This window comes from Chryseobacterium sp. KCF3-3, assembly GCF_045865955.1.
In the GTDB taxonomy this organism is placed as follows: Bacteria; Bacteroidota; Bacteroidia; order Flavobacteriales; family Weeksellaceae; genus Chryseobacterium.
The window spans coordinates 5417692-5475362 of sequence record NZ_AP035792.1 but is presented as its reverse complement, the minus strand read 5'-3'; the positions used below and the strand labels follow the sequence as shown (position 1 = coordinate 5475362).

Here is a 57671-nt window from a genome sequence, read left to right as displayed (position 1 = left end):
AGAAGCAACTACAACCGCAACATCGGTAGATGAAGCACAGCTCATGCGCGCCATCAACGAAAGTGTAGAACAGGCAGCAAAGATAGAACACCGTAAAAAAGAAAGATAATGAGAGGCGAAATAAAAAAAATAAAGATAGGAACGTACGAAGATTCTACATATGGGAGAATGATTAGTAGTACTGCTTTTGTGGCTCTTATTAATCCGACAGGTTTCTCTTTTACACGTAAAAATGAATATAATACGACACAGGAACCTGGAACCAGTGCTACAGATCCAAAATACATCAATGCAGCTCCTCAATCCTTACAACTGGAATTTTTATTTGACGGTACAGGCGTAACAGAAGCCAATTCTGGTAATAAGCTTATCAATAAAATAAAGGAAGGCTTAGGAAAAAGAAATCCTTTCAGTAAAAAAGCGGTAGAAGATCAATTAGCTGAGTTTTATGTAGCTACCGGAAATTATAATGGTTCGATTCATAAACCGTACAATGTTATAATTATCTGGGGAGAATTTGAATTTAAAGGGGTTTTGACTGAATTTACAATAGATTATAAATTATTTAATAATGATGGAACTCCTCTGAGAGCTGTAGGAAAAGCAACATTTGCAGGAGCAGTGAGTAAGGAACTTGCAGCAAGAACTGTAAAAACTTCTTCTCCGGATCTTACCCATAAAAGAACAGTACAAGCTGGCGATACATTGCCCTTAATGACCGAAAGAATTTACGGAGATTCCAAATACTATCTGGAGGTAGCTAAAGTAAATAATCTTGTCAATTTCAGACAGCTAAAACCAGGGCAGGAATTATTCTTTCCGCCATTAGAAAAAGTTTCATAACATGAATAATAGCGGATACATACAAACAGCAAAAAATCCAGATTTAGTTACCTATAAGGTGATGTCTGGAGGCACAGAGCTGCCGGGGAAGTACGGAGTGAAAAACATTATCGTGGAAAAAGAATTCAACAGAATTCCTTATGCCCGCATTGTTATTTTAGACGGAAGTGTACCGGAGCAGGATTTCAAGCTCAGTAATGAAGATCTGTTAATTCCCGGAAAAGAAATTGAGATCACCGCTGGATACCATTCTGAAGAGGAAACCATTTTTAAAGGAGTTGTTGTAAAGCACAATATCAAAATCAGAAATGGCTCTTCTTACCTGATTGTAGAATGCAGAGATAAGGCTGTAAAAATGACCTTAGGAAGAAAAAGCAAATATTTCTACGAAAGCACAGACAGTGATGTTATTGAAGAATTGGTTGGTAATAACGGACTTACTGCCGATGTTGAAACAACTTCAAATTCGCACAAGGAATTGGTTCAATACCAGGCTTCTGATTGGGATTTTATGCTCACCAGAGCGCAGGCCAACGGTAAACTTTGTTCGGTGGAAGATGGAACCATCAAAATCGCTAAACCTGATTTTAGTGGTGAAGCCGTAGAAACAGTAGTTTACGGGTCATCTGTACATGAATTTGACGGAGAAATTGACGCCAGAGACCAGTTCAACAAAATTACAGCCAAAACATGGAGCTATACCGATCAGGAACTGACTGAAGTAGAAGCTCAGGATCCTGCCATCAACCTCAACGGAAATCTTTCATCAGGTGATTTAGCAGATGTTTTCGGAATCGAAGACCTGCAGCTTAAACATGGTGGAAATCTTACTCAGGGTGAGCTTCAGGAATGGGGCGATGCCAAAGCAACCTTCCAGCAATTAGCCAAAACAAGAGGAAGAGTAAAATTCCAGGGAATTCCATCTGTGAAACCGGGAGTTTCATTGACCCTTCAAGGCGTTGGAAACCGATTCAACGGGAAAATATACGTAACCGGTGTCCGCCATGAAATTGCTGAAGGAAATTGGCTGGTAGACGCTCAGTTCGGACTTTCTCCAACATGGTTTTCAGAAACCTATGATGTAAGTGAAATGCCAGGTTCAGGAATTATTCCTGCCATAAGCGGATTACATATAGGAGTAGTGTCTCAGTTGGAATCAGATCCGGACGGAGAAGATAGAATTTTAGTACAAATTCCTATCATCAATAACGAAGAAGAAGGGATTTGGGCAAGAATAGCCACCCTTGATGCCGGAGAAAACAGAGGATCATTCTTCAGACCGGAAATCGGAGACGAAGTCATTATCGGATTTATTAATGACGATCCCAATGATGCCGTGGTACTTGGAATGCTGAACAGCAGTGCAAAACCGGCTCCCATTGTAGCTTCTGATGATAACCACGAAAAAGGATTTGTGACCCGAAGCGAAATGAAAATGATCTTTAATGATGATAAAATTTCCTATACGCTTGAAACCCCAAAAGGCAAAAAAGTGATCGTAGATGAAGATGCGGATGTTATTAAAATCGAAGATGAACATTCTAATATTCTTACCCTTAACAAAGATGGTATTAGTATGGAAAGCGGGAAAGACATCAAGATCAAAGCAAAGGGCGATATCAATATGGAAGGAAAGAATATCAATGTAAAAGCAAGCGCTCAGTTCAAAGCAGAAGGAAGTTCTGGTTCAGAACTTAAATCAGGAGCAGTAACCGTAGTAAAAGGATCTCAAGTTAAAATTAATTAATAATCATGAAACCGGCAGCAAGAATTACAGATATGCATACCTGTCCTATGGTAACGGGAACAGTTCCTCATGTAGGAGGTCCTATCATTCCGGCAGGAGAACCTACGGTACTTATTGGCGGAATGCCTGCAGCAAGACAAGGAGACAAAGCAGTATGTACAGGGCCACCGGACACCATTGCGTCAGGATCTTCAAGTGTTTTGATAGGCGGGAAACCTGCCGCAAGAATGGGAGATTCTACCGCTCATGGAGGGGTAATAACCGCAGGTGATGCTACTGTTTTAATAGGCGGATAATAGGGAAGGCAGCTTTGAATACCATCATAAGCTCCATATACATAGAATCTGACTCAGCATAAAAATGTAAAACATCAATAATAAAACGGTTAGAATAACCAAAAACTCTATGCACAGATGCAAGATGTGAACATTCAATATAACAAATAACGTATGAAAATAAATACAGATTTTTTAGGAACAGGCTGGAGTTTTCCGCCTGAGTTTAATGAGACTGAAGGAAAACTGGTCATGACCACAGATGTAGAAGACATCAATAACAGCCTTAAGATTTTATTGTCAACACGCCCTGGTGAACGTGTCATGTTCCCAAACTATGGGTGTGACTTGCAGGAAATGCTCTTTAAACCTCTGGACTTAACGCTGATTACCCAAATGAAAGGAATCGTGGAGCGTGCTATTTTATATCATGAGCCCAGAATCAATATTCTAAGTATTGAAATTGATACTCAGGAAGAGCTTCAGGGGGAAGTTTTAATACAAGTTGACTACGAAGTAAGAAATACTAATACAAGAAGCAATATGGTTTTCCCTTTTTACAAAGGAGAAGCTACCGAAATATAATGAATTACGGGATGTCTGTAGCCATTTTGAATACTACCAAACACTACAATAAGTATTGCATCTGACCATAGAAAGATAAATATAAACAAATGAAAAAAACAGATACATTTTCACATTATCGTGAAGGAAAATCACAAATGCAGCGCTTTTTAGCAGAACTAGATCCTGGGAATCTTGAGTTACACGATTTCGATTTGTTTGACTGGCTATTATTCGCAAACAATTTTGCTCAACGTGTAAACTATTTTGACAAAGATGATAATACAAAACCAAAAGGAAAGTGGGGAAACTTCTTCCTGGGTGATGATGCCGACGCTATCCCACGTAGAGAAAGCGTTGAGTATAAAAGTATGAAAAAACAGGTTACAGATCTTATGTCCCAGTTTGAACAGGATAGCAGCCTGACACCTCACCTGACATTATTTGTTTGCTTTTTAAAATTATTGGATTTCTCAAAAAAAGCCTTCAATAATCTGACGAAAAGGCACCTGGATTTCTATTATAACGAAATTCTTCAAATTGAGAAAAATGATGCCAAATCAGACAAAGTTTATGTGATTTTTGAACTCGCTAAAAAAGCGATTCAGGAAAGAATTCCAGCCGGAACATTGCTGGATGGGAATAAAGATGCTAATGGCAAAAAACGAATCTACAAAACAGGTGATGAGCTTGTAGCCAATCAGGCAAAAGTAGTTGAGATTAAAAGTTTCTTAAATGACGTCGAAAACAGAGAACTGAAAATGGCTCCCGTAGCCAACTCTGCTGACGGATTGGGTGATAAATTGCCGGAAAACAACAACTATTGGTGGCCGTTTGGATATAATTCTGATGAAACCGTTTCCAATAAATCGATTTATAAGGAACTTCCAAAAGCCAAACTGGGCTTTTCCATAGCATCCTCATTACTTGATTTAAAAGAAGGTGAGCGTACCATTACTCTTAAGATCGATTTTAATAAGAACTCAACCCAGAAATTACAGAGCCTTTCAAAAACAGAGATTAAAAATAATATCAAAGTGCTTTGCAGCGGGGAGGAAGAATGGTTATCAGGTGCTGATTTAACATGTATTAAAAACGAAGAAGAAAGATTAGAACTTTCTATTACATTACAAAAAGAGTTCCCGGCTGTTGTAAAATACAATAAAGAAGTGTTGGCAGAAACATTTCAAACCAGCTTTCCTGTAGTAAGATTGATGATTGAAGGAGAAAAATACTATGATCTGTATGAAGCTCTTTCAGAAAAATCAATAAAGAATATAGAAATAGCGGTTGATGTAAAAGGAGTAAAATCTATTCAGCTGGAAAATGACAACGGGGCATTAAATTCAGAAAAGCCTTATTATCCTTTCACTGCACAACCTGTTAAAGGATCTAATTTCTATATCAAATGTCCTGAGCTGTTTTCCAAAAAATGGCAGAATGCAGACATCACGATCAATTGGAAAAATGCTCCGGATTCTATAAAAGATTTATACAGCGGATATGTTATCCAACCAAATCAAAACATCAGTTTAACCGATTTTGAGGCCTTAAAAAGCTCATCAATCGTAGGTTCTGATGGTTATTTCAAAGCAGATGTTGCTTTGCTGGATAAGGAAATCTGGTATGAAAAGGCTAATGATATTGATGTATTCACGAAAGTAAAAGACGCTTATAAAATCCAGTTTTCCGTAAATAATGCAAGTAATAAAGCAGGAACAAGTGAGACGATCAGAGTAACACTGAACCAGTCGTCATTACAGGATGTATATCCTAAACTGTATACATTGGCATTATCAAGTAATCCGACCTTTAAAAAACTTATTCCCAACGAGCCATACATTCCTTTTGCGGAAGATATAGAGTTGAATTACAGTGCGAAAGAAAATGTGTATTCGTACCTGGAAAAAGAATCTGCCGGAGAAGCTTCAAAAAATAAAGAAGTACAGCTGTATCACGAAGACGTGTTCGGTCAATACGAAAAAGAAGTCGAAACCAACAGCATTGTACCGGTACACCAAAACGGAGGTGAATTGTACATCGGTCTGGAAGCAATGCCTCAGACTACCGTTTCACTATTAATTCAAATGCTGGAAGGAAGTGAAAATCCTTTAGTGGATACTTTCCTGGAAAAAGAATTTATAGAATGGAATATTCTTTCAAACAATACATGGACAAGTTTGTCGGATTATATGCTGCAAAACGAGACCAGAAAGTTTCTGGAATCAGGGATTGTAAAGTTTAAAGTACCTAAAGATATCGATAAAAGCCATACAAGATTTACCGACGGATTAGTCTGGATCAGAGCCAGATCACAAAGAAGTTATGATGCCGTATGCAAAATCCAGGGAATCTATACTCAGGCTGTTTTAGCAACATTCCAGAATCAGGATAATGACCTGTCTCACCTCAATAACGGACTGGAAGCGAAGACCATTACTAAGCTTATCACCAGAGTTCCTCAGGTAAAATCTGTCAGCCAGCCTTATAACTCGTTTGATGGTAAATACAAAGAAACAGATACAGAGTTTTACAGACGGGTAAGTGAACGATTAAGACATAAGCACAGAGCTATTACCCAATGGGATTACGAACATTTGGTATTACAGGAATTCCCGGAAGTCTTTAAAGTAAAATGTTTAAATCATACTTCCGAAAATTCATATATGGCACCAGGCCATGTAACCCTGATGGTGGTTCCGAATATTAAAAATAAAAATGCTTTTGATGTCTATCAGCCGAGAGTAAGCCGTGCTTCATTGAATAAAATTCAAAATTATGTAAATGAATTAAATACAATGCACGTGAAAGCTCAGGTCATTAATCCCAATTATAAAGAAGCAAAAGTAGAAACAAAGGTCAGGTTCTTTGAGCAGTATGACGAAACATTTTACCTCAAACAGCTGGACGAAGATATTAAAAAATATATATCGCCATGGGCTTTTACAGACTCTGAAAATATTGATTTTAATGTGGAACTGAATATTAATCAGTTGGTTAATTATCTGGAGCAGTTGTATTATGTGGATTACATTGATGAGATTAAAATATTTGTGAATAATGTCCTGCAAAGACAATCTTTAATTGAAGTAGATCCAAAATCAATTCTGGTATCTGCCAAGCAGCATAATGTCACTATTACAGAACAGGTATGTATTTAATAATAAACAAGAAGAAACATAATCATGTCAGAAAATAAACATATTAGTATATCAAAAAATATAGAAACCGGGGATCAGACAGATTTTCATTTTCTACGCAAAACAGGAATTGAATACATAGAAAAGTTAGGAGGAAAACTCTGGACCGATTATAACTCTCATGATCCTGGTATCACCACTCTGGAAGTTTTAAGCTATGCCATAACGGATCTTGGGATGAGGATGAACCTGAACATGGAAGATATCCTGGCATCCGATGATGCCAATAAAGACATTCATACCCAGTTTTTAAAGGCTGCAGAAATTTTACCTTCAAGACCTTTAAACGAACTGGACTACAGAAAGTTGTTTATCGATATCAACACGGCTGGAAGCTTTAAAAGACCTATCCGTAACTGTTGGCTGGTTCCAAAAAATGAAAAATTATATGTCGACTGTAAAACCGGGGATTTAGACTTTAAACCCATCGGAGAAAAGACAAAAAGTTTTAACGTAAAAGGATTGTACGACCTTTATGTAGATTATGCTGAAGATATTGATGCGGATGGTATCGGATGTGAAAAATCTAATGTCAATATCAAAATATTAGATAGTTATCATGCTAATAGAGGACTTTGTGAAGACCTGGCAGAAATTAAAGAAGTTGAAATCCAGAAAGTTGCAGTGTGTGCCCGTATCGGACTTGTCAGCAAAGCAGATGAAGAACTGGTGCATGCTAAAGTCATCAGAACAATCAATAATTATCTGTCTCCGGAGGTTCATTTTTATTCACTGAAACAAATGCTGGACAAAGGTCTGACTACAGATCAGATTTTTGAAGGTCCGCTTCTTGAGAATGGTTTTATCGATACGGAAGAACTTAAAAACAGCCAGTTAAGAACAGAAGTTCGTCTTTCCGATATCATCAGTGAAATCATGAAAATTGATGGGGTTAAAGAAATTCATGATGTGTCTATTGCAGGTTGCGACAGTGTGATCAAACAAAATAATGATTGGCTGATCTGTATTGAAAAAGGCAGAAAACCGGAACTGTGCGAGCTGAGTTCATTCAGTTACAGTAAAGGCTCTCTTCCGTTAAATATCAATGACAAAAAAGTTCAGGATTACTTAGAAACTCTTAAAAGAGAAGAAGAAGTACTGAGAGAAGATGCAAGACAGAATAAAGAATTGGTATTGCCACAAGGAACTTCATATGATATCGCCAACTATGCTACTATTCTGAATGAATTTCCGGACACCTATGGAGTAGGAGAATCTGGAATTATTGGAAATCCATCCCCGGAGAGAGAAGCACTGGCCAAACAAATGAAAGGGTATTTGTTATTTTTTGATCAGATCCTTGCCGGCTATTTCAAACATCTTGAAAAAGTAAAAGAAGTATTAAGCATTAATGGTAAGTTAAAAAGAACCTTTTTTACCCAGGCTCTTAAGAATATTAAAGGCTTTGATGAACTGGTTTCTGACTATGATACTGAAAGTGATGATCAACTTACCGATTCGTTATATGAAGAGCTTGATAACAGCGTGGAACGCCGAAACGAAGTTTTGGATCATCTGATCTCCCGTTTTGCTGAAACATTCAGCGACTATACCTTCTTAATGAAATCATTGTATGGGAAATCCACCGATGAAATTGTCTTAAAAAACAAAGAAAATTTCTTACAAGAATATTCATCATTAAGTAAAGACAGAGGGTTGGGGTATAATTATACCTTAATTGGAGATTCAGATCTTTGGAATACCAGTAATATTTCCGGTGTTCAGAAAAGAATCGCCCGCCTGCTGGGAATTAAGGATTATACCCAGAGAAACTTATCTCAAACGCCGGTATCCATTATTGAAACAACCGATAATACCGGTAAAAATACTTATACCTGGAAAATAAAAGATGCTGGTAGCAATATTATCTTATCGTCTGTAAACAGCTATACGACTGAGCATATTGCTATAAAAAACCTGAATGATGCCATTTATCAAACCATTCAGATTGATGAGGAAGATCTTCAGAATGCATTAGACACCTTAGATGAGAAAAACCCTGAAGTTACATTAGAAAAATTAAAAACATGTGAAAAGGGATATTGTTTCATTGGAAATATAAAAATCCGTGTTTCATCGGGAGGTAACTACTATTTTGAAATTGTAGATGATACGGATGAACAAAATGTAATTGCTGTTCACAAAAAAACCAATCCTTATTCAGATTTGAAAGAATTGAAAGACGGAATTAAGGCAACGGTGAAGTATTTCAAATATGAATTTACAGAAGAGGGGATTTTCCTTGTCGAGCATCTATTATTAAAGCCAACCACTAAGGATTATAAGCTCATGGGAGGTATTGGCTGTATGTCTATCGGAGGTTCTTTCAGAATCATGTATGACCTGGAGGATGAAAATCCTACAACAGATCCGATAGAATATTCGGAAGCCTTTATGTCTTCTTGTGAAGGTTGTGAAACAGATGTGGAGGTGTTTGATCCTTATTCTTACAGGGTAAGTGTTGTCCTTCCCGGGTTTGCTTACCGTTTCCAGGATCCGGATTTCAGACGTTATGCGGAAACCGTGATCAGACAGGAAATTCCTGCTCATGTTTTAGCAAAAATTTGTTGGGTGGGAGACCGTTTGAGTGAAAAACAAACCGCTCAGAACGATTTGGCTGAATTTGAAGTAGCATTTAAAAAATACCTCTCAGATAAATCGAGGAATAATATTTTGAATCTTGGAAACAGCATTACAGATTTACTGACTGCTCTCAGCCATTTAAATAATATTTATCGACCAGGAAGGCTTTTAGACTGCGATGCTAATGACAACGACACGCTGGACGGAAAAATCATATTAGGACAATCGAACTTATCAAAAAAAATGAAAAATAATGAACACTAAATTAGACAATGTAACAACCCAATATAGAAAGTTCAACGACAATCAGGCGTTAACAGAAGGGCAATTAAACGAATTTATAGACTATTTTGAAGATCAGGACAGATTATCAAGAACCCGTCTGAGTGGCGTAGGAGTGGTGTGCGGTTTTAAATCGGAATACGTAGAGCTTGAAATCTCACCTTCTCTGACAGAAAAAATGTCCAGACCCGGAGATATAGATATTGAGATTCCTCTTGATACTATTATGATTACACAGGGAGCCGGAGTTACTACTGATGGAGACTTGATAACGCTGCGTCAGGCAGCAGGCAAAAAATCAGAGGCTGTTATAGACTTCGATGCTAAAAATTACAGATACTATAGAAATTATGTTGATGTTCTGGGATATGAGCATTTTCGTATCGGAGGACAGCAAATTCCTCTTTTAGAATTGTTTACAACACAAGAGTATACACAGTTAGTGAACGAAGGAGCTAATGCTGCAGATTTTAAACAGGTAAGAGAGATTTATAATTCATTAAATGATAAAATTGTAATTCTGTATCTGGAAAGTTATTCTAATGATGAAACCCCATGTCAGGATGCAGATTGTGACAACAACGGAGCAGAGCAGGTTGCTAATCTTAAAGTGCTTCTGGCAGATTCTGCATCTGTTTCAGAGCTTATCACGAAAGGTGACGCAAAAGATGCGATCTATAAGCAGCACAATACTTATGAAAAGCTTTTTGACAGTTTACCTCATATAGAGGCGAAAAGAGTTATTCTGGATGCTCTTGTAAAAACAGCGCCGCAGTTAAAAACAAAATTTCACGGTGCTATCAGTACTGTTGCAGAATTAAGTGATGGCTTTACCTCTATTGCAGGAGCTTTTAATGTAAATATGAATCTGGGTGGGCAGACGCTTTTTGATAAACTGAACCCTTTGCTGACAAGCACTTCTCCAGGCTTAGAAGATTATCAATACCGATATGATTTATTAAAGGATCTGATTGATACCTACAATGAAATAAAAGGGCTGATCCTGCATCTGAATGCTGAATGCTGTCCGGATATTGCTTCATTCCCTAAGCACCTTATGTTAGGTCCAGTTGGAGCAAAGCAGGAATTAGGAAAATATATCCCTTTACGTCACAGTTTTTATAATTCACCCATTACTACCAATGATGACGAGAATTATGAAAGAGTCGTAATGCTTGCCAATCGTTTTGTACAGAAAGTTAATGGATTTCAAACCTATATCGGGCGAATTAAAATTACACCTTCAAATATGAATGTAAGATTGGGTAATAAGGCCATACCGTATTACTATAATGTAGACAAATCCTTGTTAGCCCAATGGAACTTTGAAAAAACAAAAACCGATAGGGAAGCTTACAATTTAAGCTATCATACAGCCAATTTAGCAGGAGAAGATTTTATTCAGAATCCACTGAATTATAACATTGACAATAATGATTTTTATAGAATTGAAGGTCACCTGGGAATGCCTTATAAAACAGCATTGCAAAACATCAATGATCTTAAAACACAATACGGATTAGCTTTTGATGTCATCGCATTGGTTTTGGAAAAAGGAGGAAAGCCTGGCAGCGAGCCGCCAATCCGGGAAAAAACAGTCTCTATTGATGAACTCAGAAAGCAGCTGACATCCATTTCCAGCGATGTCAGCAACAGAACACTTAATTCACAGAATACTTTACTGAACATTTCTAAACTGGATGAACAGCTGAGATTGCTGAACCAGGCTGAATTCTCAAAAGAAGGATCTTCAGATGGCGTTACAGTAGTAAAACAGGATCCTAAAAAAGACGATGTTGTAAGTGAGCTTCTAAGCGAATTCTTAGAAAGGAAATCAGGTCTGGAACATAGGGCAGGAGTAGAGCCGGGCGGAACTTTCGCATTGATTTATTACTCAGAAGATGAAAATCAGGTTCTTGCGGATTTTTCACTGCCTTATCTGTGTTGTTCTAAAAAGGATCCTGCATTCCTGTCGTTACCTGCAAACAAACTATGTCAGAAAGATGCTCCGGTGTTGATGACCATTGTTCCGTTAGACGGACAAGTAAAAGCATTTGTGAATGGTGCTCCGATTCCTGCAGTTACACAATCCGGAGGTCAAAGTTTCTTCGATCCAAGTCTGGTTAACGCAGCTTATTTTGGACAAACGATTACGTTTACTGTTAATGATGATCCAGTGGAAGCACAGATGGTAGTGTATGCACAACCCAACGTATCTGTTACTACAGGTACTGTGAGTTATGATGCTCCTACGATGGACGAAAATGCAAACAATCCGGATGCTACGGTTGAATTTAATGTTACCGGAGATTTTACAGGGGTTACATTTACCTGGAATTTTGATGATGGTACTCCAATCGTGCATAATGAGGCTCCAACTAATAAAAAAGTTCATGTGTACAAGCTGGTTGCAGGACAGGAAAAAACTTTCAATCCAACACTTACAGTAACCAATGCTAACGGCTGTAGTACGGTCTATAAATTAGCTCCGCTAAAATTAAAAGGTCAATCCACTATTGCATGTTTAAGTGGGATGAGAGTGGTTATTCAGTATAGAGATGATGTAGACCAAGGTCACGTTTGTAATGATGCTACCTTCAACTTAAAAGGAAATGGTATTGTGATAGGTGGAAACAATCCTTACCCTGGTTTTGTTGGAAACATCCACTTAAGTAATACAGGAGGCAACCAGGATAGAGGTAACCATAAACCTGGTACACCTGCATTGAGCAGATATAATGAAATTACGATCACTCAGGCTGAAGCTAAGCAAATGGCATCACAATCATCAGATGGTTTTGTAGAGTTTTCTCTTGAATGTGCATTACCTCCTAGTAACAGACCGCCAACTGGTTGTCACCAGGATGTTGCCTATACAGAAATCTTCTTAGCAAGCGCTACAGTTCCTATTTATAAAGGATATCCAAATGGTAATTTCCTAAGAATAAACCCTTGTACAGGAGTCACAAAATAATAGTCAGATAATAACTTCATAGGCAGTATCAATTGTCTATGAAGTTTATTAAAAGACCTTAATAAATCATTAAAAATGAACAATAATGAAGAATCAATTAAGTAATATAGCAGTCCAATACCGTAAATTCAGTAAAGGGCAGTATATAGAAGATCCTGATCAGTTCAATGAGTTCCTGGATTTTTTCGAAGATCAGGACCGTTTGTCCAGAGTATTGCTGCAGGGAGTAGGTATTGTATGCGGTCTCAAACCAAAACTTATTTATAAAAACAGGCTGCTCAGCAGTATACAGCTTTCTCAGGGAGCAGCACTTACCACCGACGGCGATTTATTAACCCTGAACAATACGAGTAAGAAGAGTGAAGATCTGTACATGGGTGATCTGAAGACGGTTGATCTTGAAAATAAAGACTTCACCCATTTTAAAGCATATGATAATTTTAAAATAAAATACCCGTCGTTTTACGAGGGAAGCGAGCAGATTGAACTATGGGAATTGGCAACGGCTCAGGAAGCAATATCAGATTTTCAACCTATTAATAATCTTACCAATTTAGAGGATAAATACCTGTTGCTGTATTTGGAAGATTATGAAAAAGAAATTAAACCTTGTAGAGGAGTTGACTGTGATAATCATGGAATACAACAAATCAGAAACCTTAAAGTATTAGTTACTACTGCAAGTGGGATCAATCATATTCTTGGAGAAGATGGTTTTACTCTGCCTGACCCTATAACAGGTGAGGTTCAATTGAAAAGAAAAGATCGTCTTCAGCCTCATCCTTTGTTTATCGAAGATATCATGGAGCCTGTGAAACAAAACAGGGTTATTTTAGAACAGTTTGTTTCAGAAAAAAAATTGAGTGCTTCTGATTTAAAGAATATATATATCAAAGCTCTGGATAAAACGAATTTTGGGAAGATTGTTTTTGAAAGAATGGAAGCAATCGGTAAAATAGTAGGGATTTCAACAGCCAACCATGATACATTTAAAGCGTCATTTACAAGAATTTTTAATCAGGAATCAGGTTTTCAGTATGCTTATGATGTGGTAAAGGATTTAATGGATACTTACTCGGAAATTATAGAATTGCTTCCTAGAGCATTCACCAAATGTCTTCCGGATTTTGTTTCTTTTCCTAAACACATCATGCTTGGGAAATTACAATCAGATATCCAATTGGATTTCTCAAGACATAAGTTTTATAATTCGCCTGCTTTGGATGATGATAAAGCAACCCAAAAAGTTAAAACCCTGATTAGTCGCTTTAATCAACAAGTAGGATATTTTAATCCTGATAATATTGTTAAAAATAAGGAAAGAGTTAAAATTACTCCGTCACAAAAATTAAATCCTCTGAGTAATAAAGCAATTCCTTTTTATTACACGGTTACAGAAGATTTCTTAAAAGCGTGGAATTTTGATAAAACAAGCAACAGGTCTTCTGACAACAATCTAACATTTGATACGGATTGGGTGTTAATAGGAAAATCCGAACAGGAAAGTCCTTTAAACCTCAATATAGATAACTATCCGTTTTATAATATAGAAGGTCATCAGGGAATGGATTACCAGGTTGCTTTTGAACAGATAAAAGAAATCAAGGATAAGCAGCAGCTGGGATTTGATATTATGCTCTTGTCTTTGGAAGAATTAAAAGGGAATAAAGACCTGACAAAAGCCTATTTCAATGAATACGTAGAAAAGAATTCGGGATTGGAACATAAGCGGGGAGTAAAACGTGGAGGTACTTTTATCCTGGTTTATGATTCTATAAAAAATCCAAAAGTTATTGCAGACTTTTCACTTCCATACATCTGCTGTACTCCAAAAGCGATTGTCAAATTAAGTTTGCCAACTTCTGTTATCTGTGCTGAATCTAATCCTATACCTTTTACAGTATCCCCTATGAATGGAGTTGTGAAAGCAAATATTGGTAATGGCGTGAAACTTATCAATGGACAATATGTCTTTGATCCGAAGGCTGTGGAAGAACAGTTCTATGGTCAGGAAATTACCTTTACTGTCAATGGGAAACCTACTGATTGCAGTATTAAAGTGATTTCGGAACCGGATATCAAAGTAGAAGTTGTTCCACCTGTTATTTATCCTGGAGGAGATTCAACAGCAACAATAGTAAACTTTAAAGTCTCCGGAGCAAACTTTGCAGACTATACGTACAGCTGGGATTTCCTGGGTACTGACGTTTGGGCCCCTTTCAATCCTGATGAAAATGGATTTGTAAGTTATAAGTATTACAATCTGGATCCATCAAGGATTCCAACTGTAAGAGTGAAGGTGATTGGTAATGGCTGTACTCAGACTGTAGCTGTAAATTTACCACTGACCAAAGAGTGTCCGGTGATTTCAAATATTAAATATTCCGTTGTTGATAATGGTGATGGTACCCAGACACTCACATTTGATTGGGATTTACCTAAAGACCTCACGGGAATAACAGGCTTGAATATTTATGATTCAAATGACCCTGGAAACGGATGGCATTATGAATCCGGATCATACAATCCGCGAAGATCTGTCAAATTGCCTTTAGGTAAATACGATATTAGATTCGGATTGGTGGGTTCATGTAGAGAAGCAGCAAATACTGTGGATCTTCCGGGATTTGATGATATTGGAATTGAAAAAGACCAGAATAATCACCCACCTACTGCATTGATCAGATGGAAGGATAATTCAGGAGTTGAGGACAGATTATGCAGACAGTCGGTTTGTAGTTTTGCCATTGATGTTTATGCAACGGATCAGGATGAAGATATTGCAACTATTCAGATTTTTAAAAGTACTGATAATGGAGCTACATGGAGTTTGTTTATTGGTAATCTTACTGGGGCTTCATTTACCGATACTATAAACAGAGCTGGAACACAGCTATATAAAGCAATTGTTACAGATAGAAAAAACAATACAACAACTTCAAATATTCTGTCTTATAAAAAAGAAAATAACCCACCTGTTGTATCAATCAAATGGAATGATACATCCGGAATTGAGGATAGAGTGTGTACACAGTCTGCTTGTAGTTACACAGTTGGTGTCTATGCCAGCGATCCTGATGGTGATATTACCAACGTTCAGATTCATAAAAGTACCAATAACGGTGCTACATGGAATGTGTTTATTAGCAATCTTACGGGGACTACATTTACAGATTCTATAAACGGAGTGGGTACAAATCTATATAAAGCGGTTGTAGTAGATGGAGAAAATAATACCGTGACTTCAAACATTCTTTCCTATAAAAATGAATATCGTCCAACGGTTGTGATCAATAGCATTAGCTTTCCTAATAAAAATTGCTGTACTGTTGAACTGCGCACTATTTTAGCTGGTGCCGGTGGTAGTCAGAACATTCTTTTATCTAATTTACGTTTTAGGCAATTGGGATTAAAAGGATGGGGAAGTGGAGCAGATGTGCTTCTGTATTTCTGGAGCAAATTAGAAGGTCCGGATGTAATCCTTGAGAATGTTAACGAACCGACTCTTACCATCAAAGATTTACAGGTTGGAAAATACAAATTCCAGCTTTTAGTCAAGGATGCCAATAGTGATGCATTTGAAATTGATGTAGCAGAGATAAGAGTGGATTAAGGAACATATTCTTTGTGCTATATCTGATATAAAGGGGTGTTTTTTTATTTTTTTGGAATAATTACAACATCCCTTACATACTAGAAAAAATAAATAACAACAATAAACATAATACAATGGAAAAATGTGATGTTTCATTTAAAATACAATATCAATCTTCCGAGACAATAACAGATGCTTCTGTGAAATACACTTATCCACCGGGATCCACAAATGTAGAAACCGTTGATATAAGGAATGCAGTGCTTCAGGATAGTAATTCAATAAAACTGCCTGGTATTCAGGAGATGGGCACTTACAATCTGGACGTTGAACTGGGAGTAAATGGGGTTGTGGCTACAAGCAATGCTACATTGAACGTTGGAGGGTGCGGCTCTTCCTGTGAAACTCCGAGAGTTCTTGATGTAAAAGTACTGGAGGATGGGCAGATCGTAATGAACTATGTGGTTTTTAATACCAGCAATCTTGCGGCATTGGAATACCAGATAGCGAAAGATCCTGCTTTTAAAGATGAAGATATTATTTACTCAAAGGTGGGCTTTAGTGATGTAAATTATACCCAATTTGAAAATATTGACATGAGAAATGGAAATATTCCGGATAAAACTCCTTTATACATAAGAATAAGAAAATATTGCAGACCCAATGGGATTTCGGAATGGTCGGATTTTGTGAAATTTGACTCAGGAATATGGGGAGTAGAAGCTTACTGCTTGTCCGGTGTAGATGATCGTAACAAGGATTCTCTTTGTTTCGGAACATCTCCTGCCTGGAAAATGAAAGTAACTTTAAGTCCCTTTAGGCCAGGTATAGGAAGCTTGATCTGCCTGACTAATGGTATGCCTGCAATACCGGATAATATAAGAGAGTTTGAGCAAAATGCGCCTGAGAATTTCAAAAAAAGCGGAATAAGATGGATACGATTCCTAAGGTCTGATTCAGAATTTAACCCAGGTTTAATTTATTGGGTAGATCCGCAATCAGCAGAAATACAGAGAATCGATGAAGAACAGTGTTATTAGAATATCTTACACTATAATGATCTGAGATGCCCCAATAAAATCCTCAAGAAATTGAGGATTTTATTCACTAAGGCAGTTATCTTCTGTTGTTTTTACGTCTTGTACTTATAATATTGAAAAGTTTCGCAACATCCTTCAAATGGATCTCGAAATCTTCATAATACTCATTCAGAGAATGAAGGGTAATAATCCCTCTCTCCACATCATGGTTAATGATTCGCTTTACCAAAATCCCTTTCTCTTTGTGAACGATTACAAAATCCCACTTATCATAATGGAGTTTACTCATCCAGTAATCCTGTCTGATGTTTCTGCATAAGATAATATCACCTTCCAGATAGCTTTCGTATGATCCGTTATCCATACTATCTCCTTTTACTTCAAAACACATGTATTCACCTCTGTGCTCTACATCGTCCGTAAAAGGAATTGTGGGTAAGCTTTCTATATACTCTTCATCAGCAAAATTACTCAGATAGCCAGCTTGTGCGTATTGATTTGCTAATGGAACGTGCATGATCTTTAAATCTGAAAAAACAACCGGAGACGCACTGTCATCATTGAGTTCCTGTTGTTTTAACAGATTGGTGACAAAGTAAGCCGTCGTTTCAGGTATTTTTCGTTCGCCTTTTTCCCAATATTGCACGGCTCTGGTGCCTACTCCTATAGATTTTGCTATATCAGCCTGCTTCATGTTTAGTTTCTTTCTGATTTCTTTGAATTCTAAATAGTTCATTTTGATATGTTTATAGTTATTTGTAAAAAAAAAACGAATAATTTGTTCGTTTTTATTTTGAAAAACGAACAATGTTCGTATATTTGTTTCGTCGTTAAGATGGAACAGTACAAATGTACAAAATTATATTTAAAATTTAATATTTTTTTAATATTTTAAAATGTTACTTTTTGTTTATAATTAAATGTAATTAAGCAAGTTGTGAGTTTATTTCGTGAGTAATCTATTTAAAATATAGAGAGTTTCTTTTTTTGTTTTATCCAGAGCTAGTAGGGATAGGGAAAATTTTAAATACTCTTTAAGGTGTAAAAAGTGCGTTTTATTGTATTGTTTTATTTGTGTTTTGTTCGTTTTTTAATTGTTCCGCTAATGACAAAAATGCGTTTATTTTTGATAAATATCTGAATAAAGCAATCATTTTGCTCTTTGTTTTTTCCTGAAAATAAAAAAACAAGTCCAACATGTAGAATAACATTACTGCTCAACATATAAAATATCGATTAATTATAGTTGTCAGTAAAGTTGCTAATACATCCTGAGAGGGCAAATGAAATTTAAAATAAAGAAGTCAGGGTAAGATTTTTATTGATAAATACCTGGTACCGGCTTCTAAAAAAACAAAATTAATTGAATTAGACATCTTTTTAGAAGGCGGAATATTCGTCTTTAGGGATTCTTATGACTTTATCAAACAGTCAACAGGTAAGATGAGAAAACCTGTCTGATTCAAAAAAAAATTTTAACCAAAAAAACTTTTAACCATAGAATATGAAACGTAGTAAAGAATTAGTCGAAAAAAGAAAAGATTTTGTCATTGATTATGTAAAACGTAATCAGGATAAACAGATGAAAGTGATTGTCAACGAGCTGATGGAAATGTTATTTTTGTCTGAAAGAACAATATATAATATCATTCTTCAGCCATAGTATAGGTCACGGAAGAAAGCTCAATCCTTACCATTTAATATTGTAATGTGAATATCAGTAAGATAATGTTTGTAGATAGTGTGTATTCATAATTCATTTCTTGAAATTATTCATTCTAAAAAGATAAAAAAGGATTCAAAGCTATTGCTAAATCCTCAACAGCCTCATACATAAGATTAAAAGGCTGCTCTGATATCTTTCTCAAATTTAAATTATAGGTAAAATATTAAGGTGAAAAACGGTTTTTGCTTTGTCGTTCTGTTTTTTTAATTGAAACATGAATTGTAAAAGTAAACCGTTTGGCCTTAGTGTATTGGAAGAGAAATCAATTTAAAAAAACTAAAAAAGCAATTATTCATTTAACAAAATTCTAGTAACCATGAAAAAAAAAGAAAAGAAAAAAAAGAAAAAAGATAAGGAAAAACTGAAGAAGCCAGGTAGAGATATCAGTGATATTATTGACGAGTTAGCGTATGCGGATGAGAGCGATAATATCATGAAAATCAGAAAGTTTTTAGATGATATGTACATCCTGTCTCAGGAATAATCAAACATCTGAAAATGGTTTGAAAATTAAACATTTTAATAAATAATAGAGAAGAAAAAGAATGAATTTGGATAGTATAAAAGCCCTTTTGATCGGAACTGCAATAGCTTTTTCAGGAGGATTACTGAGGGTACTGGTCTCCATACAGAATAAAGAGAAAAAACAACCATGGGAGCATTTTATCACATTGGTAATCGTAGTCATCGTAGGCTTTACAATGAGCTATTTAATGAACAGAGCTGAGTTGCATGATAAATGGTATTCAACAGGGATATTATTTGTGCTTGGCTACGGCTATGATAAATTCCTGAAAATGATCACGACAAACCTCCCAAACTGGATTGATAAAGCAGTGAATCTTTTTATTGAAAACCGATATGGAGTGAAGACAGACAGAAAGTTTGATGAGGAAGAAGAAAAGAAAGATGATATGAAATAATAAAAAGATTCTGAAACAGTCTTTACCGTAATGACAGAATCAACCACTCTAAAGGAGATATTATCCTGAAAAAGAGTGGATTTAAAACTTAAAAAACCTGAAAATTCAAAAGCAAGAGAAGAAACCAGGAAATGGTTCAGTGTTGCCTGTTTCTCAAAGTCAAATACCATTTCTATTTACTTATGTTCTTAAAGAATCTACCTCCATGGTATGATTTTTTCCAACCCGGCAGGCACCCTATAAGGCACAATACTTTAGTTGTGCCTATAGGTCTTTTAAAACAATATGAAATTAAAAAACTAAGTCAATGAAAGCAGCAAAACCTGTAGAAAAAGACAATAAGGCCCATAAAAACCAGAGCAAAAAGCAAAAGCCGAAAAATCCGGTAGTTGTACCTCTGTCTGAGGTAGATGTGGCCAGTATACAAACACAAAAATCCGGAAATAGAGGCATTACTGCCGGATCAGGAAGCCCTAATGACAGCCTGCTCCACCTCAATGGTACTGTTGCGGGGGTTCATGATTCACGAGACATTTATGGCCAGGGATCAGAAAAAAAATATGGAAAACTCCAGGAGAGTCTGGCGAAAACCGGAGATATCAACCATCCTGACACCAGGAAAATTGAAAAAGGCTATATGTCTACTTTGAATGGCAATCAAATACAAGATTATCATAAACTTAAATCGGGAACCTATCTGCCTAAAACAGTACAGGAACAAGCTGTAGTTTATCAGGAAAGCAAGAGCAATCAGGAAGCAAAAGCGGATACAAAGACGGCAGCGGCAGGAAAAGCCGTTTCCAGGAAATCAGAAGTTGCTGCTGTAGAAAAAACTCAGTCAGTCACTGCAGATAAGGCGATAGAAGTTGATGTTGAAACTAAAACATCTGCAAATGCTACAGACAATCCCGGATTTATAGAATTGAGCGGCCGGATCAGCGCTACAGCTCAGGTGCAGAAACGCCACGAACCTGCAAAAAAATCATCTGAAGATGCACAAGCTGCAGCACCATCACCAGCCAACGAACGTCAGAGTATGGCACAAGCCAGCCAGGTGAATACCATGGATGAACAAAAAGCAGGACTGTTCAAGAAAGAAGATTTTAAAGCTTTGCTAAGTGAAAAAATACATAACATCAGGCTTCCGAAAAATGAAGAGCAGGCAGATGAGTTTGAGAAACACAACAATATACAGGAAGTCAATCAAAAAGCAGTAGGCGATGTTAAAAAAGAAAAGAATCTGGCATCTAATGATATTGCTTCTGCAACAGCTGCACAACCTAATACTGCCGCACAGCCTGTTCGTGCCGTTGCAAAAATGCCAACACAAAATGTAGGGATTGCTCCGGGAACACCCAATGTAGCGAAAGCGATGCCGGTGAAAAGAAATGCAGAAAGCGTAGAACAGCCTATTAAGGAGCAAACAGCAAGCATCGACAGTGAAATGAAAGCCAATGGGGTCACCGATACGATGTTGGCAAAATCTAATGAGCCTACGTTTACAGATGCTTTGTCACAAAAGAATAAAGCCAAAACCCAAAGCGCTGCAGCAACTCAACAGTTCAGAACCAACGAAAATAAAGAGCTGTCTAAAACCCGTAATGAAGCCCAAACACAGGCGGCACATCACATTAGCGGTATGCATGGTGCAAGAAAAGGCGGACTAGGTAATGTACATGGTGAACAAAAGCAGACCTCAGGCAAAGACAGCCAAAAACGAAAAGAAATTGCCGATCACATTAATGGTATTTATCTTACTTCTAAAACTGATGTGGATGGTATTTTAAATAACCTGGACAAATCGGTGGCAGAAAAATTTGATAATGGCAGCAGAGAAGCTAAAAAAGCATTTGAAGCCCATGTTGATAAAGAAATGAAAGCTTATAAAAAGAAGCGTTATGGAGATGCCTATGCAAAATACGGAGCTTTAGTTGCAGCTGGGAAATGGTTATGGGACAAAGCTACAGGTCTGCCTAAGGAGGTCAATAAATTTTTTGATAGTGGTAAGGACCTGTATATTAAAGTCATGGATAAATTTATTGACCAAATTGCAACCCATGTTACCACGCAGCTTAATGCAGCCAAAACCAGAATTGCTAAAGGTAAAAAAGAGGTACAGACTTATGTCAGCAGCTTATCACCAAGTTTAAGAAAAATTGGAAAAGATGCTATTGCAGAGATCCAAAGCAAATTCAATGCATTGGAAGATAGTGTAAACAGTAAAAAGGATGCATTAATTGATGTATTGGCTAAAAAATACGCAGACAATATAACAAGTATTGATGCCAGAATTTCAGACTTAAAAACACAAAATAGCGGATGGGTTAATCAGGCTCTTGAGGTACTTAAAACCAGCGTGTTTGCTATTATTATTGAAATTAAAAATACGCTTACCAATTTATTATCCGGTGTTATCAGTGCTATTCAGGCAATCATCATGGATCCGATTGGGTTTTTCAAAAATCTTATTGCCGGAGTTTCGCAAGGGTTTACCAATTTCGGAAACAACATCTGGACCCATCTTAAAACCGGCTTCTTTGGATGGTTAACCGGAGCGATGAAAGATATTTCTATTACGATGCCGGAAGATGTATTCTCATTAAAAGGAATTTTCTCCATCACAACACAGGTGCTTGGTTTAACATGGAGCGGCATTAGAGCCATCGGTTCTAAAGTGATAGGAGAACCTGTAATGAAAGTTCTTGAAACAAGCTTTGAAATGGTACAGATTGTTCGTAAAGAAGGTGTTGCCGGACTTTGGGAGCATTTGAAAGATCAGTTTGCGGACCTTAAAGCTACGGTAATGGATGCTATTATGGACATTATCCAGACACAGGTAATTCAAGCGGGTATTAAATGGGTGATGGGATTATTGACTCCCGTAGGAGCATTTATAAAAGCGGCAATGGCGATTATAGATGTTGTGAAATTCTTCATCCAGCGGGCTGCACAAATCATGGAACTGGTAAAAGCCTTTACCGATAGTATAAAAGCAATTGCCAGCGGAAATGTAGGAGCAGTGGCCAAATCGATAGAAAATGCATTGGGAAGAGCTATTCCTGTACTGATAGGTTTCTTAGCTTCCTTATTGGGAATTGGCGGTTTAGCAGATAAAGTTGTTGGAGTAATACGTAAAATACGTGAGCGTATTGTGAAAGCGATTACTAAGTTCTGGACTGTTGTGAAAATAAAAGGTGGTAAACTACTAAACAAACTAGGCATTAGTAAGAAAGGAAAAGATGATGGAAAGGATAAGAAAGGGATGACCAAAAATGATAAAAAACTTGAAGATAGTGAAGTTGGAGAAACCATTTATTTTTCTGCTGAGGGAGAGAATCATAGACTCTGGATTAGTACAAAAGGTAATAATGTTGAAGTAATGGTAGCGAGTACGCCTTTGAGTGTACCCGAAAGGCTAGAAGAATGGAGTAAGCAATTGAAATCTTTACCAAAAGAAGAGCAGGCAAAAGCAGAATCCTTATTGATGAAGGCTAAGGGTCAGTATGTTGATCTTCATAGTGATGCAAAAGAAACAGATAAGGAGTTTAATAAAATTAAAAAGCAAAATTCTTCCAATGGAGATGCTGAAAAAGCTGAGAAATTAGATGATAATGTAGAAAATAAAGAAAAAAAACTCTCCAGTACTCTGCAGCAATTATTTAGTATATTTGGAGAAGGGAATGAGCTGAAATATAGTATCAAAAAACTAATGTTTGTACAAAATGGAAAAGTTGATATTAAAGATGGAAAATATTCTCATTATTTTAAAAAACAATTGTCTAGCATAGAAAATACAATTTTGAAAATAGATGGTAGTACTGAAGGTGGGAGAACAAATATAAGAGATGCTGTAAAAGATATAAGAGGGGGAGAAAAATGGAGAACTCAGCATGGTGTTATTTATTCGCCATTTGTAGGAGAATATCAAGGAGCTTTAAGTGAAATGAGAAAAAATGTGCAGGGAGAATATGTTATAACTACTGAAACCGGAGGTTCATTACTAGGAGATGCACTTACTAAAGGTAGGGATATTGAAAATAAGAAAATGCTTAAAACAGAACCTGAACCTCTTCTTGATGATAATGGTATTCAAAAAAAGACAAACAAAGGTCAATTAAGATTTAAAACTCATAAAACACAACAACCAGAAGATATAGTGAAATATATTCATCAGGTGATGAAGGATCAGAAAGAGAAAGCAGTAACTATAGACATTGTAGAAACAATGGTTTCTGGGAGTTCAGTAAACGGTATTATTAATAATGGTATTTCAAAATTATTGAATGACAATGAATACCCTAACCTTAAAATTAAATTCCATTTAATGCAGGAAATATTGGGGAAAGATGAGGATGAAGCAGTGAATAGTGTTGTAAACAATCGGGATAAAAAAATTGTAGAAGCGGATAAAGTAATATTGCATTTTAATAAAACCCGTTATATATTGGGAGAAGATGTCGATCCACAATCACAGTACAACCACAATGAGCCGGTAATTATTTTTAAAGGTTCAGATAAAACATTAACAGCTTACAGTATTATACCGCAAGATGGGACGTCTACAAGAAGTATTATTATAGCATTAGCTCAAGGTGAGTTTAATGGAAAGTTACCTAATGTATTATAAATTAAAAAATAAAAGACCATGAGAATAGGCCAGATAGAAATTGATTTGGATGATTTACAGTATCATTTAACTACAGATGAATTAGAAATAGTCCATTTATATTTAAATGGAAATAAAAATAAAGAAACGATAAGACAATTAATAGAAATTATATCAGAAAGTGAATTGACTCTTTTTACAGAAGAAGATTTTTCGGTATCTTATTTATATAATGGCTGCGAATATAACTCTGTATCAGAAATGCAGTTGCAGGAATTTATAAAGCATAAAGTAATAGATCCATCTAAGGAAGTATCACCAAGTTATTATTCGAACTTTCTTTATATGGATGGTAAATGTATAGATCCAATAACAAAAAAAGAATCTATTGATGCTGGATTCTATGCTTGTTTAATAGAATTCTCTCATCATAGCATGATGACTTATTATATTTTTAAATGGTCTCATCATGACAACTATGGCTTTGAAATAGAAGATTAGTCTTTAAAAACGAAACCCACAAGGTTTCGTTTTTGTTTATTCGAGGTAGTATCTCACTAACTGTGTAAGTTAAAAAGTTATTCTGGAAAATTTTGAGCCCTTATAGCTCAAAAAATTTTACGGAAATAACTTTTTATTATTTTTAACCATTACATAGTTATGATGGACAAAGAAGAATTATTAAACAACAAGGATTTTTACAAGTCCTTTAAAAATGGAGAAGACTTAACTTCTTTCTTCAAAGAAATGCACAAGCGAGCTATAGAGCATATGCTTGATGCAGAATTGGACTCTCATTTGGATAATGATAAACATCAGAAATCTGCCACTGGAAATTACCGTAACGGTCACGGGACTAAAAAGATAAAATCCTCATTTGGCGAATCTGAAATTAAAGTTCCCAGAGATAGAGGAGGTAGTTTTGAACCAGCATTGGTTCCAAAGAGACATAATATTATCGATGGTTTGGAGAATATTATCATATCATTTTATGCTAAGGGAATGAGTGTAAGTGATATTGAAGAACAAATTAAAGAAATGTATGATTTTGATGTTTCTACCTCTACCATCTCACGAATCACCAATGCGGTTGCCAGTGAAGTTGTTAGCTGGCAGAACCGCCCGCTTGAAGATTTGTATCTCATTGTCTGGATGGATGGGATTGTTTTCAAGGTAAGGGAAAATTCCAAAGTCATTAATAAAACCGTTTATCTGGCTGTTGGATTAAACCGTGACGGGAGAAAGGAGGTCTTGGGAATGTGGCTTGGAAAAAATGAAAGTTCAGCCTTCTGGATGAGTGTTCTCACGGATTTAAAAGCCCGTGGTGTGGAGGATATTCTCATCACTGCTACCGATAACTTAAACGGATTTACCCAAACAATCCGTTCCGTCTTTCCTGAATCTCAAACCCAAATTTGCGTTGTCCATCAAATAAGAAATGCCTGCAAATATGTGGTCTGGAGGGACAGAAAAGAATTTTCTGCCGATATGAAGCATATTTACACCGCTCCAACAAAACAAGCGGCTCAAGCAGCTCTCAATGATTTTGCAGATAAATGGGAAAGCAAATATTCTTATGCTATACAATCCTGGCGAAACAATTGGGATGAACTCACTGTATTTTTTGAATTTCCTCTCGAGATACGAAAAATCATTTACACCACAAATTTAATTGAAAATCTCAACGGCAAAATCAGAAAATACACCAAAAATAAAATGTCTTTTCCTACTGATGATGCTGTAATGAAATCAGTTTATTTGGCATTAAAAGAAGCTACTAAAAAATGGACAATGCCTATACAGAATTGGGGTATTGTCCTCAACCAATTTATGCTTATTTTTGAGAAAAGGCTCAGATTATAAAATCTAAGCCCTGACTTTTTAACTTACACACTTTACGGGATAGTGTCTTATTCGATTAAAGTATTAATATATATTCCCCTGCTACCGCACGAATCCTTTCGTGCGGTTTTATTTTCAATCATTTATCTACAAGTTTTTATCTTTATAAAAGAATAATCAATACTTTTGAATACATCAAATAACCAAAGTTAACAACTCATTAAAATATTGAATATGAAAAAAACACTCTTCTTTTGTTCCCTTCTCTTCAGTCTTTCTTTAGGTGCTCAAACTATAGAATCCGGAAGCCACAGTACCACAGGGTATATCAAAAATGACGGAACCATAGAAAACAGCAGTCATTCCACCGTGGGATACATTAAAAATGATGGGACTATTGAAAATAAAAGCCGCAGTACTATTGGTTACATCAAAAGTGACGGAACTATTGAAAATAAGAGCCGTTCTACGGTAGGGTATGTAAAAAAAGATGGTACTGTAGAAAACAGCAGTCATTCCACTATTGGTTATATCAAAGATGATGGAACGGTAGAAAGCAGCAGCCATAGCACTATCGGGTATGCAAAAGGAATCAAAAAAGAGTGGGCTGCGGTAGTATATTTCTTCTTTAAGCTGGATTAATCATCAACTCTGCGAAAAGAAATTAACGTTAAGTATAGAAGCTAAAAAGGCTCGGATTATAAGATCCGGGCCTTTTTTATTCCTGAAAAGCAGAGGGTACTGCAACTACAGAATAGCGGGGCCAAAAAACTTTCACAGGAACAAAAAAAGTATGAATTTTGGGCAATGAAATGTAAGAAGTCATCATCCTGCTTCTTACAATTAAACGGTGCTGCAACTACAGCGTAACGAGACTAAAACCCCTTTTCCAGGGATAGAAAAAGGATGAGTTCAGAACTTTAAAACATAACATAAATTATCATTGAAACCAAAGTGTAATGATGCCCAGAAGCATAAATTATAAAGAAGTATTATGGAGGAAAATAAACTAACAACCAGAGACCAGTTAAAAAACTATTTTGAAACAGGAAAATATCCCACACAAAGCCAATTTGAAGATCTGATAGATTCCTTAAGGCTTAGAGAAGATGTCCTTACCAAAAGAGAACTGGCCATTTTTGCCAATAGTTTGGCAGCTATTGATAACTCATACGTTAATTTTTCAACAAATAATGTCGGAAATCTAAAATTTTCAATCGTGGTAAGCACAAATGATGAACCGGATCAGGTGATCTCATCTGTTGATTTCAAAAGCTTTTTAGATAAACGTTATTTTGTAGGGAGTGCACCTTATACAATAAAAGTGAAAGAAATCTTTGAAGGTGATTTGAAAGAAACGGAATATTATAGTTTGGCTTATCAATTAGATCAGACCTACACTGTTTATAGACTGTTCGGGAATAATCTGAAGACAATTCCCGTTGGATTTGACTTTGGAGAGCTGGAAGGTATTGGGTTACCTATACAACTTTCGAAAGGAGGTTTTGGAAGAAAAATAAACATTTTAAACACCAGTGTTAAGTTCGTTAATAAAACCGAAGTGCCTATCCAGTATAGAATAGAAAGCGCGGGATGGAATGATCCATATAGATCTGAAGATACAGTTACGGATCATTATGACCTGGAAGATTCTTTGAGTTTCTATTATAGAGCAGACCTTACGAAAGCCAGTCAATCCATTAAATGTGAAATCTTTAATGCTGAAAATGACACCCTTTTGGCAACCGGTTATTTACCCGCAGGACAAAACCAGATTTCTTTGAATGGCGGCCAGGTTAATGGAGTCAGAAATATAAGAATCGAATGCAGCTATTCTGAAAATGTAAAATAGTGAAAGCTAAAAAAGATGAGTTTCGAACTCCAGACTGAGCATCCATAGAAATGAAAACCAAAGAACAATAAAATATAATGGAAGAAAATAAATTGACCCCAAGAGAAGAATTAAAAACCTATTTCAAAACCGGTGAATATCCCACCCAAAATCAATTTTCTGATTTGATAGATTCATACTGGCATAAAGATGAAGTGATGGATTTGAAAGCTATAAATGGCTTACAAGATTCTTTAGATAATAAATTGGATAAAGAAGTTGAAAAAACTCTTTTAAAAGCCGTAAATGATGCAGTAGCCAGTACAAAATCAATTGTCAAAGGAGAAGCATTTCCCAACAGTTCACCAACAATATGGATGCCGGGTGAACCGGACCTTTACGAAAAATGGGAAGCCAGGACAGTAGGTACTTATATCAATTTTAAAAATATTTCCGGTGTACCTATTGAAGTTACAACTGCAGATTTGGATGAACAATTAGTATTTCTGAATGTTAGTAATGGAGTAACGAAAAAAGACTTTGTGGCTGTTCCGGGAGTAAATGTAGCATTAGAATTTGACTCTGATAATAATATTGACGCTCAGGGAGGTAAACAAATCAATAGTTGGCTGGTCAATAAGGTAAAAGGAGGAGAATCTGATGAGGTAAGAAAATCAGTAGAAGAGGTAGGTGGCTTTTATAAAAACATTGGAGTTGAATTGGCAGGAACTTCTCCTGATGGAATACAAGCTGGCTTATACAATATTAAATCAAATACGACAGCAGTTTCAGATTCAAATAAATTTTTAACAAAAGCAAATATAAGACTTGCAGTAGCAGGTAATTTAAAGTTTTGTATCGGACGCTATGATGGTACAAAATTTATTATGCGTTGGGAAAGTGAAGAGAAATCAGGGGTTGCCGGTTGGAACAATTTTGATTTTACAAGCCAGAAAATTAAAATCAATACCGGAGAAATGGCTGCTGTTGTCTGTTTACCAACTACATCAGCTCAAATATTTTATGGAGATCCGGGTGCTGCAGGAAATAGATTTGTTCAATATAGCACTACTTCAGGAGGAGTACAGGCAGGTGTAGGAAGTTATTATGCTCTGTGGTTTGAGCTTTCGGATATTAATGAAACTACTCTGCAAAGTGAATCCGTTTTCAATCTTTCTAAATCAGTTAGTAAAATTGTAGAAGATTATTCTCAGAATGGCTATACAGGTGTTGAGGTTGGAAAAGGAGAATCTGGTGTTTCTGCAGATTCTGATGGTATAGAAGGATACGCAATTAATAAATTAGAGCTTGAAAATTCCCATATATTAGAAAAAATTGAAATCAGAACAGTTACTGCGGGGGATTATCAAATAGTAACCGGATTTTTGGACCAGGCCGGAAAGTTTATTGAAACAAATGTAATAAGGAAAACTTTAAATGCCGGGTTAAATGTTGTTACAATTGATCCGGTAATACTTGCGAAAGGAGAGTATGTGGGGTTAAAATTTCCTTCAAAATTTCCTGTGAATAATACACCTGCAATAGCAAATCTATGGGCTGCTGATAATTACACCGGAGTGCTGACGCAAGTATCAGGGAAATCACTTCCAATGAAGTTATACCTTAAAGAATATATTGAAAGCCCTATATCTACAAAATCAGATTTATCTTCTATCAATTCATCAATTGCAGGATTACAACAGAATTTTACTTTTAACGGGAAAAAAGTATCCTTATTATTTAATCCGGATGGCTCTGTGACATGGGATTATGTGGCGGGATATTCAAATATACTTCATTTAGGAAATTCAATCGCCAGGCATCCGGTTCTTTCTTATTGGTGGGGGAGCTGGGGAATGGCTGCATCTGAGAAGAGTAAAGATTATGTACATCGTTTTTTAGAAAAAATGAAGGTTTTTAAACCTGCTGCAACAACTGATGTGTTAAATATTGCCGGATGGGAAACTTCTCCTTCTACATGGGATAAATCTCAATTAGATACTTATTTGTCAGGAAAAGATTTGATTTGTGTAAGACTGGGTGAAAATGCAGTTTTTTCTGGAACATTTAAATCAGAGTATTCAGCATTGATTAATTATATAAAAATAAAAAATCCAACAGCTAAAATAATTATTGGAGGTGTATTCTGGGCAGATGTTAATAAAGACTCTGCAATGTCTCAGGTAGCCACAGAGAATAACTTAACCTTTGTTAAAATATCTCATCTTGATATTCCTGCAAACAGATCCTATATGGGAGCACAGGTTAAAGGTGACGATGGTCAGTGGCATACTGTTAATAATTCAGGTGTAGCAATTCATCCCGGTGATTTGGGAATGGAGGCTATTGCATCCGAAATGTTCAATGCTCTGGGGCTTTAAAGAAATAACACTTACTGCAACTACTGAATAGAGCGTTCAAAAAACTTTCCCGAAAAGAGAAAAAAGATGAACTTCGGTTTTGAAATCAGGTAACCCATCATCCGATTATTAAAACCAAGCGGTACTGCAGAATAGAGAAACTTTAAAATTTTAAAGGAATTAAAGAGGATGAATCCCAATTTTTAAAAACATAACAAAAATAATCATTGAGCCCAAAGGCAATTCAATTGTAAAGAATAATAAAATATAATGGAAGAAAATAAATTAACCCCAAGAGAAGAATTAAAAACCTATTTCGAAACAGGTAAACATCCAACGCAAGGCCAGTTTTCGGAATTGATAGATTCTTTAAGGCATAAAGAAGATGTCCTAAACAAAAAAGAAATGCTAATCTTTGCTAATAATCTGGCAACTATTGATAGTGCATTTATTTACTATTTTGCAAATAGTGTTGGAGATTTAGAAATCCAGGTTGCTGTAACTTCACCGGATGAAGAAGATCAGCTGATCACCCTAAGAGATTCTACAAAAGTAGGTGTAGTGAGACAATACTTATTTGGAAGCGCACCTTATACGGTTAAAATAAAAAAAATATCAGAAGGGAATTTAGGAGAAACCGAATACTATAGTTTTGGGTATCAGTTAAGTGAGAGCTATTATGTTCGTAGGTTATTCGGAAACAATCTGAATACTCTTCCTGATGGTTTTGATTTTGGAGAATTGAAGAATGGCAGACTACCCATTGAAATTACTAAAATGGATAATAATGCAAGAATCAATATTGTAAATACAAGTATTAAGTTTATAAACAGAACTGAAGTGCCTATCCAATATAGAGCATACTCACAATATTGGGGTAATGAACATGGAGATAAAGATACTATTACCGATCATTATGATGCATGGGACTTTTTGTACATTGCTTATAATGCCAATCTTCAAGCAATCACTCAGAACATACAGTGCGATTTGTATGATGCGGATACTAACACTCTTGTAGCCTCAGGATATTTGTATGCCGGGCAAAGTCAGGAAAATTGGTGGGGTGGCCAGGTCGATAAAGTCAGAAATGTTAGGATTGAGTGTAACTATGCTTTTAAATAATAATGAATGGTTTTAAAACAAAGTTACTGCAACTACAGTACAGATAGGGCAGAAAACTTTTATAAGAACAAAAAAGGGATTAATTTTGAACTGTACACAACAACATAGTAATTACTATTATGTAACACAACAAGCCGCATCCTATCCCTATAAAAGATCTTGAGATCATAAGTCGGCAGAGAAGTAATCCATTACATTCTCATTACTAAAAATACTACCTCAATCGGAGAGACTCTCATTGGCAGGACACCTTTTAGCACCTGAAGTCCCGGAATTTTCTGATGTATAAGCATTAGAATCTCCTCCTGGAAGCAGAATGGCTGATCTTCGGATCTCTTGTTCTCTTTCAAACGCAGATTGATTCTTTAAAAAGAAGGACTCCAATGAAGGAGCTACTTTCCAAAAACAGCTGCTGTGTTGGCTGTGGAGAGATACTCGAATGTGGGCAACTTTCCGGTTGAGGTTTCTTGAAATAACGACAAGATAAGTGTGAATGTATCCTAAAAATGAAAAGGATGCAGTACACCGGATCTTAAAAAAGATAAAAACCAATGGAGTCAGAACAATTACAAAAATTATTTACTCATTTAGAAAAGGTTATTACATGGCGTATCAACAATCCTTCAGAGGATTTTAATGTAGGAGCCCCTGAATTTAATACTAATAACCATGAGAATTTTCAATTAGGAGATTATATTTCAGGGAAAGAGCTTGCCCATCAGGAAGTTGTGATTCTTTTAATCGCTTTATTGCCACGATTAGATCCATCATTACTGAAACGCATTTATCTGGAGCATCCGGGGAGTGCGCTGTTTGACTTCTGTTCAACCAACGATAGCGGCAGGCTCTTTTACCCTACAATTCAGGCTGTTCAATACGTTTTGGGAGGGGATAGTATTTCAGAAAGATTAAAATCACTGGATTATTTCGGGCCGAATTCGGTTTTGAGCCAGGAAGAACTCATTGTTTTTTCAGGTTCAGCCCATGAACATGCATCAATGAACAGTCAGATCAATATTCATGAAGAAGCTTTTAATAAGATCATGTTTGGCCTGGAATTATTACCGAAAATGAGCAATGATTTTCCGGCAGAACAAATACTTACCCATCGATCATGGACGGATTTGATTCTTCCTCAAACGACGTTACAGGAGCTTAAAAGTATTGAAGCCTGGTACAATAGCAGCCAGATTCTGATGGAAGATTGGAATATGCAGACCAAACTTAAACCAGGGTTCAGAGTGTTGTTTCATGGAGAGCCGGGAACAGGAAAAACTCTTGCGGCCAGCCTTTTAGGGAAATACACCCAACGTCCTGTTTTCAGAGTGGATGTTTCTATGCTGGTCTCAAAGTACATCGGAGAAACAGAAAAACAATTAGCTAAACTGTTCAACAAAGCAGAAAATAAAAACTGGATTTTATTCTTTGATGAAGCAGATGCTATTTTCGGAAAACGAACCTCTGTAAAAGATGCCCATGACAAATATGCCAATCAGGAAGTTTCTTATTTGCTGCAACGCATAGAGACATTTTCAGGGCTTATTATTCTGGCCTCCAACTTTAAAAATAATATGGATAAAGCCTTTACGCGACGCTTTCATAGCTGCATACAATTCAATAATCCAAAGCATGAAGAGCGTCTGCGTATCTGGCAGCAAAATTTACCCGAACAATTACAACTTGAAGATATTGATCTGGAACAAATTGCTCAACGATATGAATTAACAGGTTCCAATATTATGAATATCATACAGGATGTAAGTTTAAAAACAATTGCATTAAAGGAATCTGGTTTCAAAGTAAGCTTAGACATGTTGCTGGATAGCATCAAAAAAGAATACGTAAAAGAAGATAAAATCTTTATGTAAGAATTTGAATACCATTTGGATTTCCTGGAATTGAAGAATTCAAGATAAGCCTTTTCAATTTTTAAAACTAAAACTCATGAAAACAAAAATTCTGTTATTGCTCATCTTGAGCAGTCTCATGTTGGGCTGCCGGAGTAAACACAAAATTACAACCACTTATAAAGAAAATACAACAAAGACAGAAGAAATAAAAGCTGATTCTTTAATCCTTCAAACCTCACAGTCCACTCAAAGTCTATCAGATGAGGTGTCAGTGAAGGAAGAGAAAAATGAAATATCCGGTGAGCTGTTGATTAAAGGAAAATCGGATGCATCTAATCCCTTTGTTTTCCATAATGTGGTGGGACGTGATACCCTTCAACGTATTTCCATCGTGGGAAATGCAGAATATTCTATCAGCAGCTATTATGCAAAGGCCAACCATGAAAAATCAGAGGTTAAAAAAGAAGAAACTAACCATGTTATCCAGGATTTAACCCAGAAAACAAGTTCAAAAGAAACGGTCAAAGAAGTAGCTTCAAAAGTCTCTGAAGAAACCAGGAAAATTCAAACAGATGGATTGGAGATCCTGGCCTGGATTTTCATTACGATTATTGGAATCACTTTAATACTCATCTTTTTCACCTACAAATATTTTAAGACATGAAAACATCACAAAAGGGAATCAATCTGATTGTATCATTTGAAGGTTTCAGTTCAAAGCCTTATCTGGATTCTGCAGGAATTCCGACAATAGGATATGGCAACACGTACTATCCGGGAGGAAAAAAAGTAACCATGAAAGATCCTGCCATCACTAAAGAAAAAGGAATAGAGCTATTTTCATCTGTTTTACCAACTTATGAAAAAATCGTCAACAGTAAAATTAAACTGAATCTTACTCAGAATCAATTTGATGCTCTTGTCTCACACACTTACAATACCGGAGGATCAGACGGACTATTTTCTTTGATTAATAAAAAAGCAGAAGAGCAGGCCATCAGAAATTGGTTTACCACGAAATATATTACGGCTGCCGGGAAAACATTAAACGGACTCATCCGCAGAAGAAAGGCTGAAGCTGATCTGTTCTTTTCTAAATAAACAATTTCCACCTAATACTGGGAACTTTAAACCATCTGTTATTCTTGGAAATATATCTCCAAAGTCAGGTGTAGACTACTTTGTTCCGGCTTCAAACTGCTCATACAGTTCAAATTTCAGAAAAAGATGTTATAGCATCATTGTAATATTTTGAGATCGCAAAAGTGGAATCAGCTTCATTGATTCTTTCTGAGTGAATGCCTAGTCGTATAGCTTCCTCTGCAAGTATATGGACTTTTTCGCTCCTTTAAAATGCCACGCCATAGAAATAATCTTCAAGCCTCTCCCAATTATCAATTTTATCAAAACTAATTATCAATTATCAAATGAGTACACCATTACATACAATTTTCAGTTGGTTTGAAACTGGAGATTTTCCAACAGAAACCCAGTTTAAAGACACGTTTTTATCTTTTTATCATAAAGATGACTTAATCCCTATGAAAGGTATTGAAGGATTTGAAGAAATCTTTCAATTATTTGCCAGTGCGGAAGCATTTCAACAACACTTACAAGACCCAAAGGCTCATTCGGAATATCTGGCTTTATTGAATGCCGGCAATCTGACCTCGGCTCATGTTGACAGCTGGAAAAGCAAACTTGGAATAAGCAATGTTGCTACAGTTGACAGTTCTGATCAATTGGGGAATGTGTACACTAAAATACAGGTAAATAGCTTTGTGGATGCATTGAAAGACGCTGATAAAGACTTAGCCCTGAAAATAGAAAATATTAGGAAGATACTATTGTCTAATGATCTGTCTTTAGATGAACTTCAGGAAATAGTAAACTTCATTAAAAAAAACCGTGATGATATTGAAGCTTTAAAAGCTCTTCCCATAGGAGAATCAAGTGAAGATAAAGTAAAGCTGTTATTGGACTACGATTGGCTAAGCAGTCCGAAAAATCAACAGGAATTTAATAAGCAGATCTATGATAAGGTTTTGCTGATCTCACAGACAGCTGGAAGTGCAGTAGTGCAGATTACCGGAAGTGCAGTATTTCCCAATACCCTTGAAACGGAAAATGTGATCATTCAGGCCCGGGACAGTGTTACCGGAAAAAAAATAAATATTGACGATTATGCAACCAACCAAACCATCGAGATCAAGATGTTAGGTGACCTTGCTAATCCGATTAACATTCTCATTTTAAAAGTTAAACCATAAAAAAATAAAAAACTATGAATAACAACGCAGTAATCAGTAATAACGCAAATCAGGATAATTTTTTCGGGGAACTGCAACGTACCCGTTTTCAACAATTTACTTCATTTCCCAGTACGGATAATGTTCCTGCAGGTTGGGTAATTGATTATAATGGTCAGTTGCATCAATGGAACGGAACCGAATGGATTAATTTGGCCGAAAATTATGTACATCCGGATTATCCGCTGACTAATAATCCATTTCAGACCAATCAGACAAGCGGGCTTCTGTTGCTAAGTCAGATACTGACCAATAGTTCAGGGCATGTTATTAAAGTAGCAGGTCGAAATCTTACCAATGCAGATATTGTTTCTATTGTTGTGAATGATGCGATTCAGTCAGGAACCTTTACATGGTCATCCTATAAGATTAAAACTTATGTTGAAAACTTCATAGGGCAAAGCCTTACAGGAGCACTGATCTATCAGCCGGGAGGTTATATTCCTTCTACTGTTGAAGGTTCAATGACGATGCCATCACCTGCTACAGCAGCGGTAATTAAAACAGGAATGGTATGGGTAATTACAGCCAATGGATGGGTGGGCAATGAGCCTGTATCTGTGGGTGACCATCTTATTGCCAATACCGATGATGCTTACAATATCCCTAAAAATTATCAGATTATAGAAAAAGGTATTCCTGATATTGTAGATGCTACAGATTCGGTAAAAGGACTGATCCAAATCGCTACAGATGTTGAAGCTATTGAAGGAGTCAATATTACTAAAGCAATGACTCCAAAATCTACGAAAGCTGTTTTGGATGCAAAAATTAAATCCCAAACATGGCACATCGGAGATGGATCGTCCGTTGCTTTCGCCATCACCCATGGCTGGAATACCCTGAATGTTGATTATATCTGTTATCGTAATACTGATAATAGAAAAATAAATGTAAGCTGTACGGTTATATCAGAAAATGACGTACAAATAGATGTTTTGGCACCGCTTACCCCGAATGAATATAGAATTACTTTAACTGCTAGATTAGACTAATGATTGCTCCTGAATATTTTAACAATCATATCGCTGTAGAAGGCGAGATAATTGTGAAAAGTGTTCCAAACGATGCAGGTTCTGTAATGGTTTGGAATTCTGTAACGAAAAAAATTAGCACACGAACCCATGCGGAAATAGTTTCTGATTTAAATTTAGTAACAACCAATACGTACCAGGATATACCGGTAAGAAAATCCTTCTCAGGAGCTACCGGTAATGCTTATAATGCAGTTGCTTTAGAAGTAAGAGGTAATGGGGTGTCTGATACAATTTACCCTGCAATTTCTTTTCATCAGCCTGGCCTTTATGCTGGTACACTGCAGTATAGGCCAAATGGGTATCACTTTATGAATATCAATGGCAATGCTTTTGATTACGTGAGAGCGGCCGGGTATTATAAAGACGGGTCAGATAATGAAAAATTCCTGACGGGAGGTGGTGGAGATTATGATTCCCGAAGAAAAGAAGACTCCTGGTATCATTCCGGAAGAAACTTCCCACAGGGTACATTAATTGAAACTGATGTAGATTATTCTGTAGACTATGGAGATCAGTTTCTCTTAGAGATTAAAGGTAATATGTATGGCACTGATCAGCCTTTAGACTGTAAGATCCAGGGATATATCTATAACGGTACTATTATTTCTCATAGCGGCTATTCTACATTATATTACTGGAATGGAATTACTGCCTTAAACTTAAATGGTAAACTTTGTTTTTGGTTTGCTCAATTATCTTACTGGCAGGGGTTTGATGTAAAAGTAACGGTTGGATATGGAGGTTTAGACCAGGGAAATAACAGAGTTACTTCAGTGTCGGATCATCCGGATCCGGGAGGCACAAAAAGGGTTCAGATAAACCTTAAACATTTACTTACTAAAGAAGATTTAGTTGCTTCTAATACATTTTGGGAGAAGAAAAATACAGGTGGCTATTGGGCATTAGATTCAGATAGACCTATTGCCGGACTCAATGGAAATAGTGCACAGGTAATGTTATCAGGTGGTTTATTGGCTTCTTCTTCTTATACCGACTCTCAGTTTATTCCTCCTTACGGAATCCATTCAAGAGGTTTTGTACAAACAGATGAAGGTTTTCAAAACAGGTTTTACAAAGTAGATGAAAGAAATAGAATCTGGTCATTTGCTAATGCAGATACTTACGGACTTTCTTATTATCAGGGAAGTGCCAATAGCCTGAATGAAGGTATTGGTTTCCATTTTGGAGATCCGGATCATCCTACCCATTTTCTGGGAAGATCAGGTCAGATTTATTCTAGCGTAGGTATTTATTCTAATTCATTTACTACAGGTAATAAACAGGTTTTAAATTATAGTGGCCCGTCTACATTATATGTAGGAAACCCTACGATTAATACTATTATAGAATCTAATGGCAATGACATAATACATTATAAAAATGGAGTAAATGGAGTGGTCTGGGATGCTCATAATTTAGATCCGTCAGCTTTTGTTAATACATCAACTTTAAATAATTATGTTCCCTATACTGGTGCAGCACAGGATGTGAATCTTGGAACAAAGGATTTAGAATTTGAAGATGGAGGATCTATTAATAAAAGCCAAAATAAAGTAAGAATATTTAATAAAGTTTACCAGGGCTATTATGACGTGGGAGGACATACGGGTATTTTAGCGATTAAAATGCCACAAGCTTCACCAGAGCATGCAATGTTTAGTATTGATATCAATATTTATGGATATGAAAGTCAGTACTTGGGTAAAGTAAATGTCGCTTTCTATAAATATGTATCAGGAACTCTGGTTACTAATGGTTCAAAAGCGATATGGGAAGTAACGGATAATTTTCCTACCACTACTGCAAGGATTGGGATTGGAACTGATGGATATGTCAGTATTTTATTAGGAGAATCAGAGACTTTTTGGAATGGGTATTTCTCATTTGAAGTGGCTAGAGTGGAAGTTAAATACGGAAACTATTATCAGGATTGGAATCTGGGATGGTCTCATGCATTAGAACCTAACCTTGACGTATATCCTACCCATATCATTACTTTACCTTCTGATGTAGTCGCTACAAGAAGTTGGTTAACTAATTTTGCAGACAGCAGCTATATCCCAAAAGCAGTTCAGTTTAATGATAACTTCAATAGTCTTGGAGGGTATTCCAGTTCCGGAGTTTACAGAGCAAATAATAATGCAGGAGGAGTACAGCATTTATATAGTCCTATGCTGCACATGGGTGCTCAGGATACCACAGCACAGTTGCAGATAAAATATAATGATAATAATGCAGATGCAGGAGAATTAGTCTATAGAAGTGGGCATAATGGCAATTGGACACTATGGAGAAAAGCCTGGGATAATGTAAATTTCAAACCGAGCGATTACCAGACGAGAAATACGGATGAAATTATATCGGCAGCAAAATCCTATTATAACAGAATACCTTTCAAACTAAAAAATAGTTCCTATAAATCCTGGTCAATTCAGAAACCTACCAATAACAATTTAATATTGGCACCTTCTGTTACCAATAATGCAGAAGATTGGGACTTAAATAATGGTATAACATTCACTGATGCCGGTCAGGTTTCATCAAAAGGTTTCAATAAAGTTGGGTATAATGATAACTATATCTTAACAGCAGGTGGTGGCCAGAGATTAGCCTCAGATTTTGTATCATCTTCAGACTTAGGGAACTATCTCAGAAAAGATGGCGGTACTATGACAGGTGCTTTTAATATAGAAACTCCGGCTATGTTAGGTAGATGGAAAAGTACTGCACAAACAGGAAATTATCTGACCTGGCAAAAATACGATGGATCTAAAGATATAGCTTATATTGGAGCTGATGGAGATTCTGCCATAGGCGGTGGAGCAGGAGATAGTTTTGCAATGAGAGCTGTCAATGGTGGCGATTTATTATTAAGTTCAGATAGCGGTGTTGTTAAAATTCAAGGGGGTATTCCCTGGACTACTAATAACTTTAATCCCGGAGAATACCTGGCGAAAAGAGGGAACCATCAGGATGCAACTGCAGTAAAAACTGATTACCCTTTAAGCGTTACAGATTGGGCGACAGGTAACGGATTCCCGTCTACTTATGGTAACTCTTTACACATAGCAGGAAATAATACATGGTATCATAGAATAGATTTTCCTTTATTCAGTAATCATTTAGAATATTGGCAGGCTGTTAATACAACAACCATGACGAAAAAAGGGAATATTCCTTTATTGTCAGATGGAGAATCGCTTTGGACGAATAACAATTTTAATCCTGATGCTAAAGTTAATTCTGCGGAAAATGCTCAAACATTAGGATTCTCAAGTGGTTTGTCAGCAGGTGCACCTTACATCTATCATAGAACAGATGGTTATGTATTTCTGGCTACTCAATCTTGGGTGTCATCTAATTTTACGAGCCAGACTCTGTCAATTCAACCTGAAGAGGAAGGTGGTCAATGGATAAATCTTACTAATTCAAACGGAGTCTTTGCTACAAATTACTTTGTTACTTCAAGAGATGGTTCAAGAAACCCGGATACAGTTGTTGCACCTAATGGTAATAGTCGTAGAGTTAGATTTGATTTTATTCAGGCCGGACATGTTGGAGGAACTGGAAATTATGCAGGTGTAATGACTTATGCTCCTTGGGATGGTACCTCTGCATCCACTGGGGATTCTTCATACCAATTAGCTTTTGCCAACCAAACTGAGATCAATGGAGCAGGAATACCTATGCTTAAAATAAGAAAGGGAATTGATGATAAATGGTCCAGTAAGTGGTTTAAATTGTGGAGTGACGCAGATTTCTCCCAAGGTAATATCAATAGCTGGAATTATATGTCTAGTAACGGTGTTATTATAAACCAGCAATTTACCAGTCATACAGGTAATGGATTAATGGTTGCTGATGAATATAATGGCGGAGAATCTGGTATATATAATGAACAGGATGGGTTCTATTTAACTGTTTTGGAAGGTGAGTATTATAAATATTCAAGTAAATATAACAGTTGGGAAGGGATTAATTTCCATAGAAAGAGCCATAACATTGGTATAGGTACAGGTGCTAATGATGCCGATAAAGTAACTGTTTCAGGCTCAGTAAAGGCTACTGAAAACTTTAAATCAAAAGATGAAAAGCCTAATACTTTATTTATTCCGGACGGAAGTCTTTCCTATCTTGATGATGAGATTATCAATGAAGACTCTAGAATGAGATTGTCTCATGGCATGATTGAACAGCAGCCAGGAGTTCAATATTATGATTCTGATAATAGAATGCTGGTCATCAGATGTGTTCATGGTGAACAATTTACATTAGGAAAATGTTTCCGGGGTCAGAGAATACTCGTATTAAATGCCAGTGATAGCCATGCACAAGGATTTGACATAAAAAGTGCAGCTTATTCATACAAAATACCACCGTATAGCTCTATCCAATTATTTGCATGGGATGAAAAGACCGTATATAAATATGCAGAAAATAAGATGTATTAAAACTTAAAAATTCCAAAATAAGGAATATATAATTCATATAAAATGGCGTCACTTGTTGTAAAGTGGCGCCATTTGGCTTTTTGTGAAGGAAAAGCTACAATGAATACTGTTACTCGGTATATCCACCATTATCATAATGTATAGGAAATAAAAAGAATGACATCATAGAGTGAAATCTTCAAATGTCTGTATTGTGACGAAGACGAACATATCTTCAAACACTTCTATGGATGATCTGGTTCGGTTGGGGTAAATTAAGCAGGAATTAAGTAACTTATTTTGACCAAATAATTTACTTTAAATATGAATTTTATTATAATTTAAATCTAAAATTATATTGATTGTCTAAATCTTTATTGAAAAGACTAAGAATTGGTTATATATTTTCTTTCATCTTGTAATTATATGAAAAATGAGAGACTTTGTTGTTTCTGAAGTCTGTTTTTGTGAAATGAATTTGAAGCTTAGTTGTAATAAAAAAAAATATTTTATTATTTGCTTCTTAAAAAATGTTAAATTAGTCGCGTTTTAATAAAAACTAATTAATAACTCAAAAAGCGACAATAAGGGAATGAAGAAACTCTCTCTCAGTGCATTTACTATATGCACTGTCCTGAGCATTTATGCCCAGGAAGTGGTATGGCAGAAAGACATCAAATCCTCTACTCAGGATTTTCTTAGCCAGGTTACTACAACAATCGATCAGCAATATCTTATCACGGGAAGCAGTATTCAGGCCAAAAGCCAATCGCTAGCAGCCGGTAGACAAAAGCAGAATAATGGTTATGATTTCCATCTGGTAAAATTGAACCAGTTAGGAGAAGAAGTCTGGGAGAAATACTTTTCAGGATCCAATCATGATTATTTATCAGCTACAGTCACAACACAGGATGGTGGATTTCTTTTGGCCGGAACGTCCTATTCAGGTAAAGGTTTGGATAAAAAAGATGATTCCAAAGGAGGTTCGGATATCTGGTTGATCAGAATCAACGAATTCGGAGATGAACTATGGCAAAAGACTTTGGGAAGTTCATCAGATGAAGAAGCAAGAGCAGTTATCCAGACTACTGATTTAGGGTTCTTTGTGGCCGGAAATGTACAAAACACTGCAAAAGGATATGGTTCTAAAGATGTTTGGATCACGATACTTGATAAAAACGGAAAAGAACTCTCCCAATTAATTTTAGGTGGAAAAAGCTTAGATGAAGTAGAGAAAATGATTCCAACGAGAGATGGAGGAGCATTGCTTGGAATTTATTCAAGGAGTCCCGAGTTCCGAGATGCGGGTTCTATACCAAACGTTCAAAACCCGATCCCCGTATCCCGAAACTCAAAACAAACTGAAAATTTTGGTGAGGGTGACTACTGGATTGTCAAGTTGGATAAGAACGGAAAAGTAGAATGGGAAAAGAGTTTTGGAGGAAAAGGAGATGATCATTTGAGAACCCTTGCTTTAACTTCCACAGGTTTTGTCATTGGCGGAGAATCCAGATCAGAAAGATCAGGAAATAAAACTGTTGGACTAGATGAAGGATCAGATCTTTGGCTGATTGCTTTAAATGAAAGAGGAGATGAGCAGTGGCAGAAATCCTATAATTTTGGGAATCGTGATATTCTGATGGGAATGAGTGTTCTGCATTCAGCAGATGATAAATCTTCCAAAGGAATCTTATTAGGAGGTTACACCCAGGCAGAAGGAAGAGCAGAAACGGATGACGAGACCTTCTGGATGCTGTATCTGGATCACAATGGAAATGAACAGTGGAGAAAACATATAACCGGAGAATCCAGACAAAAAGCGGAAAGACTTTCTGATCTGAAATTAAATAGAGACGGTTCCATTATTCTGGCAGGAACCAGTGCAGAAGAACTTGGAAAAGAGAACTGGAAGATTGTGAAGCTAGGCGATAAGCAGGTTGATCAGCTGATTGAAAAATACGATATCAAGATCTATCCGAATCCAGTCTCAGATTATGCTTATGTAGAAATCGGCTTTGATTTTAGAGAGGCTGATATTCTGTTGTATGACATGAGCGGAAGACAACTTCAAAACCTTAAGACGAAAAACAAAGTAACCAAGATCAATACTCAGGCACTGATTCAGGGAGCCTATCTGGTGACGATAAAAACTGATACCAATAAAACGGCGAATGCAAAGCTGATCAAAAAATAAAACCTAATTATTTTCATGAAGAAAACTACAATAGCTATAATTTTATTATTAGCTACATTAAATAATGCTTCAGGGCAAACTACAGTCAACCAGTATGACCCAAGTGTGAAAAATGTTCCTACATCTCCTGAAGTGGCATTATTAGGCAGGTTTGGAGATATTCCTGTAGGTCATTATACTGGAACAGCAGAAGTTTCAATACCTCTTTATACTCTTAAAATAGATAATATTGAAATTCCATTAGCTGTAAGTTATCATACCTCAGGTATTAAAGTTGCTGATGAAGCTACATGGGTAGGCCTGGGATGGAATTTTTTGCCTGAAGGAACTATTATACAGGAGATTAGAGGTAGCGAAGACTTTGTAACAGGAGGAGATGGTTTTGCCAGCACATTGGGCTATAGTATTTTTAAAAATAACTTTCCCACTGTTCAATCGGAAAGTCCAATGTATAGACTTCAATATGGTGCCAATGATTATAATGTAGGTCTTCTTTCTGGAGGAGCTCAGCCAGCAACAGATGATTCTTATGATATTATAACCAGTTTAAAGAGTAAAAAGGGACAGCCGGATATTTTTTCATACAATTTTTATGGATATTCCGGAAGGTTTTTTTACAACCCGGAGAACAACAATGAAATCTTATTTTTAGAAAATAATGATGATGTAAAATTCTCCAGGAATACTGAAGGTTGGATAGCGACTACCAACAAAGGAGACAAATTTTATTTTTATGCTGTTGAAACATCGAAAACTGATCAGACCAGTACCATTGATTTGTCATATACTTTTAAAGTTAGCAGAATTGAACTTGTAAGTGGTAAAGTTGTTACATTCAAATATCAGGATGAGAGTACCTATCAGCAGTATCCTACACAAGTTGTTCATCTAACAAATTTTACAATGAGTCCTGCTTTAAGCAGCAGCTCGAATGCTGTAATTAATGAAAAAAAAACATTGATAGGTATAGAAACAGAGGATACTAAAATACAATTTAATTTGGATAACAGGGAAGATATTCGACCCCATTTTACTGCGACCCCAATTAAGAAATTAAGTTCTGTTGATATTCTGTCAAAATACAGTAATAAGAAAATTAAAAGTTTTGTATTTAATCAAAATTATTTTCCAATTAATTCCATTAATAATACGTTGGAAGAAGGGTATAAGAATAAAAGGTTAAAATTAAATTCTATTCAAGAGGTGAACTATGATCAAATGGGTAATTCTGTCCCGACATCTATTCCTCCATATACTTTTGAATATGATACTACCAATATAATGCCTGATAAGATGAAAAGTTCAGATTTTTACGGATATAGTAATGGTGTGGGAAGTGATAATCTTCTTCCTGATTTATCGTATTTTGATTATTTCAAAACAGCTCCTTATAAAAACTATGGATTAACACCCAGTTCTTATTTGGGGAGCATGAGATATACAAATGTGAACTCTGTGGCAACAAATATACTTAAGAAAATATTTTACCCCACGGGTGGACGTACTGAGTTCGAGTATGAATCCAATACATTTACCAATCAGTTTATACCAACTGCTACTCAATTGCAAAATGGTAATAAAGGTCAAACTGTTAATCATCGAGGAGCAGAGCCAAATGGGGCTATTTTTGTTAAAGGTTCTTCCTTCAAACTTCCCAATAAAACAATAAAGTTTTATAATACCATATATGACGGCTATATGGGGCCAAATTATCCGGAAGTTCATTATGGTGACTGGAATGAGATGACAAAATGTAAAATACAATTTCGTAAAAAAAAGATGGTTAATGGACAACAGGTTGAGACAGTTATAAAAGAATGGAAGGTGGATGTTCCGGGAAGTGTTTTTGAACAAACACATCAGCTCACCTGGAGTGAGGAAATAACAGTACTTGATGATACAGATCCAACTACCGAATATTATGTATATGTTGAGAATGGTATCAATTACCGAAGTACAGATGGAACCCATAGAGCGATTGTATCAAGTAGTATCTCATATTTTGATAATACAGATATTGATACTTCTATATCTTATGGAAGCGGTTTAAGGATAAAATCATTAAAGAATTATGAAAATAGTAAATTATTATCCCATAAAGAATATACTTATAATGGTGGAAAATTAATTTATGCATTTAGTCCTATAAATCTTATAAGCGGTGCAACATCTAAATCTCTGCCTTCAGGAACTACTGGGGGATGTCCGAGTGAGTCTATTTCAATTTTTAATGATATTTCAATCAACTCCAGTGATTTTGGATTAGGTGGAAATAAATCTTTTGGTTATAGTGAGGTTATAGAGAAAGATATCAATGTTATTGACGGAACACCTAAAGGTTATACGAAATACTATTTTACCAACATACAAGGAACTTACTTAAAAGGTATGCCGAAAGTAGATGTTCCTTCCAATGGAGAGAACACATTGATTGAAGTTTTTGATCAGAATCTAAATAAACTCTCTTCAAAAATAAATAACTATGATAATTTACCCAATACCTATGGTGTATACCCGTCATTTGGGATTGTTAAAACATCGACAGGACTTTATGACCCAAGTAATAATTTTTATCCTTATCAGTTTAACTCAGGTTGTCCTGTAATTGGATTATCCTATACTGGCGACACTTATCAAAATCCTTTGCCAGTCACTAAATATAAGTTTTTAGTGAGCCCTCTTATTACAGGTAAAAGAAGACTTAAATCTACTATTGAAACTACATTTTTAGGAACCTCGGCTTTAGTAACAAAAACAGAATTAACGTACAATGCTTCTGGAAATCTGGATACAAGTAAGCTAACAACCTCTGACAGCCAAATTATCTATACAGATTATGATTATGCCAATGATTGGGGAAACAACCGTCTGATTAATAAGAACATGACTGGTATTCCATTATCTACAAAGGTTACTTCGGATAATAAAACTCTAAGCTTTACACAAACCAAATATGATAGTCAGGACAACTATCTTCCGACTTCTGCTCAGTCGTATGATATCAAAGCTGGCAGCTGGGATACTGAAGTTAAATACGATAAGTATGATGATAAAGGGAATCTCCTGCAGTATACTACAAAAAGTGGGATTCCGGTTTCTTTAGTTTGGGGATATAATAAGTTATATCCTATTGCTAAAGTAGAAGGTATTACCTATGAACAGCTTGAAGGAAGTGCTCCGGCTCAACTTGCAGATATTTTTACAGCTTCTGAAAAAGACGCTAATCCTACATTTTATAATCTGCAGCCAGAGGAGGCGGAAAATCAGCTCGTTACTAAATTAGATGTTTTCCGTACTTATTTCAGATTATTAAACTATAATATTACTACTTACACTTATGATCCACTGGTTGGGGTAAGAAGCATTACTCCGCCATCAGGTATCCGAGAACGCTATATTTATGATACAGCCGGCAGACTTGAAAAAGTCATTGATATGGATGGGAAAGTGTTAAAAGAAATGAAATACAACTATAAAAACTAATACCGTTGAAGAAACTCATAATTCCAATCGGTGCTTTGATGATATCAGGTTTTGTACAAGCCCAATTAAGCACAACAGAAAACTATACTTACAGTAAAACATATCTTGATTATGATGCCAATAACCAGCCTACCAAAACGTCGGAAACTGTTCAGTATTTTGATGGACTGGGCAGGCCTAAACAAATTGTCAATATAAAAGCAACTCCCACAGGAAAAGATCTGGTAACAACGATACCATATGATGGATTTGGAAGACAGGTTGATACCTGGCTTCCCGCGCCCATGAATACATTAAACGGCGGAATTCAATCAGGAGCAGGGGGTGCAGCCCAAACTTATTATGGAGATAATACTCCTTTTGCACACAAAAACTTAGAAAATTCACCTCTGGATAGGATTTTCGAACAAAAGCAAGTGGGAGCAGCATGGAGCACAAAGCCTGTGAAATTTGAATACAATGCAAATGAAGATGGCGAAGTGAAGAAATATAATGCGGTTTTCAATTACAGTACTTTTGAAACACTCATTACGGTTTCTACTCCTTATACAGCCAATCAATTGTATAAGAGTACAGTAACGGATGAAGATGGAAATAAAACCATCGAATTTAAAAATGGTAAGGGTCAGGTTGTGTTGGTAAGAAAGATGCTGAATGCAACTGACAGTACAGACACTTACTATGTTTATAATAACTATGATCAATTGGCATATGTTTTATCTCCTAAAGCAGCAGATCTTATTAAAAGCTTAAGCCCTGGAGTACCGGTTCCGGATACGGTTTTGAATACTCTTTGCTATCAGTATAAATATGATGGAAGAGGAAGGGTGGTAGAAAAAAAGCTTCCTGGTAAAGGCAAGGAATTGATAATATATGACAAGCAAGACAGAATTGTAGGAACTCAGGATGCCGAATTAAATAAAAAAGGACAATGGCTATATACCCAGTATGATAAGTTTGGAAGAGTTGTTATTACTGGAATTGCTACTGGAGGAGACCGGAACGCAGAGCAAATATTAGCTGATGGTTCTGGAAATATGTTGAGGAATAGCTCAGCTGTTTTTAACAGGCAGGGAATGGATGTTTTTTACGATCCTGATATTACCTATCCTCATGCGTCTAAATGGGTTACTTTATTATCTGTAAATTATTATGATTCATATCCCCAATATAGCTTCAATCCATCTGTTTTATCTGTTTTGGGAGAACCCGTACTTACCGAAACCCTTACTGCAGACGGAAGAAGTACCAAAGGGTTTCCTGTTATGAGTTTTGTAAAGAATATTGAAGATGATAACTGGACTAAGAATTACACGTATTATGATACTAAGGGACGAGTAATTGGAAAGCACTCTATTAACCATCTTGGAGGCTACACCAGAACAGAATCAAAACTTGATTTTGCAGGACTCCCCAAACAGACCATTACCAGACATAAGAGATTAGAAACAGATACCGAAAGAATTATCACAGAAAACTTTGAATATGATAATCAGAACAGGCTTGTGGTACACAAACATCAGGTTGACAGTAATCCCGTAGAATATCTGGCTCAAAATACCTATAACGAAATTTCCCAGTTGGAATCAAAAAAAGTGGGTGGAATTGCTGCTGGGGCTCCGCTTCAGCAAATTGATTATAAGTATAACATCAGAGGTTGGTTGACAAAAATCAATGATCCTGCGAATCTGAACGGAAAGTTGTTTGGATATGAAATAAAGTATCAAAATCCTGTAAATTCTCAGAGCATAGGAAAATTCAATGGTAATATTGCTGAAATTGATTGGAACAACGGATCGGAAAATCTTCTGAAACGTTATAATTATGAATATGATGCAGTGAACAGGTTAAGAAATGCTTTCTATAAAGAACCGTCTACAGGGAATACAGGTTATTTTGATGAGTATCTCAGCTATGATCTCAATGGTAATATAAACACCTTAAAAAGAAATGCAGCTCCCGTATCACAAGGGACTACTTTTGTACAGGTGGATGATCTTAGCTATCAATATACAGGAAACCGTTTGGATAAAGTAATTGAATCAGCAATGAATGACACGGGCTATGAAGGAGGAAATAATATGATTGACTATGATTCGAACGGAAATATGAATACTATGCTTGATAAAGGGATCCATGGTATAACTTATAATTATCTTAACTTACCGGATAACTTTTCAATTACTCAGACCAATTCTATAGGAGAAATTAATAATTTTGGATTAGATTATCTTTATAAAGCCGATGGTAAAAAAATCCGTAAAACCTATACAAGCGGAGGAGGAAGAGGAAGTACAACAATTACGACGAATATAACGGATTATTTAGATGGTTTTCAATATGGCTTTTCAGAAACTACAATTTGTCTTTGGTGCAGAACAAGTGTCGCATACGAAGAGGCAGCTTTTAAAAATGAAAATGAAGTGAATGCCATAAAGCCGATTAAACCTCTGTGGATACTAGACTTTGTTTCTACGGCGGAAGGTTTTTACAGTTTCACAGAAAACCGCTATATTTATCAGTATAAGGATCATCTTGGAAATAGCAGAGTAAGTTTTGCTAAAAGTAGCGCAGGGACTCTTGAAATAACCGATACCAATAATTATTATGCATTTGGAATGAATCATATTGGAACCAATAAAGGATTATTGGGAGGTTATAAAAATTATAAATATAACGGGAAGGAACTGCAGGAGACTGGAATGTACGATTATGGTGCTAGGTTTTATATGTCAGATCTTGGAAGATGGGGTGCTGTTGATCCTTTGTTGGAAAAGCATAGAAGACATAGCCCATATAACTATGCTGTCAATAATCCAATTTTATTTATCGATCCTGATGGTAGAGATATTAGGTTTGGTAATAATATTTATTCCTATCAAAAGGATAGAGATTATGCTAAAATTGAAAATGAATTTGATCGAAATGTCTATAAGGCGTTAGATTACTTATATTCTCAGGAAGCTCTTAATATAACTATTGGAGAAGGAAAAGATGCTACAACAGTTAATGTTATGGATTTTATGATCAATGACAAGAAAAATACTTTTACAATTTCAGAACAGACAGAGAATGGAAAAAAAAATGAATATGATCCTAATAGTAAATCTGTGAAATTTAATCCATTAGAAGGTATCAGATTTAGGAAAGATGGCACCAAATCAACTTTGGAAGAAGGAAATGTAGGCTATAATAGTCCATCTTCAAGATTAGGACATGAAATACTGCATGGATTTAATCATTTTTCAAATCCAAGTAAATATAGAGAACGAAATCAAAATAAATATGAAGGAAAGGCTGAAAAATCAATATGGACACCAGATAAACGAAATATTGGGTTTATAGATGAAGAAGAAGAATACAATACCGTAAATTTGGGGAATCAAATGAATCAAAAATTAAACGAAGATAAACGAACAAACTATGGTATAATACCTTATCCAGTAGAAAGTGTAACTTCTACAAAAATTAAACCACCAACAGAACCAAAACCATGATCAAGATTAAATATTCCATAATACTGGCATTATTAGTAACAATTATTACATCTTGCAATAATCAAAAAATAGTATTAATATATTCTAAAAACACTGTTAATAATAGTAAATATGTGATAGCTTCCGATTTAAAATATTTTTTTTCGGATAGCAATGATATAAAACGGGTTTATCTTCGAAATGAAAAGCTAAGCCTTAAGCTAGAGGATATTAAGCAAAAGATTGTAACTAAACATCAAATTATTATTCCTGATGATAGTTATTATGTATTTGCATTTATTACTAAAAAAGATACCTTATTTGCAGATGATAGACTAGAATTTTGGAGATCTGGAAATAAAGGGGTTTATTTTAAACTCGTTGATTCTGAAAAGAATAAAATATTGAAGTATTATAAAATTTATCCTAGTCAATGGTAATTTATAACTAGGTTCTTTGTTTGATCTTATTATTTTTTATACAATCAGGCATTGTGGTAGGTATATAATAAATTAATTTCTTATCAAAGTAAAATAAAAAAATGGCGTCACTTGTTGTAAAGTGGCGCCATTTTTATGTTATTTCTTTGTTGGAATCTATTAATTTCTTGGATGAAAAAGTAGAAGTCTATAACTTTGAAGTGGAAGTCTGCTGCTAGGCATATTTCTGGAGGAAATACAAATGCAGTAGAAATGGAAGGTATAGAAGCCGCAGCTTCCCCCACCAAACGTTAGGTCTTTCATTAAATAAAAAAGAGAATTATGTGGGAGGAATGTTGAGAAGACAAGGAGACACAATAATTACAGATGAAAATTCTGAACATACATGGGATAATCAAATCAGAAAACAGGTCTAAAAGTTAATCATGCAATATGGAGATAAGAATAATATATATATATCAGAGATTAATTATGAATGTTATTTTTGCGGTAATTGTTGGAAAATAGTTTACGAAGGTAAAGCCACAAATATTGATATGAATAATTTCTATGGTTATCCTTTTTATATAATTTTTGAAAATATAGAAACGGCGAGTCAACAGTTAACAATGCTCATTAATAAAAATAATATATTACTTCCCGATATTTTTCCTATAGAACTCATCTTGAAAGATATTATTGATCACCACCAAGGTTACTGGTTAAATGTGTGTTTATATTTTATTATTAAAATGGAATGTTTGAACAGTAATATGATACAGCTTTTGAGTACAACTCAAAATAATAAAAAATTTAGTCAAGAATTAAGGCATAAAATAAGAAAAGCTATACTTATTAATAATTAACTAAGATTGGAATAAAAATTAACGCTATTGGATTGAATACCTGCGAACTATATGGTGGTAATATTCAATCAATGATGAAAAAACTTTGGTAATGTCATATAATGTTATTAAATTTATAATGAATTCCGAATAACAATATTATTACACCTCACTAAATTTATTAATCATGAAAAAGCAAATCTTTATCATTGCGCTGTCTCTGGGAGCAATCACCTTAGGAACCAACCAGGTTATGGCACAAAATTCAGAGCAGGTGAGTACATCAGTAAATATTATTTTATCGGACGTTATAGCAATGGACATTAGCTCTGTTGCTTCAGAAGGTGCCGTAGATTTTAATTATGGGAGCACAAAAGACTATAATTCATCAAAAAATGTAACCGTTCCCAACAGTTTAGTCATTATTTCCTCTAAAAACTTTGATGTAAAAGTAAAATCTGAGGGTACACACTTTGTAAGTGGTGCAAACCTAATTCCTGTAGATATATTGCAGGTAAAAGCAATACCGGGCGGAAGTTTGGTGGGAACCCTGAATGAGGTCACTTTATCTACAGCTGATCAGGTGCTGGTGAGCAATGCAAGTTTAGGTACGAAACAGTCTTTGAATATTGCCTATTCCATTTCAGCGGAAAATGCATCCAAGGTTCTTCTGGGAAAACCACAGGGAACTTACACACAAAAAATAACTTATACTGCCACTGCATTGTAAGTAAATAACAATTTTAAATAGAAAAGCCCTCAGTACTGTCGAAGTATTGAGGGCTTTTCTATTTAAGTCTGTGTAGTGATTTTACTACGTGAACTTCCTTTTTCCACTACAAAGAAACTTTTAGCACCACTATAAATTTGCAGTATACAAAAGATAACAATTAAGTAAAAAATAACAATAAAATATTACAGCCATGACAAAACAAATCGTAATCACAGCCTTAACTTTTGGAGCCATCATATTTGGAACTAGCAATGTTCAAGCTCAAAATACAACTGCAACCACTACGGTAAACATAACCCTGAACGATGTAATCTCCATCGACGCAGGAAGTACTGCCATTGGTAATACTGTTGATTTTAACTATGTTACTGCAGCAGACTACAACTCTGATCAGACCGTTACTAAAGCCAACTCTTTGAAAGTTACTTCCACAAAAAACTTTAATGTTAAAGTAAAAGCAGGAGGTGCTAATTTTATGAACGGAACGAACTTAATCCCTGTCAATGTTTTGACAATTAAAGCTGCTACAGCTGCCGGAACAATGGGTGGAACAAAAAATACTGTAGTTTTATCTGCAACAGATCAGAATTTAGTTACAAATGCTCCTCTTGGAAGTGCATTAACATTGAATCTGGATTACACTATTCCAGCAGCAAAATCATCATCGTCTGATATTTTAGGTAAACCAGCGGGAACTTATACTCAAACAGTAACTTATACCGCAACTGCTTTATAAATTAATTTTTCATATTAATATTTTGTGATTTGGTGTTTCGAAGGCTTCCTCAGGAGGCCTTTGATTTTTATGTATTGTACCGATATAGATAAAATTCAAAATCCGGTAATTTATATTACGACAGCTTTATAATAGAAATAACAGCAATTTATATACGGCCTCAACACTTTCTAAGTATTGAAGGCTTTTCTATTTAAAACCAATGAGTAATCCTGTAGTGATTTTACTACGTGAACTTCCTTTTTCCACTACAAAGAAACTTTTAGCACCACTATAAATTTGCAGTATACAAAAGATAACAATTAAATAAAAAATAACAATAAAATATTACAGCCATGACAAAACAAATCGTAATCACAGCCTTAACTTTTGGAGCCATCATCTTAGGAACTAATAATGTTCAGGCTCAAAATACAACCGCAACCACAACGGTAAACATTACTCTGAACGATGTCATCTCCATTGATGCAGGAAGTACTGCCATTGGTAATACAGTAGATTTTAACTATGCTACTGCAGCAGATTACAACTCTGATCAGACCATTACTAAAGCCAACTCTTTGAAAGTTACTTCCACAAAGAACTTTAATGTTAAAGTAAAAGCAGGAGGTGCCAATTTCATGAATGGAACGAACTTAATCCCGGTCAATGTTTTGACAATCAAAGCAGCTACAGCTGCCGGAACAATGGGTGGAACAAAAAATACTGTAGTTTTATCTGCAACAGATCAGAATTTAGTAACCAATGCTCCTCTTGGAAGTGCATTAACACTGAATCTGGATTACACTATTCCAGCAGCAAAATCTTCATCTTCTGATATTTTAGGTAAACCAGCGGGAACTTATACTCAAACAGTAACTTATACCGCAACTGCTTTATAAATTAATTTTTCATATTAATATTTTGTGATTTGGTGTTTCGAAGGCTTCCTCAGGAGGCCTTTGATTTTGTATGTAATGTACGGATATAGATAAAATTTAAAAACTGGTAATTTATAGTACGACAGCTTTATAATATAAATAACAGCAATTAATATACGAGACTGTCCAAAAAGTTTGGCAGCCTCTTGTTGTTATAAAGAAATAGAATTTAAGAGATTTTGAGGGTCATATAAATGTCTTGAATCAACCTTAGATCTGATACTTTATATAAAAACCATTCTTGTTCGATAAAATTTAAATAGAATTAACAGGTCGCTCCTCCGGAGCTTTATTTATGGATTTCATTTTTCTACTAACAGTAGATCCCGATGGGATCAAATTTAGCTCCGATGGGAGCTGACTGTTAATAGAACGTATTTGTTTTAAAATTAGAGCTCCGGAGGAGCGACCTGTTAATTCATAGCGTAAATATTAATATTTTCAATGTATTTATACTTTTTATCGGACAGTAATGGGTTGCATAAAAAAGACTGTCGTTTTTGGACAGTCTCTTTTCTATTTAAGTCAAACTCATAAACCCTGTAGTGATTTTACTACGTGAACTTCCTTTTTCCACTACAAGGAAACTTTTAGCACTACTATAAATTTGCAGTATACAAAAGATAACAATTAAGTAAAAAATAACAATAAAATATTATCATCATGAAAAAACAAATCGTAATCACAGCCTTAACTTTTGGAGCGATCATATTTGGAACTAACAATGTTCAAGCTCAAAATACTACAGCAACCACCACGGTAAACATTACTCTGAACGATGTAATCTCCATCGATGCAGGAAGTACTGCCATTGGTAATACGGTTGATTTTAATTATGTTACTGCAGCAGACTACAACTCTGATCAGACCATTACTAAAGCCAACTCTTTGAAAGTTACTTCCACGAAGAACTTTAATGTTAAAGTAAAAGCCGGAGGTGCTAATTTCATGAACGGAACGAACTTAATCCCTGTCAATGTTTTGACAATTAAAGCTGCAACAGCTGCCGGAACAATGGGTGGAACAAAAAATACTGTAGTTTTATCTGCAACAGATCAGAATTTAGTTACCAATGCTCCTCTTGGAAGTGCATTAACACTGAATCTGGATTACACTATTCCAGCAGCAAAATCATCATCTTCTGATATTTTAGGTAAACCAGCGGGAACTTATACGCAAACCGTAACGTATACCGCAACAGCTTTATAAATTAATTTTTTCATATTAATATTTTGTGATTTGGTGTTTCGAAGGCTTCCTCAGGAGGCCTTTGATTTTGTATGTAATGTACGGATATAGATAAAATTTAAAAACTGGTAATTTATAGTACGACAGCTTTATAATATAAATAACAGCAATTAATATACGAGACTGTCCAAAAAGTTTGGCAGCCTCTTGTTGTTATAAAGAAATAGAATTTAAGAGATTTTGAGGGGCATATAAATGTCTTGAATCAACCTTAGATCTGATACTTTATATAAAAACCATTCTTGTTCGATAAAATTTAAATAGAATTAACAGGTCGCTCCTCCGGAGCTTTATTTTATTGGGATTTCATTTTTCTACTAACAGTAGATCCCGATGGGATCAAATTCAGCTCCAATGGGAGCTGACTGTTAATAGAACGTTTTTGTTTTAAAATTAGAGCTCCGGAGGAGCGACCTGTTAATTCATAGCGTAAATATTAATATTTTCAATGTATTTATACTTTTTATCGGACAGTAATGGGTTGCATAAAAAAGACTGTCGTTTTTGGACAGTCTCTTTTCTATTTAAGTCAAACTCATAAACCCTGTAGTGATTTTACTACGTGAACTTCCTTTTTCCACTACAAGGAAACTTTTAGCACTACTATAAATTTGCAATATACAAAAGATAACAATTAAGTAAAAAATAACAATAAAATATTATCATCATGAAAAAACAAATCGTAATCACAGCCTTAACTTTTGGAGCGATCATATTTGGAACTAACAATGTTCAAGCTCAAAATACTACAGCAACCACCACGGTAAACATTACTCTGAACGATGTAATCTCCATCGATGCAGGAAGTACTGCCATTGGTAATACGGTTGATTTTAATTATGTTACTGCAGCAGACTACAACTCTGATCAGACCATTACTAAAGCCAACTCTTTGAAAGTTACTTCCACGAAGAACTTTAATGTTAAAGTAAAAGCCGGAGGTGCTAATTTCATGAACGGAACGAACTTAATCCCTGTCAATGTTTTGACAATTAAAGCTGCAACAGCTGCCGGAACAATGGGTGGAACAAAAAATACTGTAGTTTTATCTGCAACAGATCAGAATTTAGTTACCAATGCTCCTCTTGGAAGTGCATTAACACTGAATCTGGATTACACTATTCCAGCAGCAAAATCATCATCTTCTGATATTTTAGGTAAACCAGCGGGAACTTATACGCAAACAGTAACTTATACAGCAACTGCTTTATAATAAAAAACACATCAATTTTATAATAAAAAAACACATCAATATACATGCCCTCAATACCTGAAAAGTATTGAGGGTTTTTCTATTTATCATATGAATAAACCCTGTAGTGATTTTACTACACGAACTTCCGTTTTCCATTACAAAGAAACTTTTAGCATCACTATAAATTTGCAGTATACAAAAGATAACAATTAAGTAAAAAATAACAATAAAATATTATCATCATGAAAAAACAAATCGTAATCACAGCCTTAACTTTTGGAGCGATCATATTAGGAAGCAATAAGGTTCAAGCTCAAAATACTACAGCTACCACAGCTGTAAATATTACCCTGAACGATGTAATCTCTATCGACGCAGGAAGTACTGCAATTGGTGGGACAGTTGCCTTTAACTATGTTACAGCAGCAGACTATAACTCTGATCAGACCATTACTAAAGCCAACTCTTTGAAAGTTACTTCCACAAAGAATTTTAATGTTAAAGTAAAAGCAGGAGGTCCAAATTTCGTCAATGGTTTAAATTCAATTCCTGTAGATGTTTTGACAATCAAAGCAGCAACAGCTGCCGGAACGATGGGCGGAACAAAAAACGATGTGGTTTTATCTGCAGGAGAAAAAACTTTGGTTGCAAATGCCCCACTTGGAAGTGCCTTAACACTGAATTTGGACTACATCATCCCAGCAGCAAAATCATCATCTTCTGATATTTTAGGTAAACCAGCGGGAACTTATACGCAAACAGTAACTTATACCGCGACTGCTTTATAATAAAATTTTTAGTTTGTAAAGGCTTATTTTGCTACGTTTTCAGTAGTTTTGAGAATCTTTATTATTAAACTATTTACACCATGCACAAGTTTATTCACCTTTTCATTTTCTTTATCCTTACAGGGTCTTCTTCACTTCTGGCACAAAGTATCTCTATGTCGCCTACACGCTTGTTTTTTACAGGTAATCCGGGAGAAAAAGTAACAAAGACCGTCACGCTTCAAAACAGCTCGGATAAAGATTATGTTTTTAATCTCAACTATAAAGATTGGGCTAGAGAAGAAGACGGAAATAAGGTTTATCTTGAAGCAGGCAGTTCAAAAACTTCCAATGCCTCTTGGGTATCTACCTTAGAAAACACTGTAACAGTTCCTGCGAAAAGTACAAAGGAGATTGTAGTAACCATGCAGATTCCGGCAAATGCATCACAGTCTGCCGTTACAAACAGCATGCTGTTTTTTACACAACTTCCTCAGCAGGCAGATAAGGCGC

At 35.7% G+C, this 57671-nt stretch carries 39 protein-coding genes (2 of these 39 only partly in view); 38 read left to right on the top strand and 1 reads right to left on the bottom strand.

Annotated features, from left to right (window positions below; translation table 11 throughout):
- From ACKTTZ_RS24325 to ACKTTZ_RS24280, 10 genes are all read left to right on the top strand, one after another.
- Positions 1-109 carry the 3' portion of a DUF5908 family protein gene (locus ACKTTZ_RS24325; protein WP_185103756.1) on the top strand. 53 nt of this gene lie to the left of the window's left edge, so only the last 109 of its 162 coding nucleotides appear in the window; its start codon lies off the left edge, out of view; it ends in the stop codon at positions 107-109.
- Positions 109-843: a hypothetical protein gene (locus ACKTTZ_RS24320; protein ID WP_034699495.1), complete on the top strand. Its 735-nt coding sequence runs from the start codon at positions 109-111 to the stop codon at positions 841-843. The genes ACKTTZ_RS24325 and ACKTTZ_RS24320 overlap by 1 nt, the downstream gene beginning before the upstream one ends.
- Position 844: 1 nt before the next feature.
- Positions 845-2590, top strand: a complete 1746-nt coding sequence (gene vgrG / locus ACKTTZ_RS24315; RefSeq protein WP_034699498.1) for a type VI secretion system tip protein VgrG — start codon at positions 845-847, stop codon at positions 2588-2590.
- A 5-nt stretch (positions 2591-2595) separates the two neighbouring features.
- Positions 2596-2886: a PAAR domain-containing protein gene (locus ACKTTZ_RS24310; protein ID WP_034699500.1), complete on the top strand. Its 291-nt coding sequence runs from the start codon at positions 2596-2598 to the stop codon at positions 2884-2886.
- A 153-nt stretch (positions 2887-3039) separates the two neighbouring features.
- A complete protein-coding gene (locus ACKTTZ_RS24305; protein WP_034699502.1) occupies positions 3040-3450 on the top strand; it encodes a GPW/gp25 family protein in 411 nt (136 codons plus the stop codon).
- Positions 3451-3539: 89 nt separating this feature from the next.
- Positions 3540-6590, top strand: coding sequence for a baseplate J/gp47 family protein (locus tag ACKTTZ_RS24300; protein WP_253316738.1), 3051 nt, complete (start codon positions 3540-3542; stop codon positions 6588-6590).
- A 24-nt stretch (positions 6591-6614) separates the two neighbouring features.
- Positions 6615-9476, top strand: a complete 2862-nt coding sequence (locus ACKTTZ_RS24295) for a hypothetical protein (protein WP_407846826.1) — start codon at positions 6615-6617, stop codon at positions 9474-9476.
- Positions 9466-12468, top strand: coding sequence for a PKD domain-containing protein (locus ACKTTZ_RS24290; RefSeq protein ID WP_407846825.1), 3003 nt, complete (start codon positions 9466-9468; stop codon positions 12466-12468). The genes ACKTTZ_RS24295 and ACKTTZ_RS24290 overlap by 11 nt, the downstream gene beginning before the upstream one ends.
- An 85-nt stretch (positions 12469-12553) precedes the next feature.
- Positions 12554-16081 (top strand): PKD domain-containing protein, encoded by a 3528-nt coding sequence (locus tag ACKTTZ_RS24285; protein ID WP_407846824.1) that lies wholly within the window; start codon positions 12554-12556, stop codon positions 16079-16081.
- Between the two features lie 116 nt (positions 16082-16197).
- The gene (locus ACKTTZ_RS24280) at positions 16198-17103 is read left to right on the top strand and encodes a hypothetical protein (RefSeq protein WP_407846823.1); all 906 of its coding nucleotides are present in this window, start codon (positions 16198-16200) and stop codon (positions 17101-17103) included.
- 76 nt (positions 17104-17179) lie between these two features.
- Here ACKTTZ_RS24280 and ACKTTZ_RS24275 read toward each other — a convergent pair whose 3' ends face one another.
- On the bottom strand, positions 17180-17839 hold the full coding sequence (locus ACKTTZ_RS24275; RefSeq protein ID WP_034699512.1) for a S24 family peptidase: 660 nt from the start codon (positions 17837-17839) through the stop codon (positions 17180-17182).
- 768 nt (positions 17840-18607) lie between these two features.
- On the opposite strand from ACKTTZ_RS24275, the gene ACKTTZ_RS24270 reads away from it, so the two are divergent.
- The 28 genes from ACKTTZ_RS24270 to ACKTTZ_RS24135 form a co-directional block, all read left to right on the top strand.
- Entirely contained in the window at positions 18608-18766 is a 159-nt protein-coding gene (locus ACKTTZ_RS24270; RefSeq protein ID WP_156106583.1) for a hypothetical protein, read from the top strand.
- Positions 18767-19145: 379 nt separating this feature from the next.
- Positions 19146-19313, top strand: a complete 168-nt coding sequence (locus tag ACKTTZ_RS24265) for a hypothetical protein (RefSeq protein ID WP_407846822.1) — start codon at positions 19146-19148, stop codon at positions 19311-19313.
- A gap of 67 nt (positions 19314-19380) precedes the next feature.
- Positions 19381-19752 (top strand): hypothetical protein, encoded by a 372-nt coding sequence (locus ACKTTZ_RS24260; protein ID WP_156106587.1) that lies wholly within the window; start codon positions 19381-19383, stop codon positions 19750-19752.
- A gap of 307 nt (positions 19753-20059) precedes the next feature.
- Positions 20060-24379 carry a hypothetical protein gene (locus ACKTTZ_RS24255; RefSeq protein WP_407846821.1) on the top strand — a complete coding sequence of 1440 codons (4320 nt, stop codon included), beginning with the start codon at positions 20060-20062 and terminating at the stop codon, positions 24377-24379.
- A gap of 18 nt (positions 24380-24397) precedes the next feature.
- Positions 24398-24859: a hypothetical protein gene (locus ACKTTZ_RS24250; protein ID WP_034699517.1), complete on the top strand. Its 462-nt coding sequence runs from the start codon at positions 24398-24400 to the stop codon at positions 24857-24859.
- A 159-nt stretch (positions 24860-25018) separates the two neighbouring features.
- Positions 25019-26221, top strand: coding sequence for an IS256 family transposase (locus ACKTTZ_RS24245; RefSeq protein ID WP_407846215.1), 1203 nt, complete (start codon positions 25019-25021; stop codon positions 26219-26221).
- Between the two features lie 213 nt (positions 26222-26434).
- Positions 26435-26842: a 5-fold beta-flower protein gene (locus tag ACKTTZ_RS24240; protein WP_253316733.1), complete on the top strand. Its 408-nt coding sequence runs from the start codon at positions 26435-26437 to the stop codon at positions 26840-26842.
- 352 nt (positions 26843-27194) lie between these two features.
- Positions 27195-28052 carry a hypothetical protein gene (locus tag ACKTTZ_RS24235; protein ID WP_407846820.1) on the top strand — a complete coding sequence of 286 codons (858 nt, stop codon included), beginning with the start codon at positions 27195-27197 and terminating at the stop codon, positions 28050-28052.
- Positions 28053-28129: 77 nt separating this feature from the next.
- Positions 28130-30412 (top strand): SGNH/GDSL hydrolase family protein, encoded by a 2283-nt coding sequence (locus ACKTTZ_RS24230; RefSeq protein ID WP_407846819.1) that lies wholly within the window; start codon positions 28130-28132, stop codon positions 30410-30412.
- 249 nt (positions 30413-30661) lie between these two features.
- The gene (locus ACKTTZ_RS24225; protein ID WP_407846818.1) at positions 30662-31516 is read left to right on the top strand and encodes a hypothetical protein; all 855 of its coding nucleotides are present in this window, start codon (positions 30662-30664) and stop codon (positions 31514-31516) included.
- A 551-nt stretch (positions 31517-32067) separates the two neighbouring features.
- Positions 32068-33384 carry an ATP-binding protein gene (locus tag ACKTTZ_RS24220; RefSeq protein WP_407846817.1) on the top strand — a complete coding sequence of 439 codons (1317 nt, stop codon included), beginning with the start codon at positions 32068-32070 and terminating at the stop codon, positions 33382-33384.
- A gap of 76 nt (positions 33385-33460) precedes the next feature.
- Complete coding sequence (locus ACKTTZ_RS24215) at positions 33461-34030, top strand: hypothetical protein (RefSeq protein ID WP_034699530.1); 570 nt, start codon at positions 33461-33463, stop codon at positions 34028-34030.
- Positions 34027-34467 carry a lysozyme gene (locus tag ACKTTZ_RS24210; RefSeq protein WP_034699532.1) on the top strand — a complete coding sequence of 147 codons (441 nt, stop codon included), beginning with the start codon at positions 34027-34029 and terminating at the stop codon, positions 34465-34467. Before ACKTTZ_RS24215 ends, ACKTTZ_RS24210 begins: the two co-directional genes overlap by 4 nt.
- A gap of 326 nt (positions 34468-34793) precedes the next feature.
- Positions 34794-35636: a hypothetical protein gene (locus ACKTTZ_RS24205; RefSeq protein WP_407846816.1), complete on the top strand. Its 843-nt coding sequence runs from the start codon at positions 34794-34796 to the stop codon at positions 35634-35636.
- A gap of 14 nt (positions 35637-35650) precedes the next feature.
- Positions 35651-36670, top strand: coding sequence for a hypothetical protein (locus ACKTTZ_RS24200; RefSeq protein ID WP_407846815.1), 1020 nt, complete (start codon positions 35651-35653; stop codon positions 36668-36670).
- A complete protein-coding gene (locus ACKTTZ_RS24195) occupies positions 36670-41163 on the top strand; it encodes a hypothetical protein (RefSeq protein ID WP_407846814.1) in 4494 nt (1497 codons plus the stop codon). The genes ACKTTZ_RS24200 and ACKTTZ_RS24195 overlap by 1 nt, the downstream gene beginning before the upstream one ends.
- Before the next feature lie 571 nt (positions 41164-41734).
- On the top strand, positions 41735-43336 hold the full coding sequence (locus ACKTTZ_RS24190; protein ID WP_253316728.1) for a T9SS type A sorting domain-containing protein: 1602 nt from the start codon (positions 41735-41737) through the stop codon (positions 43334-43336).
- Positions 43337-43351: 15 nt separating this feature from the next.
- Complete coding sequence (locus ACKTTZ_RS24185) at positions 43352-46819, top strand: hypothetical protein (RefSeq protein ID WP_253316727.1); 3468 nt, start codon at positions 43352-43354, stop codon at positions 46817-46819.
- 5 nt (positions 46820-46824) lie between these two features.
- Positions 46825-50316 carry a DUF6443 domain-containing protein gene (locus tag ACKTTZ_RS24180; protein ID WP_407846813.1) on the top strand — a complete coding sequence of 1164 codons (3492 nt, stop codon included), beginning with the start codon at positions 46825-46827 and terminating at the stop codon, positions 50314-50316.
- Entirely contained in the window at positions 50313-50735 is a 423-nt protein-coding gene (locus ACKTTZ_RS24175) for a hypothetical protein (protein ID WP_034699544.1), read from the top strand. Before ACKTTZ_RS24180 ends, ACKTTZ_RS24175 begins: the two co-directional genes overlap by 4 nt.
- 425 nt (positions 50736-51160) lie before the next feature.
- Positions 51161-51580, top strand: coding sequence for a hypothetical protein (locus ACKTTZ_RS24170; RefSeq protein ID WP_407846812.1), 420 nt, complete (start codon positions 51161-51163; stop codon positions 51578-51580).
- A gap of 166 nt (positions 51581-51746) precedes the next feature.
- Positions 51747-52289, top strand: a complete 543-nt coding sequence (locus ACKTTZ_RS24165) for a peptidoglycan-binding protein LysM (RefSeq protein WP_253316725.1) — start codon at positions 51747-51749, stop codon at positions 52287-52289.
- 193 nt (positions 52290-52482) lie between these two features.
- Complete coding sequence (locus ACKTTZ_RS24160) at positions 52483-53028, top strand: peptidoglycan-binding protein LysM (RefSeq protein ID WP_407846811.1); 546 nt, start codon at positions 52483-52485, stop codon at positions 53026-53028.
- A 335-nt stretch (positions 53029-53363) separates the two neighbouring features.
- Positions 53364-53909, top strand: a complete 546-nt coding sequence (locus ACKTTZ_RS24155; protein WP_407846810.1) for a peptidoglycan-binding protein LysM — start codon at positions 53364-53366, stop codon at positions 53907-53909.
- A 702-nt stretch (positions 53910-54611) separates the two neighbouring features.
- Positions 54612-55157, top strand: a complete 546-nt coding sequence (locus ACKTTZ_RS24150) for a peptidoglycan-binding protein LysM (protein WP_123280015.1) — start codon at positions 54612-54614, stop codon at positions 55155-55157.
- A 706-nt stretch (positions 55158-55863) separates the two neighbouring features.
- Positions 55864-56409, top strand: a complete 546-nt coding sequence (locus tag ACKTTZ_RS24145; protein ID WP_123280015.1) for a peptidoglycan-binding protein LysM — start codon at positions 55864-55866, stop codon at positions 56407-56409.
- Positions 56410-56633: 224 nt separating this feature from the next.
- Complete coding sequence (locus ACKTTZ_RS24140) at positions 56634-57179, top strand: hypothetical protein (RefSeq protein WP_034699552.1); 546 nt, start codon at positions 56634-56636, stop codon at positions 57177-57179.
- Positions 57180-57259: 80 nt separating this feature from the next.
- On the top strand, positions 57260-57671 hold the 5' portion of the coding sequence (locus ACKTTZ_RS24135; protein ID WP_253317994.1) for an Fn3-like domain-containing protein. The gene runs 389 nt beyond the window's last position; the window shows 412 of its 801 coding nt (coding positions 1-412); its start codon is at positions 57260-57262; its stop codon lies beyond the right edge, outside the window.

Coding starts and splice junctions, on each gene's coding strand:
- ACKTTZ_RS24320 (WP_034699495.1), top strand. CDS start 109: ATGAGAGGCGAAATAAAAAAAATAAAGATAGGAACGTACGAAGATTCT.
- vgrG (WP_034699498.1), top strand. CDS start 845: ATGAATAATAGCGGATACATACAAACAGCAAAAAATCCAGATTTAGTT.
- ACKTTZ_RS24310 (WP_034699500.1), top strand. CDS start 2,596: ATGAAACCGGCAGCAAGAATTACAGATATGCATACCTGTCCTATGGTA.
- ACKTTZ_RS24305 (WP_034699502.1), top strand. CDS start 3,040: ATGAAAATAAATACAGATTTTTTAGGAACAGGCTGGAGTTTTCCGCCT.
- ACKTTZ_RS24300 (WP_253316738.1), top strand. CDS start 3,540: ATGAAAAAAACAGATACATTTTCACATTATCGTGAAGGAAAATCACAA.
- ACKTTZ_RS24295 (WP_407846826.1), top strand. CDS start 6,615: ATGTCAGAAAATAAACATATTAGTATATCAAAAAATATAGAAACCGGG.
- ACKTTZ_RS24290 (WP_407846825.1), top strand. CDS start 9,466: ATGAACACTAAATTAGACAATGTAACAACCCAATATAGAAAGTTCAAC.
- ACKTTZ_RS24285 (WP_407846824.1), top strand. CDS start 12,554: ATGAAGAATCAATTAAGTAATATAGCAGTCCAATACCGTAAATTCAGT.
- ACKTTZ_RS24280 (WP_407846823.1), top strand. CDS start 16,198: ATGGAAAAATGTGATGTTTCATTTAAAATACAATATCAATCTTCCGAG.
- ACKTTZ_RS24275 (WP_034699512.1), bottom strand. CDS start 17,839: ATGAACTATTTAGAATTCAAAGAAATCAGAAAGAAACTAAACATGAAG.
- ACKTTZ_RS24270 (WP_156106583.1), top strand. CDS start 18,608: ATGAAACGTAGTAAAGAATTAGTCGAAAAAAGAAAAGATTTTGTCATT.
- ACKTTZ_RS24265 (WP_407846822.1), top strand. CDS start 19,146: ATGAAAAAAAAAGAAAAGAAAAAAAAGAAAAAAGATAAGGAAAAACTG.
- ACKTTZ_RS24255 (WP_407846821.1), top strand. CDS start 20,060: ATGAAAGCAGCAAAACCTGTAGAAAAAGACAATAAGGCCCATAAAAAC.
- ACKTTZ_RS24250 (WP_034699517.1), top strand. CDS start 24,398: ATGAGAATAGGCCAGATAGAAATTGATTTGGATGATTTACAGTATCAT.
- ACKTTZ_RS24245 (WP_407846215.1), top strand. CDS start 25,019: ATGATGGACAAAGAAGAATTATTAAACAACAAGGATTTTTACAAGTCC.
- ACKTTZ_RS24240 (WP_253316733.1), top strand. CDS start 26,435: ATGAAAAAAACACTCTTCTTTTGTTCCCTTCTCTTCAGTCTTTCTTTA.
- ACKTTZ_RS24235 (WP_407846820.1), top strand. CDS start 27,195: ATGGAGGAAAATAAACTAACAACCAGAGACCAGTTAAAAAACTATTTT.
- ACKTTZ_RS24230 (WP_407846819.1), top strand. CDS start 28,130: ATGGAAGAAAATAAATTGACCCCAAGAGAAGAATTAAAAACCTATTTC.
- ACKTTZ_RS24225 (WP_407846818.1), top strand. CDS start 30,662: ATGGAAGAAAATAAATTAACCCCAAGAGAAGAATTAAAAACCTATTTC.
- ACKTTZ_RS24220 (WP_407846817.1), top strand. CDS start 32,068: ATGGAGTCAGAACAATTACAAAAATTATTTACTCATTTAGAAAAGGTT.
- ACKTTZ_RS24215 (WP_034699530.1), top strand. CDS start 33,461: ATGAAAACAAAAATTCTGTTATTGCTCATCTTGAGCAGTCTCATGTTG.
- ACKTTZ_RS24210 (WP_034699532.1), top strand. CDS start 34,027: ATGAAAACATCACAAAAGGGAATCAATCTGATTGTATCATTTGAAGGT.
- ACKTTZ_RS24205 (WP_407846816.1), top strand. CDS start 34,794: ATGAGTACACCATTACATACAATTTTCAGTTGGTTTGAAACTGGAGAT.
- ACKTTZ_RS24200 (WP_407846815.1), top strand. CDS start 35,651: ATGAATAACAACGCAGTAATCAGTAATAACGCAAATCAGGATAATTTT.
- ACKTTZ_RS24195 (WP_407846814.1), top strand. CDS start 36,670: ATGATTGCTCCTGAATATTTTAACAATCATATCGCTGTAGAAGGCGAG.
- ACKTTZ_RS24190 (WP_253316728.1), top strand. CDS start 41,735: ATGAAGAAACTCTCTCTCAGTGCATTTACTATATGCACTGTCCTGAGC.
- ACKTTZ_RS24185 (WP_253316727.1), top strand. CDS start 43,352: ATGAAGAAAACTACAATAGCTATAATTTTATTATTAGCTACATTAAAT.
- ACKTTZ_RS24175 (WP_034699544.1), top strand. CDS start 50,313: ATGATCAAGATTAAATATTCCATAATACTGGCATTATTAGTAACAATT.
- ACKTTZ_RS24170 (WP_407846812.1), top strand. CDS start 51,161: ATGCAATATGGAGATAAGAATAATATATATATATCAGAGATTAATTAT.
- ACKTTZ_RS24165 (WP_253316725.1), top strand. CDS start 51,747: ATGAAAAAGCAAATCTTTATCATTGCGCTGTCTCTGGGAGCAATCACC.
- ACKTTZ_RS24160 (WP_407846811.1), top strand. CDS start 52,483: ATGACAAAACAAATCGTAATCACAGCCTTAACTTTTGGAGCCATCATA.
- ACKTTZ_RS24155 (WP_407846810.1), top strand. CDS start 53,364: ATGACAAAACAAATCGTAATCACAGCCTTAACTTTTGGAGCCATCATC.
- ACKTTZ_RS24150 (WP_123280015.1), top strand. CDS start 54,612: ATGAAAAAACAAATCGTAATCACAGCCTTAACTTTTGGAGCGATCATA.
- ACKTTZ_RS24145 (WP_123280015.1), top strand. CDS start 55,864: ATGAAAAAACAAATCGTAATCACAGCCTTAACTTTTGGAGCGATCATA.
- ACKTTZ_RS24140 (WP_034699552.1), top strand. CDS start 56,634: ATGAAAAAACAAATCGTAATCACAGCCTTAACTTTTGGAGCGATCATA.